A 57,299-nucleotide genomic window follows, 5' to 3' on the forward strand; every position below is an offset into this window, starting at 1 on the left:
CGTCGTCGGCGTAGGACCCCGACCCGTGGACGATCACCTCGTCCGCACGGAGCAGCCCGCGGTCGATACCGGTCAGCACCCCCGTCATCACCATGACCAGGGACCACTCGCGCAGGGCGCGCGGGTCGGCCGGCAGCCGGACCCCTCCACCGGCGAGCAGTGCACGTATCTCGGCGTAGCGAGCGAGGCATTCGTACAGCGAAACCACCACCCCACCCCCGCCGTCCCGGCGGATGATCTCGTTCATGTCCGGTGAAGTGGCAGGCGTACGGGTGTAGAAGGTCGAGTCCAGCTCCTCGGTCGGGCTGAAGGTGGCGGCGGGGTAGTGGGCGTCGTCGTCCTGCCGGTAGAGCCGGGTCACCGGATCCTCGCGGTACGCCGGCACCGTCGTCCCGTACAGGCTCTGCACCATGTCTGCGGTGGCCAGGTGCTGCACGAGGAAGTACTGCGGCCGTTCCGCCCGTTCGGGCAGCAGCGTCGATCCGAAGTGGTGCCCGAGCAGGCCGAAGGCGCTGGAAACGGCGTGCGCGTGGGCGCGGACCACGCCGGGCGCGCACGGGACGGCCGTATCCTCCGCGAAGGCCCGTACGGCGTCGGCACAGCGGTAGTTGTCCAGTTCCAGGGTGTGCCAGAGGCGGAATCCGTACCGGCTGAAGAGCTCCGTGGCGCAGCTCTTCGCGGCTTCCACGGCGGCCGGCTTCACCTGCCCGGCGTCCTCGCCGCCGAGTACGCACAGGGGATTGCGGGCGGCGAGACGGGGATCGTCGGAGAGTTCGGAGCCCCAGAGCTTCGGCCTCGCCGCCTCCGGGACGACGGTGACGATCCTCAGTTGCTCGGGCGTGGCCAGACCGGTGCGGTAGGCCCGCAGGACCGCGTCACGAAGTGCCGTGGCCTTGTTGGCAGAGGACGGCGTCAGGATCATCACCCGCTCGCCGGTGACCTCGGCATGGCGTACCGCCCGGGCCACGATGACGTGCGAGGCGAGGGACTTGACCGTGCGGGTCCCGGGATTGCCCATGAGGTCGAGCAGCACCAGTCTGGTGTCCGCCACCGGACCCAGTTCCGCGAAGCGCAGGTCGGTCACGGCGAAGAACTCGGCGAGCCGGTCCGACGGCTCCGGCAGGGCGAAGGCCGGTTCGAAGCCGGTCGTGGGCCGACGTTGCGCGGCGGTGGCCGACAAGGCCTGCCGGAGTCTTCCGCCGAGCTCTCCGAGGACACTCACCGACATGCTCGTCGAGTCCACAAGGCCGGTAGTCATCGCGCTCCTTGAAGCGAGGGTCGAAGGTCGTGGCAATGCGGGGACCACGGTGGTCACCAGGTGACGGGCAGCCGGTACAGGCCGAAGGTCCGCTCCTCGTAGCGGAACGGCAGCTCCTCCGGGTCCACGGGGATCCGCAGGCCCGGGAACCGCTCGAAGAGCGCCTGGAGCGCGATCTCCAGTTCGGCCCGGGCGAGGTTGTGGCCCAGGCACTGGTGGACTCCGTGGCCGAACGCCAGATGACCGCGCCGCTGCCGGTGGATGTCAAAGGTGCCGGGCCGCTCGAAGACCCGCTCGTCATGGTTGGCGGAGGCACCCAGGACGAAGACGCCGTCCCCTGCCCGCAGGGTGGTGTCGCCGATGACGATGTCCTCGGTCGCGACGCGGTCGAAGGCGACCCAGTCCACGATCGAGTGGTAGCGCAGCAGTTCCTCGACGGCCGCGGGCCACAGCGCCGGGTCGGCACGCAGCGACGCGAGCTGATCCGGGTTGCTCATCAGCGTGAAGGCGGCCAGCGGCAGCATGTTGGCCGTGGTCTGGTGGCCGGACACCAGCAGCAGGAAAGCGATCCCGGTCAGTTCCTCGTGCGTCAGGTCACCGGTCGTCTGCCGGTTCCTGACGAGCCTGCCGAAGAGGTTGTCGCCCGGATCGCGTTCGGCCCTGGAAACCAATTCCGACACATAGCGCCGGATCTCCCCGACCGCCGCCTCGGCCTCCTCGGGATGGGTGAAGCCCTTGCTCATCCGGCGCGTCTGCTCCTGGAAGTGCTCCCGGTCCTCGTAGGGGACACCGAGCAGCTGACAGATCACCAGCGTCGCGACGGGCAGGCCGAAGGATTCGACGAGGTCACCTTCCCCGTGTTCCCCCATGGCGTCCAGGACCTGGTCGACCGCGGCGCGGATACCGGGCCGCATCTCCCTGCTCCGGCGCATGCTGAACTCCCCGGCCAGCATGCGGCGGTACCGGTCGTGCTCCGGCGGGTCCATGTCGATGAAGTCACCTGGGAGCCGGCCGCGGGGCGAGCCTGCGACGGCCGCGAACGGGTGCCCGGGTCTGGTGGGGTCCGTGCTCATCCGTGGATCCGTGAGGATCTGCTGCGCCTCGGCGTACCGGGTCACCAGCCAGACGGGACGGCCGTGCCGGAACCGCGCGCGCACCAGGGGTGCCTGGGCGCGCAGGGACTCGTACTCCGGCGGTGGCGCGTAGGGACACCGCCGGGGCACGGGAAAGTCCGGGTACTGCTTCTGGTCCTGGTCGTCGGCCATGTCGGGGCTCCTGCGTGCATGGGTCATGAGGCGCTGTCGGGTAGGTCGTGCATGCGGACCAGCGGCGAGAAGAGCAGCGGCAAGGTGGAGAGCACGAGTCCCGACACGCCGAGCCACAGGGCTGCTCGCACTCCGTACATCTCCCCCACCAGACCCGCCGCCAGGGCACCGACAGGCATCGCGCCCCACACCAGGAAGCGCATGGTCGCGTTCATCCGGCCCTGCATCTCGGACGCCGTGGTCGCCTGGCGGAAGCTGATCTGGCTGACGTTGTAGACGACCACGCCGATCGAGGTGAGGAAGGAACCGACGATGAAGAACCCGGCCTTGGCTCCCTGGCCGGTGAACGGGATCAGCAGCGCGAACGGCTGGAAGAGCACGGGCCCGAGCCAGATGATCCGGGCCGAACCGAGCCGCTTGACCAGGGGTTTGACGAGCATGCCCCCGCACAGGCCGCCGACGGCACCCGCGGCCAGCGAGGCTCCGTACGCCATGGGCGACAGGCCGACCTCGCTGACGAGGAAGAGGGCCTGCACCGCCAGCACGGCCGAGTACGACAGATTGGCGAGGGCCGAACGGAGCGCGATCATCCGGAGAATGCGCTCGGCGAAGACATGGCGCAGCCCCTCGCGGATCTCCCGTATCAGCCCGGGGCTGTCCTTTCGTGCACGCTGCGGCTCACCGACGCGGATCCGGCTCAGTACGGCCGCGGAGGCCAGAAAGCTGAACGCGTCGGCCACGATCGCGACCGGAGCCGTGACCAGGCCGACCAGCCAACCGCCGACGCTGGGACCGACGACCTGCGCGCCGGCCCTGCTGGTCTCCAGCTTGCCGTTGCCGTCCACCAGTTGATCGCGGTCGACCAGTGTGGGCAGATAGCTCTGACTCGCCACCTCGAAGAACACGGTCCCGATGCTCGCTCCGAGGGCCACGACGTAGAGCTGGGTGAGAGTGAGGCCGCCGAGCCAGAAGGCCAACGGGATCGAGAACAGCAGGGCCGCTCGCGCCAGGTCGGCGGTGATCATGACCGTACGGCGGCGCAGCCGGTCCACCCACACTCCCGCGGGCAGGCCGATCAGCACGAAGGCGGAGGTCTGCGCGGCCGTCAGCAGACCGGTTTCCAGCGCTCCGGCATGCATCGTCAGGATGGCCACGAGAGGCAGCGCCACCATGCCTATCTGCGAACCGGCCACGCTGACCGATTCGGCACCGAACAGCAGCATGAAGTCCCGGTGACGCAGGAGGCCGCGCGGTTCGGCGAGCCCTGCGGCCATCAAGGGTGCTCCGCCGGGCCGGCCGGGCCCGCCGTCAGGGTCAGGGCGTGCGTCCGGTCGCCCACGCGCGAACGCAACGTCACGCTCGGCTTGCCGTACGCATCCCTCGTGAACTGAATCGTGCGCTCCGTCGTCCAGCCTGCGAAACGGAACTCCCCGGCGCCCAGGTGCAGCAGCTTGAAAGCAGGCTCACCGTCGAGAGAGAGCACCAGCTGTCCGTCACTCCCGCCGACTGTCGCCGTCCGGCTGCGCGGAGAGTCCAGAAAGACGCCTTCGGCCTCGTCGAATTCGGCGAAGGAATCAGGCAGCCTGAAGGCGCAGCGGTACGACTCCAGATCGGCCGACGACACCGGAATTACCGGCAGCGAAAGCAGCGTGTGGTCCAGGACCTCGCGCGTCCTGAATTCCGCGGGGAACAACTCGAGAAGTTCCGGCGTGGGTTCGCAGTCGATGACGAGATGAACACGGGTGACGTCGTCGGAATTGCTCACCAGATGCGGCCGGGTGAAGTCGGCGTACCAGAATTCGCCGGGCTGCCAGCAGTGCACGTCCTGCTCGATGGTGAGCGTGGCACCGGGAGTCGTGATCAGCGGAACGTGCAGTCGGACGATTCCCCAGGGCAGGCCGTACTTGGTGTCGTTGTGCAGAGGGCTCGCCGCTCCGGGGCCCAGCGACTGAAGCCTCACGCAGCGCAGCGGCGCGGGAATGCGGCGCAGCAGCCGTGTGAAGTTCGGGGCCTTCCCGAGCCACGGCGTATCGGCGAACTCCTCGAGCGAAGGCCCGCCGGGATCACTGCGCTCGGGGTCTCCGCCGATGCTGCGCAGCGGGAGTTTGCGCCAGTCCACCTTGACGCCGGGCCGTAGTCCGTCGCCGCTGATGATCTGCGGCGGCAGCCATTCGGTGGAACGCAGCGCCTGCAGGTCGGCCAGCAGCCCGTCCGTTTCGAAGCGGGGTGTGAGCCGGGCCGTCGCCGGCAGCGAAGCCAGGATGGGGGCCTGCGGCCAGGGCTCGAGTTCACTCATGGCTCTGCCCTTCGGGGGTCGCTCGCAGCGTGATGGGAAGCCGTTCCGGGTACCGCAGGGTCGCCCGGAGTTCCCGATGGGCCGGGCCGGCCGCTCGAGGCGCGGCGGAAAGGTCCAGGAGGCTGCTGAGCAGCCCCCTCAGCACCACTTTCGCAAGCAGTGTTCCCGTGCACGCATGGGGCCCGCGCCCGAAGGCGAGATGCTGGTTGGGCTTGCGGTCGAGGACGAGCGCGTCCGGAGTGGAGAAGCGCTCCGGATCACGGTTGGCGGAGCCGATGAGGACCATGACGGACTGACCGCGGGCTATTCGCACGCCGCCGAAGGTGATGTCCTCGACGCAGGCTCTGCTCGTCCCCTGGATCGGGCTGTCGTACCTGATGAGTTCGTCGACGGCGGTGTCGAGCAGCAGGCGGTCGGCGCGTAGGCGCGCGAAGAGTTCCGGCTGCCGCAGCAGAGCAAGCACGGCGTTCGCGGCGGCGGAGACGGTCGTACTGAATCCGGCCAGGAACAGCACACGGGCCGTGCTCCAGATCGTCCCTTCCGGGATGTCCAGTTCCTTGCGTCCCCGTAGCGCGTGGCCGAGCATGCCGGGCCCGGAGGCGTCGACGACCCATGACTCCATGAGGTTGTCGATCGCCCGGCGGGCCTCGATGGCGGGCTGCCGGGCCTCGGGAACGAGACCGGCGTCCATGCCTCGCTCCACGGCGTCGGCGAGCTTCACGAAAGAATCGGTTTCCGGTGTGTCCACTCCCAGGACACGGGTGACGGCGCGCAGGGTGACCGGACGGGCGACATCCGCCACGAGGTCGAAGGACGGGGCCTCGGCGCGCTGCCGGAAGAGGTCGGCGGACTCCGAGGCGACGAGCTCGCCGATGCGGTCCAGGTCCTGGTGGTGCAGGGAGTTCATGAAGAGATGCCGGACCGGCGCATGATCGGGCGGATCCAGAACCTGCAGGCTCGGATGGTCCATCTCCGGCATCTCGTACCCCGCGCGGCGCCAGTCGCTGGCGAACCTCTCCGAGTCACGGAGGATCTCGGAGCATTCCTTGTACCGCGTGAACACCCAGGAATCGAGCTTTTCATGCCAGAAGACCGACTGCTCGTCACGGAGCTTCGCGTAGAACGGGTACGGATCTTCTATCAGTTCAGGAGACAACGGATCATATTCCAGCATGCCACGCCATCCTTTCGCGCCGTTCTCCACTCGCCGGAACCGGCAGGGGGGCCGGCTCGTTTCGAGCCGGCCCCAGGAATGCCGCTTGGGCTTACCAGCAGTACTTCATGATGTCCCCCTCGAACGAAAGAGATAACTTTCAAGGACGTGCTCATGCAATCAACCCCGGTGATATGCCGTCAACGGCCTGAAGGGCAGTGGAATTCCCCTCTTGTGGCGGTGGCTCGGTCCGTGATATGCGGCCGAACCCGCCTGATATCCGCGGGAGTTGTTCGAGGACGCAACACACGCCGGCGCCGTCGGGCCGCTCGGGCAGGGCGCCGGCCGGATCGCGCGAGCCACGGATCCCGACGCCGACGAGGCTCAGGCCCGCGCAACGAGCGCACCCATCACGCTCTGGGCGGCCGGCCGGTACGGCAAGCTGCTCGCCGAGCGGCTGGAGGCGCTGGGGATGCGTAACGTCCGCCTCGACTCAGCCGGCCTCACCCCGGACACCCCAGCCGTGGGCGGCGAACTTCCTGCCCTCTACGGTTCACACCGAGTGCCACCGATGGCGTGGCAATCCACGAGGCGAGCCAGGGGCGCGCACCGAGGTGGCGGCCCGTGGGGCCGGACGTCGGGGGACAGCAGCAGAGCGAGCACCCTTTGAGACCTCAACTGAGCGCGCGGGCTCACCGACTCCCGCCTCTGCGCGGCCATCGCCGACCGACTCACCTTCAACGGCACCGTCATCGAGACCGGCACCGACCACCTCACCGACACCCGCGCACGAGCCGAAGAGCCCGCCAAGGCCGGCGACTTCGTCTGGCCTCATGGCGGGGGCTTCGTCGTCCAGCTACTGACCACAGATGTGGTCAGAGGCGGCCACCGGGCCGATACAGGGCGCGGGTCCGGGCAGTGTCGACGGGCTCGCGCTCAGGCAGATGCAGAAAGTGGTTCACCTGCCACGTCTGTGTGTTGCGGGCCTGCCTGCTGGTGGTCGTCACCCACGGCGGATAGACGCGGAATCCCCGCTTCCCGCCGGAACCGTCCCTTGACACGATGTCCCGTTCGCAGAGCACGTCGCACGGGAACACGAACTGTCCGAACCGGTGGCCCTCGCGAGTGCTGATGACGAACAGATCAACGGAATCCTCGGCGTCGAAGGGCTGGATCGGCCCGCTCGGGGACCTCTTCCACACCGTGACGAACTGACCGACTTTCGTCGGAGTCGTCTTGGCCACGCGAAACCTGACCGAGAAGCCGTCCAGCGTGAACTCGCATGCCCCGTACTCAGCACTCTCTGCTTCAGGCACCGGGCGTGAGCATGTGAAGCCGCTCGGGTCGTACACCAGCGCCTTCGCCACCAACAGATCGCCGGGAATGCCGGCCTCAGTCAGCCAGGACCCGGAATCGCGGGCGCCGAGTTCCGCAGAGACGCTGTGTTCCACCGCCATACCTGCATCCTGTCACCACCGGCCATCGCACACCTGAGGGCCCCAGGCTGCCGGGCCCGCTGCTGGGAGAACGCCGGTCCGAGCAACTGCGCCGGCATGCCGGCGCATGCCCGACCCGCAAGACGCGGTGGACTGGTCTTCACGCGGCCCAAGACGAAGAAGAGCCGCAACCGGTCCCCATCCCGCCCCCGTTCATCCCACACCTCGAAGCGCACGGGGAAGCAAAGGAAGCGGCGCGTGATGCGACGGCAGAACTGTGGCAGGAGCACGATGCACTCTTCACGCGTCAGGGCGGCCGGCCGCTCGACCCTCGCGCCGACCGGCAGGAGTTCAAGGAGCTCCTGGAGGAATCCGAGATCAGTGACCGCCGCCTCTACGACGGGAGCCGCCATACCGCCGGCTCGATCCTGAACGATTCGGGCGTCGACATGCCGACCGTCATGGAGATCCTTCGGCACACGCAGATCAGCCAGCCACAGCGCTGCGTCAAGGGCCGGGCGACTCTCTCGAAGGACGCCATGCGGCGTATGGCGACATTTGGCCCGCTCTGAGGGGTGGGTCCGGGCGCGGCATGAACACGTCGCCCATCGCTGAACCAAAAACCCCAGCTCAGCGGGTTGCTGGGCTGGGGTTCAAGTGGAGCCGCCTTCGGGATTCGAACCCGAGACCTACGCATTACGAGTGCGTTGCTCTGGCCAACTGAGCTAAGGCGGCAAGCTGCCGATATACCCGTCCCGGCAGGAGCAGGTTCGCATCAGCAGCGGCGCTAAGTCTACAGGGTTGTTCGGAGTGCCCCTGACCGGGCCGGTGATCACCGGCAGCGCTTGTTCGCCGACGGGGGCGTGCCCTCCAGGAGGTAGGTGTTGATGGCCGTGTCGATGCAGTCGCTGCCGCGGCCGTACGCGGTGTGGCCGTCGCCGTCGTAGGTGAGCAGCGTGCCGGAGGAGAGCTGGCCCGCGAGGGCCTGGGCCCACTTGTACGGGGTCGCCGGGTCACGGGTCGTGCCGACGACCAGGATCGGGGCGGCTCCCTTGGCCTCGATGCGGTGGGGGGACCCGGTGGCCGCGGTGGGCCAGTACGCGCAGTTCAGGGACGCCCAGGCGAAGCCCTTGCCGAAGACCGGGGAGGCCTTCTCGAAGTCGGCGACCGCGGAGGAGACCTCTTCGGGGTTCTTGAAGGCGGGCGGCGCGTCGAGGCAGTTCACGGCGGCGTTGGCGTACATCAGGTTCGCGTACGCCCCGTCGGGCTCCCGCTCGTAGTAGGAGTCGGCCAGGGCCAGCAGCCCGTCGCCGTCACCGTCCATCGCCTGGGTCAGGGCGGTACGCAGCTGCGGCCAGGCGGCCTCGTCGTACATCGCGGCGATCACGCCGGTCGTGGCCAGCGACTCGGTGAGCTTGCGGCTCTCACCGGTGCGGACCGGGTCGGCGTCGACCTTGGTGAAGAAGGCCTTCAGCCGGGCCGCCGCGTCCGACGCGGACTTGGTGCCGAGCGGGCAGTTGGCGTGCTGCACACAGTCACCGGCGAAGGACTTGAAGGCGGTCTCGAAGCCCGCCGTCTGGTCGCGGTTCATCTGGCGGGCGGGGAGCGAGGGGTCCATGGCCCCGTCCAGGACGAGCCGGCCGACGCGGTCCGGGAAGAGCTCGGCGTAGGTCGCGCCCAGGAACGTGCCGTAAGAGGCTCCGACGTACGAGAGCTTCTTGTCGCCCAGCACGGTGCGCAGGATGTCCATGTCACGGGCCGCCTCGACGGTCGACACATGAGGCAGGACGGCTGCGGACCGCTTCTCGCAGCCTGCCGCGAAGCCCTGGTACGACTTCCTCAGATCGGTGATCTCGGCCTGGTTGTCGGGGGTCTGGTCGGTCTGCGTGTACGCGTCCATCTGCTTGTCGTCGAGGCACTTGACGGGCACGCTGCGGGCCACGCCGCGCGGATCGATCGCCACCATGTCGTACCGCGCCCGGACCGGGGCGGGATAGCCGATGCCCGCGTATCCCTGCAGATAGCCGACGGCCGAACCGCCCGGCCCTCCCGGGTTCACCAGAAGCGAGCCGATCCGCTTGCCCGGGCCTGTGGCCTTGACCCGCGCCACTGCCAGCTTGATCGACGGCCCGTCCGGCTTCGCGTAGTCCAGCGGTGCCTTGAGCGTGGCGCACTCGAACTTGGGGACACCACATTCCCGCCAGCTCAGCCGCTGGTTGTAGTACGGCTTGAGGTCGGCCGCCGCGGCCGCGGCCGGAGGCCCGGACCCCTCGGACGCCTCCGAGGGCAGAATGTCGCTGCTGCAGCCCGTGAGAAGCATCCCCGCCCCCGCGGCGAACGCGATGACGGAGATCCGGAGGCGTTGCCTGATGTCCATTCTGGGAGCCTAGCCGTACGAAGGGGGTTCATACCCCTTCAAGCACGTTTGGGTGATTCAGCCCCGCCGGTGTCAACCCGCGCGGAGCGCCATCGTCATCGCCTCCACCGCCAGCAGCGGTGCCACATTCGCGTCCAGGGCCTCGCGGCAGGCCAGGACCGCTTGTATCCGGCGCAGGCTCCGCTCCGGGCTCGAACTCCGCGCGACCCGGTCGAGCGCGTCCCGTACGTCCTCGTTCGCGAGGGCCACCCCGGAGCCCAGCTGCAGCGCGAGCACATCGCGGTAGAAGCCGGTCAGGTCGGTGAGCGCGAGATCGAGGCTGTCGCGCTGGGTGCGGGTCTTGCGGCGCTTCTGCCGGTCCTCCAGTTCCTTCATCGCCCCTGCCGTGCCGCGCGGCATCCGGCCGCCCGCCACCGCACCGAGGGCGGCCTTGAGGTCCTCTGTCTCCTTGACGTCGATCTCCTCGGAGACCTGCTTGCTGTCCTCCGCCGCCGCGTCGACCAGCTCCTGCGCGGCCTTGAGGCAGCCACCGACGTCCTCTACGCGCAGCGGGAGCTTGAGGACGGTGGCCCGGCGGGCGCGGGCGCGCTCGTCCGTGGCGAGCCGGCGGGCGCGACCGATATGACCCTGGGTCGCACGGGCGGCGGCCGTCGCCGCCTCGGGCTCGATGCCGTCCCGCCTGATCAGGATGTCCGCGACGGCGCTGACGGGCGGGGTACGGAGCGTGAGGTGGCGGCAGCGGGAGCGGATCGTGGGCAGGACGTCCTCCAGCGAGGGCGCGCACAGCAGCCAGACCGTGCGCGGGGCGGGCTCCTCGACGGCCTTCAGCAGCACATTGCCCGCGCCCTCTGTGAGACGGTCGGCGTCCTCCAGGACGATGACCTGCCAGCGGCCGACAGCCGGCGAAAGCTGGGCTCGACGGACGAGGTCGCGGGTCTCCTTCACGCCGATGGACAGCACGTCGGTGCGGACCACCTCGACGTCCGCATGCGTACCGACCAGGCTGGTGTGGCAGCCGTCGCAGAATCCGCAGCCCGGAGCGCCGCCCAGCGCCCGGTCCGGACCGACGCACTGCAGAGCGGCGGCGAAGGCACGCGCCGCGGTGGCGCAGCCGGAGCCGGGCGGACCCGTGAACAGCCACGCGTGCGTCATCTTGGAGGCGTCCGGCGGCTGCTCGCCCGCTGACTGCGCCGTGACCAGCTCGTCGGCGTCCCGGGCCGCGGCGGCGAGCTGCTCCTGGACACGCTCCTGCCCCACCAGGTCGTCCCATACGGCCATGCAGCCGTCACCGCCCTCCGACGTCGTACGAGGTGTTGCACCGGGTTCCCATTGTGGGGCAGGGGTCCGACAGCCCCCGCCCCCTGTGGAAAAAGCCCTGTGGGCGGCACGGCCAGGTGCATTGATCATGAGCGTTGCGGACGCTCATGATCAATACGGCTAGCGGCTGCCCCGCCCGCCGCCGCCCCGGGGGTCCTCGTCGTCGTGCGGGCCCAGCAGCTCGTCCGCCAAGGTCGGGAGATCGTCCAGCGGAGTCGCCTCCGCCCAGTCGGACCGGCGGCGCGGCCGCCCTTCCTCGTCGACCTGCGGCAGTTCGCGGGTGCGGTCGCCCGCTCCCGCGGACTGCTCGTCCCGGAAGATGCCCGGGGGCACCCGGTCCGCCGGATCGGTGCCCCGTACCGGCGGGAGCACGGCAGTCTCATCGGCAGCCGCGGCCCCGCTGTCACGCACCGGCGGGAGCACCGCCGTCTCATCAGCCGCCGCGGCCCCGCTGTCACGCACCGGCGGCAGGACCGCCGTCTCATCAGCCGCCGCAGTCCCGCTGTCACGCACCGGCGGGAGGACCGCCGTCTCATCAGCCGCCGCAGTCCCGCTGTCACGCACCGGCGGGAGCACCGCCGTCTCATCGGCCGCCGCCCCTGTGGCCGCGTCAGGAACCTGCGGCAGGACGGCCGTCTCGTCGTCCCGCTTCGTCATGTCGAGGCGCGGGCGAGGCGTCTCCACCGTCTGCGTGACCTCGTTCGCGCCCACCACCGGGGTGGGCACCGTCGTCCGGGCGGCCGACGCTGCCGACGAGGCGGCGGCCGACGCGGCAGCAGCGGCCTCCGCCGCCCTGCGCGCCTCCTCGGCACGCAGCAGGGCCTCCTCCGCCTTGCGCTGCTTCTCGCGACGCCGCTCCTCCGCCTCCGTGCGGAGCCTGGTCTCTTCCTCGGCCTGCCGACGACGGCGTTCCGTTTCCTCCCGGAGGGTCTTCTCCTCGGCCTCGCGCCGACGGCGCTCCTCCTCGGCCAGACGCCGTGCCTCCTCGGCCCGCTGCCGGGCCTCCTCCGCCTGCCGTTCGGCCTCGCGCTGCCGGGCCTCTTCCAGCTCGCGGCGCTTGCGCTCCTCCTCCTCGGCACGCAGCTTGGCCAGCTGCTCCTCGCGCTCACGCGCCAGGCGCTCCTCCTCCGCCTTCCGCGCGGCCTCTTCCTCGGCCTTCCTGCGGGCCTCCTCCTCGGCCGCCCGCCGCGCCTCCTCCCGTGCCTTCACCTCGGCCTCGGAGAGCGGCAGCAGCTGGTCGAGCCGGTGCCGTACGACCGTGGTCACGGCCTCGGGCTCCTGGCCGGCGTCCACCACGAGGTAGCGGCCGGGGTCCCCCGCCGCCAGCGTCAGGAATCCTGCGCGTACCCGCTGGTGGAACTCGGCCGGCTCGGACTCCAGCCGGTCCGGCGCCTCCGTGAAGCGCTCGCGTGCGGTCTCCGGGGAGACGTCGAGCAGCACCGTGAGATGCGGAACGAGCCCGTCCGTCGCCCATCGAGAGATACGGGCGATCTCGATCGGCGAGAGATCACGCCCCGCGCCCTGATAGGCGACCGACGAATCGATGTACCGGTCGGAGATGACGATCGCGCCGCGCTCGAGCGCCGGGCGGACGACCGTGTCGACGTGCTCTGCGCGGTCGGCGGCGTACAGCAGGGCCTCCGCGCGGTTCGACAGACCGGCCGACGACACGTCGAGCAGGATCGAGCGGAGCCGCTTGCCCACCGGTGTCGCGCCCGGTTCTCGGGTGACGACCACCTCGTGCCCCTTGGCCCTGATCCAGTCCGCGAGCGCCTTGACCTGGGTGGACTTGCCTGCCCCGTCGCCACCCTCGATGGCGATGAAGAAGCCGGTGGTGGAGGGCGCCTGCGCCGGGTCGGCGCCGCGGCGGAGCGCGTCGGCCAGATCTCGGCGCAGCGGCACGCCGGACCGGTCGTCCGTCTTGGCGAGGACGATCGCGGCGACCGGCAGCAGCAGCGCACCGACCAGCATCAGGGTGAAGGCGGCGCCGCCGTGCGCGAAGACGAAGTCGCCGTTGGCGAGGCGGTGCGGGCCGATGGCCGCGGCGAGCAGCGGGGCGGCGACCGCGCCCAGCGCGATCGAGACGCGGACGACGGCGTGGAGATGCTCGGTGATCCGCGGCCGCCGGTACTCCTCGGTCTCCAGATCGATCAGCGCATGGCCCGTGTGCGCGGCCACTCCGGCCGCGCCACCGGCCAGGATCCCGATGAACACCACCGTCGCCGTGTCCGGTACGAGCCCGAGCGCCAGCAGCGCGACCCCGGTCACGGCGATCGCGATGGCGAGGAGCCTGCGGCGGGAGAAGCCGGGCAGTACGGACTTGGCCGCGCGGATGCCGAGCCCCGTACCGCCGGTCAGCGCGAGCACGAGCAGCGCGAAGGCGACCGGGCCGCCCCCGAGGTCACGGGTGTGCAGCACGGCCACGGCCGCGGCGGAGGCGATGGCCGCGGAAACCGATGCGCAGCCCAGGACGAGCAGTGGCACCGCGCCCGTACGTCCCTTGTCGAGACCGCTTCCTGTGGACGGGCGGCGCAGGCCCTCCAGCGGGGAACGGGGACGCGGAGTCTGGGCGTCGGGAAGCTCGATGGCGGACAGGACGGACGACGACCCGGCGAACAGCCCGGCCGCGACGTACGAGCCGAGTGCCGCCTGGTGCAGCGAGAACCACTCGATGCCGAAACCGAGCAGATCGCCGACCAGCGTTGCCACGAGCAGGACGGCGGCCCCCGCGGGGATCACGGCGAACGAGGTGCGGAGGGAGAGCCTCCGCAGGGCGTCCTGGTGATCCGGAAGCGGGCGTACCGCGGCGCCCTCCAGCGGCGGCGACGGAAGCAGAGCGGGAGCGGCGCTCTCGCGGGCGACCGTCCAGAACCGCTCGGCCACACCGACGACGAAGGCGGTGGCCAGCACGTATGCCAGCGCGCTTCCGCGTGTCCAGTCGATCCACAGCGGAGCGATGACGAGCAGCGCGACACGAATGGCGTCGGAGCCGATCATCGTCCAGCGGCGGTCCAGGGGACCACTGGGTGCGGTGAGTGCGGTGAGCGGACCGAGCAGTACGGCTCCGAAGAGGAGCGTGGCGAGGACACGGGCGCCGAACACGGCGGCGACGGCGAACGCGGCTCCGCGGTAGCCCCCGCCGAACGCGGCCTCCGTGATCGCTGCCTGCAGTGCCAGCAGAACCAGCACCAGCAGTGCGAGGGCGTCGCCGATTCCTCCGACGAGCTGCGCTCCCCACAGTCTCCGCAGTGCGGGTACGCGCAGGAGCGACCGTACGGCGCGCTCCCGCGAATCCAGGGCAAGGGCATCCGTGCCGTATCCCTGCTGGGCATCTGCGGCGGATGCACCGGGGTCAGAGGTGGGGCTCTGGGCCGTTGGCTGATCGGCTCGCGTCATTCGCCCAGCCTATCCGGAGCGGATGGCTCCCCGGAGGCCCCATCCGAACAAACGGGCGGCAGAGCTCACCGAGGTGCCGCCGGGAAGGGGCTGCGGGCCGGCGGGGAAGGGGCCACACACCGGTCGCCCCTTCTCCTGCGCCTTCCCGCCTGCTGCTGTCCCTGCGGCTACTCGTCCGCGGCGGACGACTTCGCGGCTGCCGTCTTCTTCGTGGCGGTCTTCGCCGCCGTCGTCTTCGCCGCCGTCGTCTTCGCCGCCGTCGTCTTCGCCGCCGTCGTCTTGGCAGTCGTCGTCTTGGCAGTCGTCTTCTTCGCGGCGGTCTTCTTGGCCGTCGTCGTCTTCTTCGCCGCGGTCTTCTTGGCCGCCGCCTTCTTCGCGGGGGCCTTCTTGGCGGTCTTCTTCGCCGGCCCCTTGGCGCGCTTCTCGGCGAGCAGCTCGTAGCCGCGCTCGGGCGTGATCGTCTCGACGCTGTCGTCGCTGCGCAGGGTCGCGTTGGTCTCGCCGTCGGTGACGTACGGGCCGAAGCGGCCGTCCTTCACCACGACCGGACGCTCACTCACCGGGTCCGTGCCGAGCTCCTTCAGCGGGGGCTTGGCCGCGGCCCGCCCGCGCTGCTTCGGCTGGGCGTAGATCGCCAGCGCTTCTTCCAGCGTGATGGTGAAGAGCTGCTCCTCGCTCTCCAGGGAGCGCGAGTCCGTGCCCTTCTTCAGATACGGACCGTAGCGGCCGTTCTGCGCGGTGATCTCGACGCCCTCGGGGTCCTTGCCGACGACGCGCGGAAGCGACATCAGCCTGAGCGCGTCCTCAAGGGTCACGGTGTCGAGGGACATCGACTTGAAGAGGGAGGCGGTCCGCGGCTTCACCGCGTTCTTGCCGGTCTTGGGCGTGCCCTCGGGCAGGATCTCGGTGACGTACGGGCCGTAGCGGCCGTCCTTCGCGACGATCTGGTGACCGGTGACCGGGTCCGCGCCCAGCTCGAAGTCGCCGCTCGGCTTGGCCAGCAGCTCTTCCGCGAGCTCGACGGTCAGCTCGTCGGGCGGGAGGTCCGCGGGGACGTCGGCGCGCTGGTGGCCCTCGGACTCCTTCTCGCCGCGCTCCACGTACGGGCCGTAGCGGCCGACGCGCAGCACGATGTCGTTGCCGACCGGGAAGGACGAGATCTCGCGGGCGTCGATCGCGCCGAGGTCGGTGACGAGCTCCTTGAGACCACCGAGGGGGTCGCCGTCGCCGTTCCCGGCCTCGGCCGCGGCGCCCTCACCGCGCGCGGCGAAACCGCTGCCAGGCACCGTCGCGCCGAAGTAGAAACGCTTGAGCCACGGCACCGCCTGGGCCTCGCCCCGCGCGATGCGGTCGAGGTCGTCCTCCATCCTGGCGGTGAAGTCGTAGTCGACGAGGCGGCCGAAGTGCTTCTCGAGCAGATTGACCACGGCGAAGGAGAGGAAGGACGGCACGAGGGCCGTGCCCTTCTTGAAGACATAGCCGCGGTCGAGGATCGTGCCGATGATCGACGCATAGGTCGACGGGCGGCCGATCTCGCGCTCCTCAAGCTCCTTGACCAGGGTGGCCTCGGTGTAGCGGGCCGGCGGCTTGGTCGCATGGCCGTCCGCCGTGATCTCCTCGGCGGCGAGGCGGTCGCCCTCGGTGACCTGCGGCAGGCGGCGCTCGCGGTCGTCAAGCTCGGCGTTCGGGTCGTCCGCGCCCTCGACGTACGCCTTCATGAAGCCGTGGAAGGTGATCGTCTTGCCGGACGCGGAGAACTCGGCGTCACGTCCGTCGGAGCCACGGCCGCCGATCTTGACGGTGACGGAGTTGCCGACCGCGTCCTTCATCTGGGAGGCGACGGTCCGCTTCCAGATCAGCTCGTAGAGGCGGAACTGGTCGCCTGTCAGTCCGGTCTCGGCCGGGGTGCGGAAGCGGTCGCCCGAGGGACGGATCGCCTCGTGCGCCTCCTGCGCGTTCTTGACCTTCCCGGCGTACGTGCGCGGCTTCTCCGGCAGGTAGTCGGCACCGTACAGCTGCGTGACCTGCGCCCGGGCGGCGCTGACGGCGGTGTCGGACAGCGTGGTCGAGTCCGTACGCATGTAGGTGATGAAGCCGTTCTCGTACAGCTTCTGCGCGATCTGCATCGTGGCCTTCGCCCCGAAGCCGAGCTTGCGCGAGGCCTCCTGCTGGAGGGTCGTCGTACGGAACGGGGCGTACGGCGAGCGGCGGTACGGCTTCGACTCGACCGACCGGACCGAGAACGCGGCGTTCTCCAGCGCGGCCTTGAGCGCGAGCGCGTTCGCCTCGTCGAGGTGGAGCACCTGCCCGGACTTCAGCCGCCCGTCGGGACCGAAGTCACGGCCCTGCGCGACGCGCTGTCCGTCGACCGTGGTCAGGCGGGCGGTGAAGGCGGCGGGGTCGGAGGCGTCACCGGCCCGGCCGGTGGAGAACGTGCCGGTCAGATCCCAGTACTCGGCGGAGCGGAAGGCGATGCGCTCGCGCTCGCGCTCGACGACGAGGCGGGTCGCCACGGACTGGACACGCCCGGCCGACAGCCGCGGCATGACCTTCTTCCACAGCACCGGCGAGACCTCGTAGCCGTAGAGGCGGTCGAGGATGCGGCGGGTCTCCTGGGCGTCGACCATGCGCTTGTTGAGCTCGCGCGGGTTGGCCACCGCCTCGCGGATCGCGTCCTTGGTGATCTCGTGGAAGACCATCCGGTGGACGGGGACCTTGGGCTTGAGGACTTCGAGGAGGTGCCAGGCGATGGCCTCGCCCTCGCGGTCCTCATCGGTGGCGAGGTAGAGCTCGTCGGATTCGGCGAGCTGCTCCTTGAGCTTTCTGACCTGCGCCTTCTTGTCGGCATTGACGACATAGATCGGCTGGAAGTCATGCTCGACGTCCACGCCGAGGCGACGGACCTCTCCGGTGTACTTCTCGGGGACCTCGGCGGCCCCGTTCGGGAGGTCGCGGATGTGCCCGACGCTCGCCTCGACGACATAGCCGGGGCCCAGATAGCCCTTGATCGTCTTCGCCTTGGCAGGCGACTCGACGATCACGAGTCGGCGGCCGCCCTGTGCGGTCTCGCTGGTCGGGGACAACTTCGCTCTTCTCTCCGGTCGACGCTCGGTGGGCACGTACGCGCACGGCGTACGGCGTACGGGCCGTACTGCCACTGCTGTCGCTGCGGAGTGTGACGGTACAACCCGCCCCCGTGTCAAACGGCAAAAGCTCGCAACGGCCACTCGAACGGTAACCCGACTCCAGGCATTCCTGCCGCCCGGACTGCCACGCCGGGTGTCAGGGCGCGCCGTGAGGGGCGTGGCCCGGATGTGGCTCAGACGAGGCTGAAGCACCAGACGCCGGCGACGAGGAAAGCGGCGCCGAAGATCGTGGTGAGGACGGCGGCGGTGGCGGGATTCACTCCGTCGGCGACCGGTGCGCGATGCAGGACACGTCCGCCCGTCCACACCAGCAGTACGGCTCCGAACAGCGCGAATGCCGTCCCCGCGAAGATCGCCGGCCCGCTCTCCATGCGCGTCTCCCACTCCTCGGTCAGAACCCGGGACGCCCCCGGGGCCGAGGCTGGCACCTCGGGGCGTCCTCCGCACGAATTCCGGGTGAACGAGGTGAGGGTTCACCCGGGCGGCGCCGGCCGTGGCCGTGACGGAACGGAACCGGAGGGGCCGACTCCGACCGCTGGCGATGCGCTGTCGCCCGGCGGCCGGCAGCGGAGTGATCCGCCGCACATCGCATGTGGCGGTCGGCGGCTGTGGTCCGGCGTGCTCCGTGGCGGACCACCGTGTTCCCACGGTACGAACGGTGGCCGGATTCACACGGGCAGCCCCCGCCGGGGCCCGGCGAGCGGGCCCTCGCCGTCCGCGAGCATCCGTGAGCCCGGCGCAAACGGAACGAGAAAGTGCGGGAAGCGGAAGGAGGGACGCGGAGCGGGAAGGCGAGAAGGAGAGGCGAAGAAGGAGGGGCGAGAGCGGACGAAGAGCCGAGCGGACCTCGCCGCCGGTGCCGGACCGTGGCCCGGCCGGAAGCCGACCGGATACCGCCGGGTGCCCATCCGGCCGCCCGCGACCGTCCGGACCGCCTGGGACCGTCGGCGACCCGTCTGCGATCCGCCGTCGCCCGGGACGGTCCGCGGCCCGCCGATCGCCGTCATCCGCCGGCAGGCCGTTGTCCGTCCGCCGCCGTCAGCCGTCGGCAGGCCGTTGTCCGTCCGCCGCCGTCAGCCGTCAGCCGCGCCATCCGCCGGAGCGATCACCCGCCGGCCGGCACCGGCTCCAGAAAGCCTTCCTCCACCAGCAGCCTGATCGCCTGCGGCGTACGGTCACGCAACAGGACGGGATCCTCGCCGACGAGCTGGGCGATGGCATCGAGGATCCGCCCCGCGCTGAGCGTGCCGTCACAGACCCCGGCGAAGCCCGCGCCGATGTGGTCGACCTTGGTGGCACGGCGCATGCCACGGTTCTGGCGCAGCACGACATGCTCGGGGTCCTCCGCGCCCGGCAGACCGACCTGTTCCTGCACGACCTCCGGGGCAAGCACGAAGGCTTCGGTGAGCAGCGCCGCGTCGTCGAGCGTCCGCAGATAGTCCTGCCGCTCGAAGTGCGCCCGTACGGTCTCGCCGAGAGGCTGCTCGACGGGGTGCGGCCACTCCTCCACGACGATCGACGGCTGCTCCGCGCCGGACTTCCGGAGCGTGATCCAGCCGAAGCCGACCGCCTTGACCCCGCGCGCCTCGAACTCGTCCAGCCATGCGTCGTACCGCGCGGCGTAGTCCTCGGGGGCGGTGCGGTGGTCACCGCTGTCCCTCAGCCACAGCTCGGCGTACTGCGTCACGTCCTGCACCTCACGCTGCACGATCCAGGCGTCGCAGCCGCGCGGCACCCAGGAGCGCACCCGCTCCTGCCATTCCTCACCCTCCACGTGCTGCCAGTTGGCGAGGAACTGCGCGAACCCCCCTTCGTTCAGCCGCTCTCCCGCCTGCTGAACGAGCGCGCGGCACAGATCGTCCCCGCCCATCCCGCCGTCCCTGTAGGTCAGCCGGGCGCCGGGAGAGATGACGAAGGGAGGATTGGACACGATCAGGTCGTACGTCTCCGACCCGACCGGCTCGAACAGGGAACCCTCCCGCAGATCGGCCTCCGGCGCACCGGACAGCGCGAGGGTGAGCCGGGTGAAGGCCAGCGCCCGCGGGTTCAGGTCGGTGGCCGTGACACGGGTGGCGTGCCTGGTGGCGTGCAGGGCCTGGATGCCGGATCCCGTGCCCAGGTCGAGGGCGGAGGACACCGGCGACCTGACCGTGATTCCGGCGAGCGTGGTGGAGGCACCGCCGACGCCGAGCACCATGGCCGCGTCCGCCTGGCCGCCCTGACCGCGCGCGCCGCCGGCTCCCCCGACGGCGCAGCCCAGATCGGAGACGATGAACCAGTCCTGGCCTTCGGGGCCGCCGTACGGGCGGATGTCCACGGTGGCACGTACGTCGTCGCCGTCCTTGGCCAGCCAGCCGTCGGCGAGCGCCTCGTCCAGTGGCAGCGCGGCACGGGCACGGTCGTGAGGAACCGACCGCTGCAGAAGGAACAGCCGTACGAGCGTCTCCAGCGCGGAGTCCCCGCGGGTGGCGCGCAGCGCGGGCACGGTTTCGCTGCGGGCGAGGGCCGCGTACGCGGGCGCGCCGAGCAGGTCGAGCAGTCCGTCGGCGGTGAACTCGGCGGCGAGCAGGGCGGCGCGCAGCCGGGCGGTCTGGTCGGGAGCGGGGATGCCTGCGGCAAGGCTGGTCGTACTCACGCGCCCATTCTCCCCCGTGGGATACCGCGGGCGCCCCTGCCGCGCGCAGAGGGGCCGCCGGGGCGACGCGCGAGGTCACCCCGGCGAAGTCACGCGGGGGAAGTCACCCGGGCGACGTCACCCGGGCGCTCGGGGCCCGGGTGACGTGCGACGGTCTGTGTGGACTACTCGCCGGAGGACTTCGGCGTACCGGCGGACTTGGACGGTCCGGCGGCGTTCGACGGCTTGGCCGCGGGCTTCGAGGCGCCCGGGCCCGGGTTCGCGGTGGCCGTCACCGACGGCTTGACCTTCTGGCAGCTGGGCTGCTTCGCCATCGCCTGGCCCAGCTCGCCGGACTGCAGCTTGGACAGTGCGTCCTGGTCCATCTTCTCGATCTTCGCCAGGCCGTCGGCGACGTCCTGCAGCCCGTCGGCGAACTTCTGCTGGTTCTTGGGCTCGAGCGCGTCGACCTGCTTCTTCAGCTCGAGGTAGGCGCCGGCGGTGGCGTTGAGCTCCTTGACGGCGTCCTGCTGCAGCGACTTGCCGTTGTCGACGGGCGGCGTACCGGCATCCTGCACCGCCTTGGCCAGCGCCTTGTTGGCGGTGGCGATGTCCTGGAAGGCCTTCGAGTCGGCCGCCTGGATATCGGCCGGCTTGCCGTCCGCGGCGGTCGAGATGATCGCCTGCTGGGCGTCGGCCCTCTTCTGGATCTGCGGCTGCGCCTGGTCGCAGACCGTCTTGGCCCAGGCACCCACCTTGTCGCCACTGTCGTCGCTGGTGCAGCCCGACAGGGCGAGCACCAGTACCGTGCCGCCGGACAGTGCGGCCGCAAGCTTCTTCTTCACCTTCACCGGATCGGTCCCTTCCAAGGCTCTCGGCCCCGGAACATACACGCCAAGTGGACGACAATCGCATGACAGACGTCCGGTATGTAGTTCTTTGCAGCCATTTGCACCAAGAGAGAGAAGGCTCTCACCAGCCCTTCCGCCGAGGCCGCGCACGGATGCGCGAACGGGCGGACGCCGCGTCAATCCGCGCCGTCCGCCCGTGCCTTGAGCAGGTGCTTCGCTTCGGACCTCAGGCCTTCCTAGGAAACGACCGCCGGGTCCGGTGACTTCGCCGAGCGCTCCGCGGCGTTGTCTTCGTCACTTACGGCGACGGAACGCCGCTTCGACACATACACGGCGCCGACGATGACCAGGATCGCGACCGCCGCGACCACGGCCCGTACGCCGGCGTTGGCGTCGTCGCCGTAGCTGAACTGCACGACGGCGGGCGCGATCAGCAGTGCCACCAGGTTCATCACCTTGAGCAGCGGGTTGATCGCAGGGCCTGCGGTGTCCTTGAACGGGTCGCCCACCGTGTCGCCGATGACGGTCGCGGCATGGGCTTCGCTGCCCTTTCCGCCGTGGTGGCCGTCCTCGACCAGTTTCTTGGCGTTGTCCCACGCGCCCCCGGAGTTGGCGAGGAAGACGGCCATGAGCGTGCCGGTGGCGATCGCCCCCGCGAGATACGAGCCCAGAGCGCCGACACCGAAGGTGAAGCCGACCGCGATCGGCGCCAGCACGGCGAGCAGGCCGGGCGTGGCCAGTTCGCGCAGCGCGTCCTTGGTGCAGATGTCGACGACCCGCCCGTACTCCGGCTTCTCGGTGTAGTCCATGATCCCGGGGTGCTCGCGGAACTGCCGCCGCACCTCGTAGACCACCGAACCGGCCGACCGGGAGACCGCGTTGATCGCCAGGCCGGAGAAGAGGAACACGACCGCGGCGCCGAGGACCAGGCCCACCAGGTTGTTGGGCTGCGAGATGTCCAGACTCAGGTTCATGTCCGCGGCCCTGGTGCCCACCTCCGCGACAGAGGTGGCGATCGCGTCGCGGTACGAGCCGAAGAGCGCGGCCGCGGCGAGAACGGCGGTCGCGATGGCGATGCCCTTGGTGATCGCCTTGGTGGTGTTGCCGACGGCGTCGAGGTCGGTGAGCACCTGCGCGCCGGCGCCTGTGACGTCGCCCGACATCTCGGCGATGCCCTGGGCGTTGTCGGAGACCGGACCGAAGGTGTCCATGGCGACGATGACACCGACGGTGGTGAGCAGCCCGGTACCGGCCAGCGCCACCGCGAACAGCGCCAGCATGATCGACGTGCCACCGAGCAGGAACGCCCCGTACACACCGAGACCGATCAACAGCGCGGTGTAGACGGCCGATTCGAGGCCGATGGCAATACCGGCGAGCACGACGGTGGCCGGGCCGGTCAGCGACGACTTGCCGATGTCGCGGACGGGCCGACGGTTCGTCTCGGTGAAGTATCCCGTCAGCTGCTGGATCAGGGCGGCCAGCACGATGCCGATGGCGACGGCCACGAGCGCGAGGATGCGCGGGTCGCCGTCGTGGTTGAGGATCGCGGCCTCGCTGACACCGTCCAGCGCCGCGTACGACGACGGAAGATAGGCGAACACGGCCACGGCCACCAGGGCGAGCGAGATCACCGCGGAGATGAAGAACCCTCGGTTGATGGCGGTCATCCCGCTGCGGTCGGCGCGCCGCGGGGCGACCGCGAAGATACCGATCATCGCGGTGACCACGCCGATCGCCGGGACGATCAGCGGGAAGGCCAGACCCAGATCACCGAAGGCGGCCTTGCCGAGGATGAGGGCGGCGACGAGCGTGACGGCGTACGACTCGAAGAGGTCGGCGGCCATGCCCGCGCAGTCGCCGACGTTGTCACCGACGTTGTCGGCGATCGTGGCGGCGTTGCGCGGGTCGTCCTCGGGGATGCCCTGCTCGACCTTGCCGACGAGGTCGGCGCCGACGTCCGCGGCCTTGGTGAAGATGCCGCCGCCTACACGCATGAACATCGCGATCAGCGCGGCGCCGAGACCGAAGCCCTCGAGGACCTTGGGGGCGTCCGCGGCATAGACGAGGACCACGCAGGAAGCACCGAGCAGGCCGAGGCCCACCGTGAACATGCCGACCACGCCGCCCGTGCGGAAAGCGATCTTCATGGCTTTGTGCGAGACGGCCGTCAGATCCTTCTCCGGCTCGCCTTCCGCCGGAGTGGCCTCGCGTGCGGCCGCGGCCACACGCACATTGGCCCGTACGGCAAGACGCATGCCGATGTATCCGGTGGCCGCCGAGAACAGCGCACCCACCAGGAAGAACAGCGAACGTCCGCCACGCTGGGACCAGTTGTCGGCCGGCAACAACATCAACAGGAAGAACACCACGACGGCGAAGATGCCGAGCGTGCGCAACTGCCGGGCCAGATAGGCATTTGCGCCTTCCTGGATGGCAGTCGCGATCTTCTTCATGGAATCTGTACCTTCACCGGCCGCCAGTACCTGGCGCACCAGCAACTGGGCGACGACCAGCGCCGCCAGCGCGACGGCCGCGATGACAATAACGATCATCCGGTTGTCGTCCGTCAGTACTGCGGCGGCAAGAGAAGTCGGTTGATCGGACAGGTGTGGGTTGAAAAGCCCCGCCATTCGTCCTCCTTGACGTTCAGAGCTCAAGATGTGGACGGATTGTAGGGAGCGGAACCTGATCAAAACAGAGCGCGACAAACGGAATTGACCTTCGCCTGCTCCTCAGAGAAAGATCGCGTTCCAAGATTCCAACCGAAAGCGGTAATGGGGCAAAAGCATTGACGCCGGCTCGACGGTCCAGGAAATGGAAAAAGGCCCTGCTCAGCAGGGCCTCTCACATAAGCGGACAAGCGCCACGGCGTCGGTGCGGCGGTGCCCGCCGGGTCAAACGTCCGACGACACGACGTCAACCGGTCATTGCACGATCGTGGCCGGATTGATGGGCCAGCTCATCCGGATGACGCCGCCGCCGTCCCCCGACGTCACCTCGACGTCGTCCACGAGCCCGCTGATCACCGCGAGGCCCATCTGGTCCTCACCGTCACCGTCGGTGTCCTCTGCGCCCTCCGCGGAACCGGAACCCGCGCCGGCCACCCCGGACCCGGCCACGCTGTCGGCGCCGCCGCCTGCAGCGGGCACCGCGTCGACGACCTCGATCGAGAAGGTCTTCTCCTCCTCGGTCAGCACGACCTTTACGGGGGCGGTGATGTGATTGCTGCGGTGCAGCCCGACCGCCCGGCTGCACGCCTCGCCCACGGCGAGCCTGACTTCGTCCAGCACGGCCTCGTCGACCCCGGCCCGCCGCGCCACGGCAGCGGCCACGAGACGGGCCGTCCTGACGTGCTCGGGCTGGGCACTGAAGCGCAGTTCAACGGTGGCCATACGGTCCCCCTCGGACGTACGAGCGTGCGAGCGTGCATCTCAAGGGCCCGGGACGGCGCCCGGGAACCCCTGTATCTTCCTCCACCGGTCTCCGGGCGTCCCGAAGCACCCCGGAAGCTCCGGACCGCTGGGGTCCGGAGCCCACCGGACGGCTCAGTCCGTAGCCGCGACGGCCTCCTCGACCGTCGTGTGGATCGGGAACACCTTGGTCAGACCGGTGATCCGGAAGATCTTGAGAATTCGCTCCTGGTTGCAGACCAGGCGCAGCGATCCTTCGTGCGCACGCACACGCTTGAGACCGCCCACAAGCACGCCGAGGCCGGTCGAGTCGAGGAAGTCCACACCCTCCATGTCGACAACCAGGTGGTAGTTGCCGTCGTTCACCAGCTCGACCAACTGCTCGCGCAGCTTGGGCGCGGTATACACATCAATCTCGCCACCGACCTCGACGACCGTACGGTCGCCACCAGGGCCGGACACATTGCGAGTCGACAGGGACAGGTCCACGGATCCTCCAGCACCTTGCTATCGAGCGGTCGCCCCTCGGGTCTCCCCGACGGAGCCAGGGGGCGCATCGCCAGCCGCGATGGCATTCAATCACTTACCAGCAGCCATGCACGACGCCTTGGGACCATTGTCCGTCACGCCGGTGACACACTCGGTGCCGATGGCCAAGAATCACCGTTCCAGACGACCTCCCGAGAGCGGGGAAACCCGCCCCTCCCCCGGTACGGTCCTCGACCGGCTCACCGCGGGGGCGAACCGGGCTGCGCGCATCACTCATACGGAGCACTTGCCCCCCAGGCCGGGCCGCCATGCAGTCTGGCCCCATCGCATCCGCACAGAAGTGATCAACGCCATCCAGCAGGCGGGCATCGAGCATCCCTGGACCCACCAGGCAGCCGCCGCCGAGCACGCCCTGGACGGCGAGTCGGTCGTGATCGCCACCGGCACCGCCTCCGGCAAGTCCCTGGCCTATCTCGCGCCGGTGCTCAGCACGCTCCTGGACGGTGCCGAGGCCGCCAACGGACGCGGCACCACGGCCCTCTATCTCGCCCCGACCAAGGCCCTCGCCGCCGACCAGCAACGCGCCGTCAAGGAGCTCGCCGCCCCGCTGGGCAACCGTGTGCGACCGGCCGTGTACGACGGGGACACGCCTGTCGAGGAGCGCGAATGGGTCCGCCAGTACGCGAACTACGTGCTCACCAATCCGGACATGCTCCACCGCGGAATACTCCCCTCACACCCCCGCTGGTCCTCCTTCCTGCGCTCGCTGCGCTATGTCGTCATCGACGAGTGCCACACCTACCGGGGCGTCTTCGGATCCCATGTCGCCCAGGTCCTGCGTCGTCTCCGCCGGGTGTGTGCCCGCTACGGAGCGAACCCCGTCTTCCTCCTCGCCTCTGCCACCGCCGCGGACCCGGCCGTCGCCGCCGGCCGCCTCACCGGTCTGCCCGTCACCGAGGTCTCCGACGACGCCTCGCCCCGCGGTGAGCTCGTCTTCGCCCTCTGGGAGCCACCGCTCACCGACCTCCACGGCGAGAAGGGCGCCCCGGTGCGCCGGACCGCCACCGCCGAGACCGCCGACCTCCTCACCGATCTGGCCGTCCAGGGCGTCCGTACCGTCGCGTTCGTACGCTCCCGGCGCGGCGCCGAGCTGATCTCCGTCATCGCCCAGGAACGCCTCGCCGAGGTCGACCGCTCCCTCGCCCGCAGGGTCGCCGCCTACCGCGGCGGGTACCTGCCCGAGGAGCGCCGCGCACTGGAGCGTGCGCTGCACTCCGGCGAACTGCTCGGGCTGGCCGCCACCACGGCCCTGGAGCTGGGGGTGGACGTGTCGGGCCTGGACGCGGTCGTCATCGCCGGCTACCCGGGCACCCGGGCCTCCCTCTGGCAGCAGGCGGGGCGGGCCGGACGCTCCGGGCAGGGCGCCCTCGCCGTCCTGGTCGCCAGGGACGACCCGCTGGACACGTTCCTCGTGCACCATCCCGAGGCGCTGTTCCAGCAGCCTGTCGAGTCCACCGTCCTCGACCCCGACAACCCCTACGTCCTCGCCCCGCACCTCTGTGCGGCCGCCGCGGAGCTGCCCCTCACGGAGGACGACCTCGCCCTCTTCGGTCCGGCCGTGCCGGAGCTCCTGCCACAGCTCGAGAGCGCCGGGCTGCTGCGCAGGCGTACCGCCGGCTGGTACTGGACCCGCCGCGAGCGGGCGGCCGATCTGACCGACATCCGGGGCGAGGGAGGCCGCCCGGTGCAGATCGTCGAGGCCGCCACCGGACGGCTGCTCGGGACGGTCGACGAGCCCGCCTCGCACGCCGCCGTCCACGACGGGGCCGTTCATCTCCACCAGGGCCGTACGTACCTGGTGAAGCAGCTGAACCTGGACGATTCGGTCGCCCTCGTCGAGGAGGCGAACCCGACGTACTCCACCACCGCGCGCGACACCACCTCCATCTCCGTCCTGGACACCGACACCGAGATCCCCTGGGGGGCCGGGCGCCTCTGCTACGGGTCGGTCGAGGTCACCAACCAGGTCGTCTCCTTCCTCCGCCGCAGGCTGATCACCGGAGAGGTGCTGGGCGAGACAAAGCTCGACCTGCCTCCGCGCACCCTGCGCACCAGGGCCGTCTGGTGGACGGTCACCGAGGACCAGCTGGAGGCCGCACGGGTGAATCCGGAGCAACTGGGCGGAGCCCTGCACGCCGCCGAGCACGCTTCCATCGGGATGCTCCCGCTCTTCGCCACCTGCGACCGCTGGGACATCGGCGGGGTCTCCGTCCCGCTGCACCCGGACACCCTGCTGCCGACCGTCTTCGTCTACGACGGGCACCCAGGCGGCGCCGGCTTCGCCGAGCGGGCCTTCCACACCGCGCATGAGTGGCTGACCGCGACCCGTGAAGCCATCGCCTCGTGCGAGTGCGAGGCCGGCTGCCCGTCGTGCATCCAGTCGCCCAAGTGCGGCAACGGCAACGAACCGCTGCACAAGCGCGCGGCCGTCCGGCTGCTGACGGTCCTCCTCAGCCAGGCCCCGGAACCCGGCCAGGCCCTGGAGCCCACCGCGGAATCGGAGCCTGCCCCAGGCCCGGAGCAGGCCTCCCAGAGGCCGGATGCCCCCGAGTCCTCCCGGACGACGCCACCGCCTGACCCAGCGGCTCCTGAGGCCCCTGAGACTCCCCGGGATACGGTCCCTGAATTTCCCCAGGGGTCACTGGGCCATCCGGAGGACCCGCGCGGGATCTGACCTCCGGCGCATACGGTCCGAGTGCCGCCGCAGCCGTCACATCGGCGATCTCACCCTCCACCGCGCACACGACCACAACCGCACCCTGGGCACGGGCGACCCGCGCCGCCGCGTCACACGCAGGCCCCGCACCGTCCAGTGCCCGGTCCGCCGCGGCGAGCGCCGCCAGATCGGCTGCGGCGCCCGCGCGGTGGCGGGCGACGACCGCCTGCCCCAGAGCAAGCACCGCCGCGAAGACCGCACACATGGCGCATGCCGCCACAGCCACCCACACGGTCGCCGATCCCCGGTCACGGCCCGCCCTCACGGCGTGTCCCTTCCCACGGTGTCCTCCGCGACCGCCACGGCCTGCGCGGTCAGGGTCAGCGCCAGCGCTGCCGGACCCGGTGTCGGAGCCTCGACGCGTACCCGCCAGAGGTCGCCGTCCCGCCCCAGCGACACCCTGGCGTCGCGCGGGGCGGCCGATCGGGCGGCGGCGAGCGCGGCGGCCTCCGGCTCCGACCTGGCGGCAGCCCGGGCCCCTGCCCTGGCGGCGTCCACACACTGGATCTGCGCGGACGCCGCCATCAGAGCCCACAGAAGCGCCATCGCGAACACCACCAGGGCCGGAACGGCCACAGCCGCCTCCGCCGTCACGTAGCCCCGGTCGTTCGGGGACGCCGGCCTGCCCCGGGCCTCGACCACGGGGTCAGAACTGCGCATCGAGCGCCTTCCCGATCACCGACTCCAGCGCTTTGGAGACCGTCCCGCTCGTGACCACCTTGTAGAGAACCGCGGCGAAGGCACACGCCGCGATCGTGCCCATCGCGTACTCCGACGTGGTCATCCCCGCATCGGTGCGCGCCCGCGCCCCGGCCGGCCGGACCCGCGTCGCGGCGCCGGCCAGAGCCCGCCCTACCCATTCCTTCACCCGAACCACAAACCTCATCACAACTCCCTCTGGTTGATGCTTCAGTTGTCGCTTGTCGCCTGTTGCTCACGTCGGTCCGCTTCGTCCACGTCGTCGGCTCAGCCATCACTTCGTCTGCCGCTTCAGCCCCTCACCTCCGCCGTCACCTCAGTTGCCGCTCAGCAGCCCGCGCGCCAGGCCGATCACCACCGGAGCCACCCCGATCGCCAGGAACGCGGGCAGGAAGCAGAGCCCCACCGGCGCCGTGATCAAGACCTGGGCACGCTGGGCCCGCGCCGCCGCGCTCCTGGTTCGCTCCGCCCGGAGGCCGACGGCCAGCCGCGCCACCGGCTCCGCTGCCGGCGCTCCCGATGAGCCCGCCCGCTCCAGACAGCGGGCCAGCCCTGCCGCGCCCGGTATCCGCCCGAATCTCCCCCATGCCTGGGCCGGTTCGCTGCCGAGCCGCAGTTCTGCCGCGGTCCTCGCCAGCCGCTCGCCGACCGGCCCACCCAGCGACTCACCCACGGCTCCGGCCGCCTCGCGCGGACCGGCCCCGGCCGCGAGACAGGCCGCCAGCAGATCGGCAGCGAGGGGAAGTTGATCCGGGGACGGGTCCTTTGCCCCGGCCATGTCCCGCTTGCGCCCTCGCTGCCACCGCCGGAGCCCGTACGCCCCGGCAGCCCCCAGCAGGCATCCCGTCACCCCACCCGCAAGGACGAAGCCGACCAGCACAGCGCCCGACGGAAGCACCCACTGCCGGACCCGCGCCGCGAACTCGGGCACCCTGCTGCGACGCCGCCCCCGCTCACGTGCCAGCAGGGCCGTGATCCGTCTGCGTGCCCGGCGCTCGCGCCGCCGGCCCTCCATGAAGCCCAGCCACACCACGACGGCCGCCGCAGGGACTGTCCCCAGCCTGTGGACGAGCTCACCGTTCATGGCCGCTCCCCGGCCCGCACGATCCGCGCCGCCCAGCACACTCCGGCGGCCTCCAGCAGCCCGCCCGCCAGTAGGCATCCGGCCCCTACCGGGGTGTGCAGCAGCACTCGCAGCGGTTCGGCTCCCAGCGCCCACCCGAGAGCCAGCCCCACCACCGGCAGCAGGGCCAGCACCACGACCGTCGACCACGCCCCGGCCAACTGGGCACGTAGCCCTTCTTGTTGGTCCCGTTCGGCGCGAAGCGCGGCTTCCAGCCGGTCAAGGCCCGAGGCCAGCCCGGCCCCGCCGTCCACCGACACCAGCCAGCAGGCCGCGAGCCCTGACAGTCCGGCCGCACCCGGCTCACGGGCCGCCCGTCGCAACTCCGCGGGGACATCTCCGCCGAACCGAGCCGCCGCAAGCACCGCGGCCTCGGCCCCGCCCAGCGCCCCTGTGGCCCGCCCGGCGGTCAGGAGCGCCTGCCCGGGCTGACGCCCGGCCCGCAGCTCGCCGGCGATCGCGCCGCAGAGCACGATCACCTTGTCGGCCCTGCGCTCCCTGGCGCGCTTCCGTTCCGCCGCCCGCAACCGCCGCCCCACCAGCGGCACCGCAAACCCACCAAGAGCCAGCGGCAGCACCGACCCACCCAGGACGGCGAGCAGCAACGCCGCCGGGACGCACAGCCACTCCCTGCGCAGCCGCCGCACCGCACGCCGACCGCGCTCCCAGTCCCACCAGGGCGCCGGCCTCGAGGCACCCGCGCCCGCGAGCACCAGTCCGGCCCGCCGGGCCGCCCGGTCCCCACCGGCCGACATCCACGCCGCTGTCCCCGCACAGAGCGCCGCACACATGGCCGTCGTTGTCACCACGCACCCCCGATCAGTGACCGCAGCCGCTCCCAGCCCCGCTCCCGCGAGAAACCCGCCGTGCCCCACCGGAGCGCCGGAACGGTCGCCACCAGCCCCGCCGCCTCCCGTTCCAGCACCCGCACCTCCGCGATCCGGCGCCGCCCGTCCCTGTCCCGCACGAGATGGACCAGCACCGACAGAGCGGCGGCCAACTGGCTGTGCAGAGCTGCCCGGTCGAGACCCGCGGCGGTGCCCAGGGCCTCCAGACGGGCAGGGACGTCGGCCGCCGTATTGGCGTGGACCGTGCCGCAGCCGCCCGGGTGAGACACTTAGCAGTACACGCCAGAAGGGACCCCGCCATGAAGCGCCCAACCGTCGTCATCTATGACCGGCTCAGCCGTCTTTTCGCTGATGAGGCCACTGACCACCGCGTAGACGAGTGCCGCCGGTACGCCGAGTCCAGGGGCTGGGAAGTCGTCCACGTGGCCACGGACCACAACGTCAGCGGGGCAAGCAAGCTCGAAGATCGCCCCGGCATGCGCGAGGTCCTGTCCTGGCTCCTCCGCTGTGACTACGTGCTCGCTGCCAAGCTCGACCGCTTCGCCCGTAGCGTGCTGGAATTCCAAAAGCTGCTGAACGCAGCAAAGGCTACCCGAGCGACAATCGTCACGGCCGATGGCTTGGTTTCTCCGGAGAATGCGAGTCTGATTATCAACGTTCTCGCTGCATTCGCCGAACACGAGCGCGAGATGATCACGGCCCGAATCACAGCGTCAAAGCAGCACCACCGCCAGAAGGGCAATCACCTTGGCGGACTGGCCCCGTATGGCTACAGCGTCAGCGGCCCGGTGAACGCTAAGCGCTGGGTTATCGACGAGCCTGCGGCCGCAATCCTGCGTGAGTGCGCAGACAAGCTGATCAACCACGGCGCCTCGCTGGTCGGGCTGGCACGGGAGCTGAACGAGCGGGGAATCCTGCCGCCCGCTGATCATGCGCGCCAGCGAGACGGCCGGGAGGTGCGCGGCGGAAAGTGGCACTCGACCACCCTGCGGGACGTGCTGTACACGCCCACGGTCCGTGGCTGGCTCGTGCAGGCGACCCCGGGTACGAAGCGCAGCGCGCTGACCAATCAGCCCGTGCTCGACGCTGAGGGCAACCCCGTGACGGCGGGACCGGCGATCCTGGACGCTGCCTCTTGGTCGACCGTACGGGCGATCCTGGACGACCGGGCCAAGGGCCGTGGCGCCGAACGGCAGGGCAAAGCGTTGCTGCTCCACATCATCCGCTGTGGTGTCTGTGACGGGCCCCTCTACAAGCAGCGCCGGACAGTGAGCGGTAAGGACTACTCGCCCTACGTCTGCCGGAACGGTGTTGGCAAGCATGGCGAGCACGCGCCGAACGTGGTCACCGGCCGCTATGTGGAGGACCTTGTCAGTGCCGAGTACCTGCGTCGGTTCGGCAGCTTCGAGCTCATGCGCTGGGTCGAGCCGGACGGGTCCGCTGTGCTCCAACTCGCCGACGTTACAGCGCAGTTGGACAACCTGAGCGCCAGCCTGCCGCACCTTCCGGCGGGTGGCCGGGCGTGGCGCACTGCGCTGGATCAGATCACGGCGCTTGAGGCCCGGGAGATCGAGTTGCGCAGCGAGGCAGACCACGCCGTAGGCCGCTTCGAGCCCACGGGAGGGACGATCGCGGACGCCTGGGAGCAGCGGGATGAAGAGGGCCGTAGGGCGCTGCTGGCGGAGCTGGGAACGCGTGTGGTGATCCGGCCGACAACACCGGGGGCAATGAAGCGGTTTGATCCTGAGCGGGTGGCGCTGAGCTTCGAGGGTCCGGCATGGGTGCGCGAGCTGGGACCCGCTGAGGCGGCGCTGGCAGCCGTCGAGTTGGAGGAGTCCCTAGGTGATGCGCTGATGGCCGAGATGACCCGGCACGAAAGGGAGACGCAGGCACAGCGCCGACGGGCAGCGCAGTAACGAGCGCCTAGGCGCCCTCTAAGCCCTTCTGAGAGCGCCCCTGGCATCCGATGCCGGGGGCGCTTTCCTGTGCCCGCAGACGGTCGTACAGGACTTCGCTTCAATTCGTGGTCAAAGGATTACGGAGAGTAATACTACACAGCGGTAAGGCGTAGCCAAGCCTCTGACCTGCGGAAGTGTAAAAGTGTAGAAATGCAGTTCCCCCTAGAACCGTCTACAGGAGATAGAGGCTCTACGGCGGGGAAACCGGGACCCCCTGCATTGCTGCACTGTCTACACTCTGGGCCCCTCAGCCGCGAGCGTTCGACTGGCTCGAAGACTTCGACGGCTCCGGTATCCGACTCGTTCGAAGACTCCGGGAAGCCCTTGCGCTCCAGAGCCACAGGCATTCCACAGGCTCGAAGACTTCGAGGCCCCATTCACTGAAGAGAGGGAGACACGATGGCCACTGACGATCTGCTGAACGTGATCATGTCTTGGGAGTCTGAGGATTCCCGCCGTGGCGCACTGGTCCGCGCGCTGAAGTCGGACCATCTGCACAGCCCCGTTCTTCAGGCACAGCGACTGGCGATGCTCGGCCTAGCCGCTGAGCGTGAATTTACTGGCGTTCCCCCTCGCTGATACCTACGCACCACTGAGAGCCGTCTGGCATTGCGCTGGGCGGCTCTTCTTTGTCGCTTGTGACGGTAGTGATTTCGTCGGGGGGTGCAGAGATGACGAACTGCACTCATTCCCACAAAGGGTAATTGGGTCTGGGTGCGCCCCATCCTCGAAGCTGGCTTTTCCCTTGCGGCTGCTGGCCTAGCGCCTCTTCCGCCTGGACTATCAAGATCAACTATTTTACTTTCCCATTACCAACGAAGGCGTTGCATGACCGATTCCACCCGCGCCACGTGCCCTATCTGCACTCGCCCGAATCCCCGCTCTGACCGTGCCCACTGCGGTGACGACCTGTGCACTGAAACCGCCATGCTCCGTATCCGGTATGAGCGCGCCCTTACTGCTGCCCGTGCTGCCGCCTCTGCCCCTCACTGTGAGCGCTGCGGGAACCTGACCAACAAGCCTGCCCGTTTCCGCTTCTGCGCCGTCTGCGTCGAGGACATGGCCGCCCTGCGTAGCGAGGATGAGCGGAAGGCCAAGGAGCGGGCTGCCCGCATTGCCGCTGCTACCCCTTGCCAGGGTCCCGCCTGCCCCAATCCCGTGGGCCCGATGGAGAAGCCTGGCCCCGAAAAGCTGTACTGCTCTACCCGCTGCGCCAAGGCCGCTGAGTACATCCGCCGTCGCACTCGCAAGACACCCAATCCGATTCCCTGCCGTCGCTGTGGTACTGCCCATACGCCGAAGTTCCGTGACGGTGTTTGCCGCGAGTGCCAGAAAACGCAGCGCACCGTATCCCGCCGCAAGTCCCTGCGCGATGCGGTAACGGCCAAGCATGGCAACTCTCACTGCTGGCATTGCTCCACATCGCTGGCCGATGGCGCTGTGTTCGATCACCTGGTTCCCGTGACTCGCGGGGGCCTGTCGACGGTGGCCAACTGCCGCTGGACTTGCACTAGTTGTAACCACAGCAAGCGCGACAAGCTGCCGGACGAGTGGACGCCCCCTATCGCCCGCTGAGCCCCTTCAGCCCCTTCCCGGGGCAATCACCCTTCCTGCCCCCTGGAAACTCGCCAGGGGGTTTCCTATGCCCTTCTGAGAGGTCTTGTGGATAATCCCGCTCTTCGCCCTACCCGCCGTTCGCTGTCCCACCACGACTACGCCATGTCTGCCTTTGCAGAACTCGGCGGCACTGACAACGCCGGTTTCTCCGTGCATGGCAATACTCGCTCGCTGCCCTTGCGCGGCCTTACTGCTGATCCCCTCGATTCGCTGCCTTGGCTCGGTGACCGGGTGGGCCGTCAGCACGACATTCTGTGGAATGGCCGCGTGTTCCCTGTGGTCTCTAATTTCACGCTCGAAGAGTCCCAGCGTGCTACCGGCGCTTTCCTTGCCGCTGCTGCCGCTGAACCTGGACGTACTATCTGGGACGATCACCGGGGCACGCTCACCCTGCATCCCCGGGTGAAAGTTCTGGTGCGTGTCTGTCGGCATTGTGGGGCATCGTTCCGGCAGTGGCGCTTTCCAACTCAGCGCCGCCGGTATGCGACCTTCTGTTCCGCTGATCATCGGCAGGCTTTCAAGCGGGTAGCGGATCGCGATAGGCAGCGAGCTATTCGCGGTGAGGGGTCCGCCGGCTCGTGAGCTGCAATTTGTAGCCATTACATATAGAGGTGAAGGGGAAGCCCTTCTGCTCTGCGCCGGTTGGACTGGCATTCTTCCCCGCAGTGCATCGCGGCGTTGTCCGCACCCTAAACCAGAGGCCCGGCCCTGTGTCGATTCCCCGCTGTGGATGCCAGTCCGCGCAGTGGGTGAGTCAGCGCAGGGTCGGGCCTTTTCGTTTCCTACCACAGGAGCAGTACACCCATGAGCGATGCCACCATGGCCGCTGATTTTCGCGGCTTCCTTGATGAGTATGTCTCGCTGGCGCCGATGGCGCGGTATACCGAGGTCGGCGTCCTTCACGCTGCGTTCCACCACTTTTGCCGCACTGTCGCTGGTATTGAGCCGCCGACGTTCTCCGAGTTTCGGGAGCTGCTTGACCGGGCTGGCTATCTGCCGCACTGGGTCCGGGATAGTCGCCTGTCTGAAAAGCCCGTTCTGATTGTGCGTGGGCTTCGGCTGGATACGTCGGTTCCGAGGGAGAAGTGAGTATGAGTGAGACTGAGCGCGATGACGCGCAGATTTCCGGAATCACGCCTGACGGGGCGGAGGTTTCGGCGCCGGTAGACGCTGGTGCGCAGACTGACGAGTCCGCGCTAGGCGACGCTGGCAAGAAGGCTTTGCAGGCCCTTCGCGCTGAAGTGAAGGAACTCAAGGCCAAACTAAAGGCACAGGAATCTGCCGACGCTGAGCGCGATGCCAGCGACGATGCCGACTCCTCTACGAGTGATACGGGCGACCCGGTCACCGTCGAGCCAACTCCGAAGCCACGCCGATTCCAGGGCACAGCAGACGGGGGTGCAGCCAATCGCGGTTCCTCCACTGCCGGTCGACAGCTAAGCAAGGACGATCTTCGATCCATGTCCCCCGCTGCTATCGACAAGGCCCGTCGCGCTGGGCAGCTTCGGGATTTGCTACGCGGTAATTGACCGCACCCACTCATTCGATAGGAGTTTTACCCATGGCAGTTTCTAGCTTTGTCCCCCAGGTTTGGGGTGCCGCCGTTCTCGCTGCTCTTGATGAGGAGCTGGTTTACGCCTCTCCGATCGCGACCAATCGCGACTATGAGGGCGAGGTTTCGGAATATGGCGGTGCCGTCGTCGTGAACACGGTGGCTGATCTGACCATTCAGGACTATGTCCCGTACACGGACATGACCACCGGGCAGGGGACCACTTCTCAGCTCGTTATGGACATCAATCAGCGGAAGGCGTGGTCTGTCGCGCTGGATGACGTCGACCGGGCCCAGGTTCGGGATGATGTCGATCTGGTCAGCAAGATTTCGAACCGCGCGGCTCATCAGCTCAGCAAGGCGGCGGACACTTACGTTGCTGGCCTGATGTTGGCTGCCACCACGCCGGGCGCTGAGATTGCCTCCGTTGATACGCCCGATGAGGCGTGGAATGTGCTAATCGACCTGCGTACCCAGCTCAGCGATAACCACGTTCCGACCGACGGCCGGTTTGTTGTGGTTACCCCGAAGTTCGCCGGTCTGCTGCTGAAGGATCAGCGGTTCATTGCCAGCGGTGACGCTGCTGCCGCTGCGACTCGGGCTAACGGCATCATCGGCCACGCCGCTGGTTTCGTGGTCAAGGAGTCGGCGCTTGTCCCCGACGGTCCGGGCGCTGGCGCTGGTAAGGCCATCATCGCTGGCCACCCCATCGCGACCACTTTCGCGAATCAGATCAGCAAGGTTGAGGCGGTCCGCAACCCGAAGCAGTTCAGCGACACCATTCGTGGTCTGTCGCTGTACGGCGCGAAGGTTGTTCGGCCTACTGCGCTGGCGTCGCGTGACGTTGTCGTTGTCTAACGCGTAGCCCATTGATCGGGGGCCTGGCATGTCGCTGGGCCCCCTTTCTCATCCCCCAAAGGAGGGGCTATGCCCGACCTAGCAACCATTGCCGACATGGAAGCGCGCGGCGTGACTGTCGATGCGTCAGAAGAGTCGGTTGTTTCGACCTATCTCGCTGTTGCTTCCGCTGCGATTCGCGACGCTGCGGGATCGAATATCTCGCAGATCACCGTAACCGTGATTCTCCCTGGCACCCGCGACACGCGTCTAAAGCTGCCTGGTGCCCCCGTGACGTCCGTCCACGCTGTCTCGCTGGATGAGGTGCCCATCCTTGATGCCAGGCTCTCTAGCGGCGTTCTGGTGCGTTCCGCCGGTTGGGGCGGTGACGACGTCGAGGTGACGTACACGTACGGCCTGCCGACGGTTCCCGCTGACATCGTCGACCTGACATGCCGATTGGCTGCGCAGGCACTGACCGGCTATCGCGCTGGCGATCCTGCCGGGCGTGCTGTCGAGTCTGAGCGCATTGGCGACTACTCCGTGAAGTACGCCGATACCGAAACCGGCACCATGGCGCTGAGCAATTCCCAGCGTTCCCGTCTGGCCGCCCGCTTTGGCGCCTCTATCGCTGTGGTGAATGCGCTGTGAGTGTGTGCCGGCTGATGAATACTCAGGTTTCTGTCTGGCGTATCTCCCGTATCCCTGACGGTATGGGCGGTTGGGTGGACAGCCTCAGTGTGGTGTCGAGTGAGCGCGCCCGGATCTCTCAGCCATTGGCCCGGGAACGTGTGGTCGCTGACCAGTCCGGCGCGTTGCTTTCGCATGTGGTCTTTCTGCCCGCTGACGCTGACGTACGGCGCGGGGATGAATTGCGCGAGGGTGCCCGGCGGTTCGAGGTGTTGGCCACCTTCGAGCCATCCGCCCCCGGAACGTATCTGCGGGCCGATTGCGAGCTACGGCAGGCGGCGGGATGAGGGTGCGTGTCGGCCTCGGGCATCGTGTCCATTTCGCTGGTACTACGTATGGCGCTGGGGATGAGTTCGATATCCCGGACGAGAATGCCGCTGGATGGATGTCTAACGGCTTCGTCCTGCCCGCTGATAGTGAGTGGTTCGAGGGTGCCTATACGCCCGCCAGAAACGCACCAGCGGCGTCCGAGCCTAAGCCTGCGGCTTCGCATCCGCCGTGTGAGCCTGGCCCAAAGCCCAAGGGCGCTCGCAGTATGCAGACATGCCCTGTCGCTGACTGTCCGTGCCAGACATGGAAGGGTAAATGCCAGGCGCATGCCCGGAGCAATAGCAAGGGGCAGCGCTACGCCGACAGCCACAATGACGCCGCCTCGCTGCGTGCTCGCTGGGACCGTACGAAGCGCGCTTATCTGCGAGCCAATCCCTACTGCGAGTGTGACCAGTGTCTAGCGATTGCTGAGCCGCTGAGACCCGCAGCGCAAGAGGTCGACCACATAGACGCATTGGGCTTGCGCGGTCCCCGTGCTTTCGACTGGGACAACTTGCAGTCACTGACTAAGGCTCACCACTCACGGAAGACAGTGGGCGAATCATTCGGGCACTAGTCACGCAATGTGACACCCCCCCTGGGGGGGCACCCATTCGACCCCACCCCCTTTCAGCGCGGGGGAGGGCGTTGTCTGGTATGCCCGGTTCATAGACATGGTTCTACACCCTGGGGTTGACGTTGAGTTACTGCACCCGCTGTGAGCAAGAGAAGCCGGAAGCGCAGACAGCGCCGACACGACGACTGAGACACCAATGCCACCCATTTACAAAATCTGCACCCGCTGTCTCGAACCACTGCCATCCGCAGAGTTCCACAAGTACGCCCGGTCCCCTTCTGGGCTCCAAGCCTGGTGCAAGCTCTGCACCGGCAAGTACAAACATGACTGGCGAAAGCGTCGACGCGCGGAAGGACTGTCCGAATGAAGCTGATCAGAATCAGGATGCATGATCCTCTCGCTGACGCGCTGCTGTGTCTTGCGCAGGGTTCGGAGGAGTCGGTGAATACGCATCTGCGGCGCGCGGTTTACGAGTACGTGGAGCGCCATGGCGTACCCATTCCGCTGTATGCCGACGGGACTCCGTACACGGCGCCCTGAGCGCAGCACCTACTAGAACTAGTAGGCATAAAGAGTTGTAATGCCCATGCATATAGGGATTCAAAAAGGCGGTCCCGGGGTTTCCCCAGGCGCCCGCCGCAGACACGACTAAGGCCCCCGAGACCCTGGATATCTCCCAGGCTGCCTCAGGGGCCCTTCTGTCGTTTGCTCAGGCTCTACGGCAACGGGGGCACTGGCACAACGGCCACGCAGAGCTGAGCATCGGCATGCGCGCATCCTCGCTACGGATCTCCCGCGTCGGTCCCCACGTTCGTCCGCCGTCCCGTGACACTCGCAGCCTGAGCAAGGGGCGTTCGTCGCTCATGCGCTCACCGCCTGAGGGCTTCACGGAGTGCCTCGCTCAGCGCCCGTGCCGTTGGACCAAACGCCGCTGTATCAAGGCCAGTTGGCGCGTAGTGCCTGCTCGCCACTTCCACCATTTCGCTCAACGCGCCGTAGAGCTCTGGCACAAGGTCGCTGGCGTCGTCACCGTTCTCCAGGGCCGTGCCAGTCACGGTGACCAGAGCAGCGGCTGCCTTGATGGCGTGTCCGTCTGCGATGGCGTCGAGAGCGCTGCCCGGCTCGGTCACTGCGTACTGCTGCTTACCGGTCAGGGGGTCAATGCCGATGGGGCGGAGTCGGTCCGGCGCACTCTCGGTAGGGTTCCGCATAGCCGAGGTTTCCTCTCGGTCAGGCCCCGGGGTTGAGTTAGCCGCTCGCTCCGGGGCCGCTTTTTATTTGTCCATCGCAGACTACCTGACTAGCTCGTTACCTCGATAGCTCAGCGGGTGAATTCGTCGCACGCTGACTAGGTGAAGATCGATCGGTCCATCCCTCATTGGCCACAGGTCGCTGATGAAATCCGGCGGCGCATCCTCGCAGGCACCTATCCGCCGGGTGAGCGCCTGCCGGGCACCGTGGCTATCGCTGCTGAATTCGACGTGAGCCAGTCGACCGCCACCCGCGCCGTAGCTCGCTTGCGGGAGGAGGGCCTGGTCTACGTGGTCAGCGGGCGGGGGTACTTCGTCGCTGATGTGACCTGAGCCATGTACTGTTAGGGCACGCACCCGCCGTCGTGACCCGTGTTCAACGCGGCCAGCAGATCGGTGACTTCGGCGCCCCGGACCTCGCCCACGACGAGCCGGTCCGGCCGCATCCGAAGGGCCTGGCGCACCAGGTCCTGAAGAGTGACCCGGCCGGCACCCTCCTGGTTGGCAGGACGGGATTCCAGCCGCACCACATGCGGATGGTCTGGCCGCAGCTCCGCCGAGTCCTCGGCGAGGACGATGCGCTCCCCCTCGCCGACCAGCCCGAGCAGCGTCGACAGGAGAGTTGTCTTGCCCGTGCCGGTGCCACCGCTGATCAGATAGGAGACCCTCGCCTCGATCAGCGCTCCCAGCAGCCGGTCGCCACCCGGCGGGACCGTCCCCGCCGCGACGAGTTCGCTCAGCGAGAAGGCCCTGGGCCGTACCACCCGAAGGGACAGACAGGTCGAGCCGACAGCCACCGGGGGCAGTACCGCATGCATCCGTGTGCCATCCGGGAGCCGGGCGTCCACCCAGGGACGGGCGTCGTCCAGGCGCCGCCCCGCCACGGCCGCGAGCCGCTGCGCCAGCCTGCGCACCGCGGCCGCATCGGAGAAGGTGATATCGGTGAGCTGGAGCCCGCCGCCACGGTCCACCCACACCCGGTCCGGCGCCGACACCAGCACATCCGTCACGGCCGGATCGGCGAGCAGCGGCTCCAACGGCCCGGTCCCCACCAGCTCGCAGCGCAACTCCTCCGCCGCGCCAAGCACTTCGGTATCCCCGAGCAGCCGCCCCTGCGCCCGCAGCGCGGCCGCCACCCGGGCCGGCGTCGGCTCCGCACCGCTCTCGGCGAGCCGCTGCCGCACCGCTTCGAGAAGCGTCGAGGTCATGAGACACCTCCACCCGCGAACGCCCGCTCCCAGAACGCCGAGCAGAACCGGGCCAGCGGCCCCCGAGCACCGGCGCCGGGCGGAATGCCTCCGTCCAGGTCGGCGGGCAGACCCGCGTCGATGGGGAGTTCGCCCGCCAGCGGCAGTTCGAGTGCATCGGCCACCCACTGCTCGTCCAGTCCTGATGCGTACGGTCCGCGCACCACGACGCGCAGATCGCCGAGCACCATGCCCACGGTCGACGCGACACGCCTCGCGGCGGCCACCGCACGGAGCTCTCCAGGCACCACGAGCAGCCCGAGATCCAGCTGGGCCAGCGCCTCGGCGACTCCCTCGTCGACCCGGCGCGGCAGATCCACGACGACCGCTCCGCCGCGCCTGCGGGCCGCCGCCAGCACCGAGCGCATGGCCTCCGGAGGCACCACCACCGAATCGCCGCGGTCCCAGCTGAGCACCCGCAACCCCTGCACCGAAGGCAGCGACTCCTCGAGGGCGCCGCCCGCCACCCTCCCCTTCGACGCCGCGAAATCAGGCCAGCGCCTGCCCTCGGCCTGCTCCCCGCCCAACAGCACATCGAGGCCGCCGCCGAGCGGATCGCCGTCCACGAGCATCGTGCGCCGGCCTTCACGGGCCGCCGTCACGGCGAGCGCGGCGGCCAGCGTGGACGCCCCGGCCCCGCCCCGGCCGCCGATCACTCCGATCGTGAGTGCGGGCCGTCCGGCCCCTTCGGCAACATCGGCGAGCCTGTCGACGAGCCAGCTCTCGGCGTCCGGCAGTCTCAGCACACAGTCGGCGCCGATCTCCACCGCGCGCCTCCACACCTGTGGATCGTCCTGGTCCCGCCCGACGAGCAGCACTCCGCGTCTGCGTGTGGCCGCTCTGCAACGCGCGGCCGCGTCGTCCCCCACCAGCACGAGCGGCGCGCTGTCCCAGCTCCCTCTCTCATCGGGCACCGCGTGGTGCACCTGTGGCTCGGCTCCCGCCGCCGCGCACAGCCGCAGCAGATCATCGAGCAGCTCCAGGTCCTCGGTGACGATCAGAGGTCCGTTACAGCGCTCGCCTGTCACCGGCTTCCCGCCGGGTGAGTCCGGCCCATCCGGCGCGTCGGACCCACGGGACGCCCTGAATGCGCCGGAAGCACCGGATGCTCCGGGTGAGTGGGACGCTCCGAATGTGCGGGCCGGACCGGAAGTACCGGATGTGCCGGACGTATCAGAAGTGATTGAACCCGCCACGATTTCTCCCCCTCTCACCGCGCTGCCGCAGTGGATGTCGAAGGGCCGGCGCGCCGGCCCAGATCTGTGATTCCTCCGGTCCATGAACTTCGCGGACCGGAATCACCGTGCAGCGCGCCGGGAAATCGTGTGGATCTTGCTTCAAAACTGTGGACAACTCACCACTTGTGAATATCCCGCTAGCCCATACCGGTGACTTCCGGTACGACTTCCGGAGCGCAGCGCAACCACTACGCTGTGTGACGAGTCCGGGGCATCGGAAAGCCCCGCCGAAGAGGCGCATGCGGGACGACAAGAGGGCCGGACGGTCCGCCAAGACCCGCGAAAACGCGTCCGGACATGCGACGACCCCCGCCGGGGGGGAGAGCGGGGGTCGTCCCCACGGCCGACTCGGGGGGGGAGGAGTCGGGCCGGGTTAGCACGGTCGCGAACGATCCGTGACTTCCATGGTGTACCCGAGAGCCTTCTCAGGCAAACCCACACGCCGGAGCTTACGCCGAATGGTGGGCGCCTATGCTCTGCGTCGTGGAAAACCACTCCTTGCCGCGCACAGCAGCGTTCTTTGACCTGGACAAGACGGTCATTGCGAAGTCGTCGACGCTGACCTTCAGCAAGTCCTTCTACCAAGGGGGACTGATCAACCGCCGCGCCGTACTGCGGACCGCCTACTCCCAGTTCGTCTTCCTGGCAGGCGGCGCGGACCACGATCAGATGGAGCGGATGCGCCAGTATCTCTCCGCACTCTGCAAAGGCTGGAACGTCCGCCAGGTCAAAGAGATCGTGGCCGAGACCCTCCACGATCTGATCGACCCGATCATCTACGACGAGGCCGCATCCCTCATCGAGGAGCACCACGCCGCCGGGCGCGACGTCGTGATCGTCTCCACCTCCGGCGCCGAGGTCGTCGAGCCGATCGGCGAGTTGCTCGGAGCCGACCGCGTCGTCGCGACACGCATGGTCGTCGGCGAGGACGGCTGCTACACCGGAGAGATCGAGTACTACGCGTACGGGCCGACCAAGGCCGAGGCGGTCAAGGAACTTGCCGCGTCCGAGGGGTACGACCTCTCGCGCTGTTACGCCTACAGCGACTCCATCACCGATCTGCCCATGCTGCAGTCCGTCGGACATCCGTACACGGTCAACCCGGACCGTTCATTGCGCCGCGAGGCCGCTTCCCGCGCATGGCCGATCCTCGTCTTCAGCCGTCCGGTACGACTGAAGCAGCGCATCCCCGCATTCACCATGCCGCCGCGGCCCGCACTGGTCGCGGCGGCCGCGGTCGGTGCGGCGGCGGCGACCGCCGGGCTCGTCTGGTACGCGAATCGGCGCCGCAACGGGTCCATTAGCCGTATTTGAACCTAAAAGTAAAGAAGTGCAGTCAGGCCTTCCGCTTGCCGTGCCACAGGAGTAGAAAGGACTCAACGGCCCGCGAGACCTGGGACATCCGAGAGGATCACCTTCTACGCAACAAAGGCCCACGGACCGAAGCATGGATGTGGAGCACCCACGCGACGTCGACCCGTCGATTACGGGCCAGCCGCACCAGGTGACGGACAAAGTTTCCGGCCTGATGGGCAACATATCGAGGACGCTTGGTAACTCGGCAGACATGCCAGCGGCGGTACCAACTCTGGTACCGCCGCAACCCTTTGTGCGGCTCGGGTCCGCGTCCGCGGCCAGGTCCGGCCTGAGCCGGACGAAGCCCGCTAGGCCGCGCCCCGCTGCAAGGCCTCACAGACCGCCGTCGACTCCCGTACCCCCAGTTCGACCGCGCGGCCGCAGTGCGAGATCCAGGCCGCCATCCCCTCGGGAGTTCCCGACAGATAGCCGTCGAAGGCGGCGAGATACGCCGCACGGCCGAGTTCCGCGTGGCCGACCTCGGCCGGACAGATCGACTTGGGGTCGAGGCCACTGCCGACCAGGACGATGCGCCCGGCGGTCCGGGCGACCAGCCCGTTGGCCGACGAGAACGGGCGCAGGGCGAGCAGTTCACCGTGGACGACCGAGGCCATCACCAGCGCCGGGGCCGAACTGCCCGTGAGGACCAGGCCGGAGAGGGCGTCGAGGCGTCCTGCCACCTCGTCCGCGTCCGGAAGCGGCGCCGTGATCAGCGGCTCGTCGACCGTCTCACCCGCGAGCCGGGGGCGGCCGACCGTGTCGTCCGGCGCCGCGCCGCCCGCAGCCACCAGATGCAGCCGGGCCAGCACCCGCAGCGGGGACTGCCGCCAGATGGACAGCAGCTGGCCGGATTCCGCGGTCAGCCTCAGCGCCGCTCCGACGGTACGGGCCTCGTCCTCGCCACTGAAGTCGGTACGCCGGCGCACCTCCTCCAGCGCCCAGTCGGCCCCGGACAGCGCCGCGGACCCACGGGCACCCCGGAGCGCCGCCTCCGAAGCGACCTCGTTGCCGCGACGCCGCATGACCCGGTGTCCGTAGACCCGGTCGACGGCCTTGCGCACGGAATCCACGGCTTCCGCGACCCCGGGCAGACCGCCCAGTGCGGCCAAGGGGTCAGAGGCGTTCGTACTCATAAGTAGGGAGGCTACGCGCCCCGGGACCGCACCCCACGATGGAGTGGTCTTCTTCACGCACCTCGGACACGCACCGCTGTCGAACGGCTACCGTTGGTGAACATGAAGATCGCTTTCGTAGGGAAGGGCGGCAGCGGCAAGACCACGCTGTCCTCGCTCTTCGTCCGCCACCTTGCCGCACAGCAGGCCCATGTCGTCGCGGTGGACGCCGACATCAATCAGCACCTGGGCGTGGCACTCGGCCTCGACGACGACGAGGCCGCGGCGCTCCCCGCGATGGGCGCGCATCTGCCGCTCATCAAGGAATACCTGCGGGGGACGAACCCACGGATCACCTCCGCCGAGACGATGATCAAGACGACGCCTCCGGGCGAGGGGTCACGACTGCTGCGCGTGCGCGAGGACAACCCGGTCTACGAGGCCTGCGCGAGGACCGTCCGGCTGGACGGGGGCGACATCCGGCTCATGGCGACCGGACCGTTCACCGAATCGGACCTCGGGGTGGCCTGCTACCACTCCAAGGTCGGCGCGGTGGAGCTGTGCCTCAACCATCTCGTCGACGGTCCGGACGAGTACGTGGTGGTCGACATGACGGCCGGCTCCGACTCCTTCGCCTCCGGGATGTTCACCCGCTTCGACATGACGTTTCTCGTCGCCGAGCCCACGCGCAAGGGCGTCTCCGTCTACCGGCAGTACAAGGAGTACGCACGGGACTTCGGCGTCCCGCTCAAGGTCGTCGGCAACAAGGTTCAGGGGCAGGACGATCTGGACTTCCTGCGCCGGCACGCGGGGGACGACCTGCTGGTCAGCGTCGGGCAGTCGGACTGGGTTCGGGCGATGGAGAAGGGCCGGCCGTCCCGCTTCGGACAGCTGGAGGAGCACAACCGTGCCGCGCTGAGCGAGCTCCGGAGGGCGGCGGACTCGTCGTACGGTCGTCGCGACTGGGAGCGCTACACGCGACAGATGGTGCATTTCCATCTGAAGAACGCGGAGAGCTGGGGCAATGCGAAGACCGGGGCCGACCTCGCGGCGCAGGTCGACCCCGGCTTTGTGCTCGGGGAGGGCGCCTCACAGCTCGGCGCCCCCCAGCCGGCCTGACGACCGCCGACCGGACAGCCTCGGGGCTTACGGACCCCGGGCTTACGGACACGGGGTTACGGACACAGGGCTTACGGACACGGGGTTACGGAGGCGGGATCACGAACGCGGGGTTACGGAGGCGGCGACGGACCCTGCAGCCGGGGCCGCGGGCCCGACATCCATCGGGCCCGCATCCCGGCCTCGTTCGGCCCAGCCGCGTCCGCGGACCTGGTCGGCGTCCGACGACGAAGGTCCGGCGGGTCGGGAGGCCGTCAACGCTTCCCACCCCTCCGCGGGCGGCTCACCGACTCCGAGCGTGCGCAGTTTCGCCAGGAGCTCAGGGTCCTGTGCGTCGAGCCAGTCCACGAGCTGCCGGAACGATACGCACTTCACGTCCCGCTGCACGCACACCGTCGCAATGGTCTCCTCGACGGCACGCATGTAGGCGCCGCCGTTCCAGGACTCGAAGTGGTTGCCGATGATCAACGGGGCGCGGTTGCCTTCGTAGGCGCGGTCGAATGCCTTGATCAGGCCGTCGCGCATCTGATCCCCCCAGTACTGGAACATGTTGGGGTCGCCCTGGGTGACCTTCGACTGATTGACCATGAAGTTGTAGTCCGCGGACAGGGTCTCGAAGGCGCGGCCCGGGACCGGGACCATCTGGAGCGAGAGGTCCCAGAGGCCGTGCTCCTTGCCGGGCCAGACCTGTTTGCCGCTGCCGCTCGCGTCGTAGCGGAAGCCCAGTCCGCTCGCGGCTTCCATGAAGTTCTTGCGCCCTTCGAGACAGGGGGTGCGGGCGCCGATGAGCTCCTTCTCGTAGTCGAAGGGGAGCGGCTGCTCGGTCGCGAGGTCGGCGTTCGTCCTCCAGTTCTTCACAAAGGACTTGGCCTGGCTGATCTCGCTCTCCCACTCCTCGACCGACCAGGTGCCGACTCCCCCGTCGGGGCCGCAGAAGTGGCCGTTGAAGTGGGTACCGATCTCGTTGCCCTCGAGCCAGGCCCCGCGCAACTCGCGCACGGTGTCCCTGACTCCCTGGATGTCGTTGAACCCGATGTCGGACCGGCCCGCCGAGTGCTGGGGCGGGTCGTACATCGTGGACCTCTCCTCGGGCAGCAGATAGACGCCGCTGAGGAAGTAGGTCATGGCGATGTCGTACTTCCTGCCCACCTCGCGGAAGTGGGAGAAGAGCTTCTGGGGGTCCTCGCCGGCACCGTCCCACGAGAAGACCACGAACTGCGGGGGCTTCTGACCCGGCTTCAAGCGCTTCGGCCTCGGCAGTCCCGGCTGGGCGCCGGTGAAGGCGGTGGATCCGTCGCCGATGAGGCGGACGGGGCTCTGAGGTGCGGCGGCACCCCGGTTCGCGCCAGGGAACCCTTGACGGGGCTCCGGGTCCGCGCCGGCACCGGACCCGTCGGGGCCGGAGCAGCCTGCCAGTCCGACGGCGAGTGCCGTGACGGCGGCGCCGAGAGCGAACTTCCTCGTGGCGGCGAGCATCCGTCCACCCCTTCCCTCATTTGCAGTAATCAGCGAACTATCGGTTGATACTTCTCCACAAGCCGACAAATTGGCACTGGACCGACGAGGAGGGGTCGCGACAAGCCGAGCCGAAATGACTAATCACTGAACCGGGTGAAGCAATGCCCCATTTGCCCCGAAAATCATGCCGCAGTCTTTACGTTGCATTACGATCCATTTACCGAGAGTTGAGACTCCGTCCGATCGTCACTGCGGGGTCGAAGCTCCGTATTCGAGCATCCCGCCACTGCACGCCGTGACCCACGGCCGCGACCCCCACATTCCGCGACCGCGCTGCCCCGGAGGAGACGGGAACCATGTCTGCCTGCTTTCCCCCTCGCACCAACCGCCAGGACCATGAAGAGTCCGACGATTGCGGCACCGTCCCCACCCCGGCCGGGCCGACCTCTGCCGACGCCAGCCGCTTCCAGGGCCCCCACAGCCCACCGACGCGTGCACCCGGGGACCGGCGGCACCGCAGCGGCCGCGCGCCCGGACCCCGGTTCCGGGTCGCCGGCGCCGATCTGTCCGCCTCGATCAGCGTCTTTCTGATCGCGCTGCCGCTCTCCCTCGGGATCGCCCTGGCCACGGGAGCGCCCCTGCAGGCGGGCCTCGTCGCCGCCGCCGTCGGCGGTGTCGTCGCAGGGCTGTTCGGTGGAGCACCGCTGCAGGTCAGCGGACCGGCGGCCGGGCTCACGGTGGTCACGGCCGACCTGATCCAGCGCTACGGCTGGCGCACGACCTGTGCCATCACCGTGCTCGCCGGGCTCACCCAACTCGCCCTTTCCGCCATGCGGGTGGCCAGGAGCGCTCTCGCCGTCAGTCCTGCCATCGTGCACGGCATGCTGGCCGGCATCGGCATCACGATCGCCTTGGCCCAACTGCACATCGTCCTCGGCGGGACCCCGCAGAGCTCCGCGCTCGACAACGCCACGGGCCTGCCGGCCCAGCTGGCCCAGCTCCGCCCCGCCGCGCTCTCGGTCAGCGTCCTGACCCTCGCTGTGCTGCTCACCTGGCCGCGCATCCCGGGACGCACCGGCCGCGTCGCGCGGAAGATCCCCGCCGCCCTCGCGTCGGTCGTCGTGGCGACCGCTCTGGCCACACTCACCGGGCTCAGCCTGCCGCGGGTCGACCTGCCGTCCTGGCGCACTCACGCCCTGCCCGGGCTCCCCGAGGGGCCGGTGCTCGGTCTGCTCGCGGCCGTTCTGACCATCACCCTGGTCGGAAGCGTCGAGTCGCTGCTCTCCGCGGTCGCCGTCGACAAGCTGGCCGCTGCGCGCAAGGAGCCCGACGTCCGCATTCCACGCGCCGACCTCGACCGGGAGCTCAGAGGGCAGGGTGCGGCCAATGTGGTCTCCGGCGCGCTCGGCGGACTTCCGATCACCGGCGTCGCCGTGCGCAGCACCGCCAATGTGGCGGCGGGCGCCGTCAGCCGTCACTCGGCCATGCTGCACGGCCTGTGGATCGCCGTGGCCGCGCTGCTGCTGGTGCCCCTTCTCGACCTGATCCCGCTGGCCGCGCTCGCGGCGCTCGTGATGGCCATCGGCGTCCAGATGGTCAACATCACGCACTTGCGCAGTGTGAAGCGGAACCGGGAAACGCTGGTGTACGCGGCCACGATCACCGCTGTCGTGCTCACCGGTGTCCTGGAGGGCGTCGCCATCGGAGTCGCGACGGCGGTCGCGATCGCACTGCACCGGCTGACCAGGACCCGGATCACCGTGGAGGAGCGCGAAGGGATTCAGTGGGTGCGGGTGCGGGGGCAGTTGACGTTCCTGGCCGTGCCTCGGCTCAGCCGGATACTCGGCCAGGTACCGCACGACGCGGATGCCGTCGTGGAGCTGAACGGGTCGTTCATGGACCACGCGGCCTACGAGGCGCTGCACGACTGGCAGACGGCCCATGAAGCCCAGGGCGGGAAGGTTGCGTTCACCGGCCATTCCGGCGGCAGGATCGCCGAGCCGGCCTCCGAGTCGCACGCGTGCTGCAGGCCGTGGACACCCTGGCGGAACCATCACTGCGGGGAGCATCCCAGCGCGGCGTCCCCCGAGCAGCAGCAGGCGCATCCCAAGCACCAACTGGCCAGCGGGCTGAGCTCCTTCCAGCGCAACACGGCCCCGCTGGTAAGGGACGAGCTGGCGCGGCTGGCCCGCGAAGGCCAGCGTCCCTCTCAGCTCTTCCTGACCTGCGCCGACTCCCGGCTCGTCACCAGCATGATCACCGCCAGCGGCCCCGGCGACCTGTTCACCGTGCGGAACGTGGGCAATCTGGTGCCCCGACCGGGGGAGGAGAGCGGGGACGACTCGGTCGCCGCGGCGATCGAGTACGCGGTGGACGTGCTGCGGGTGGATTCGATCACCGTCTGCGGCCACTCCGGCTGCGGAGCGATGCAGGCCTTGCTGAACGGTCCGCAGGACGAGGACGGCGCAGGGACTCCCCTGCGGCGCTGGCTGCGGCATGGACATCCCAGCCTCGAGCGGATGAGGTCCCGGCATCACTCCTGGGCCAGGATCTCCGGGAGGCTGCCCGCCGATGCGGTGGAGCAACTGTGTCTCACCAATGTGGTCCAGCAACTGGAACATCTGCGCGCGAACGAGGCGGTGGCACGCAGGCTCGACGAGGGCACGCTCCAACTGCACGGAATGTACTTCCACGTCGGCGAGGCGCAGGCGTATCTGCTGGCGGGCGGCGAGAGCGACCGTAGGGACGAGGTCTTCGACCGGGTGACTCCCGGACCCCCGGCTCTGGAGGACGTACGCGCCTGACGGCACCCGCCCTTGCCCCGACGTGCCCAGGAGGCCGCCGCCGACCGACCAGGCCAGACCCGACCGACCAGGCCCGACCCGGCCGGGCTCGACCTGACCCGCCCCGGCCGGCCGGACGTCGTCGCCCTCGACCTGACGACGCCGGCCCGAACGGGACCATCAGACATCCCGAGGGCACGGGACGAGGCGCCCCGACGCGAACCGTCCACCTGCCGGAACACGTGGCTGCACCGGCCGGGCAGCCGCCGGAACACAGCGAGCGCCCGGGGCCCCGACCGGGCGTGCCCTGAACCGGTCAGGCGCGGCAGCCGTGAGAACGTGTGACCCCTCCTCCCCGCCGCCCGGGAAGGAGGGGCCGCTGTCCCGCCCGGAAGCCCACAGCCGCCTTCGAGGTGCAAGGTCGGCCCTGCATAGGTCTAAACCAATTTTTGGAAGGCTCTTGTCACCCGGGCATCTGGCTGATGAGCTATGGCCTGGGACACATAGGCACATAGGACGCCCTGGGAAAGGGAGTAGTCGTGAGCAACGAGAGCCTGGCCAATCTGCTCAAGGAGGAGCGGCGGTTCGCGCCGCCGGCCGAGCTGGCTGCGAACGCGAATGTGGGGGCAGAGGCGTATGAGCAGGCCGACGCGGACCGGCTCGGTTTCTGGGCCGAGCAGGCGCGGCGGTTGAGTTGGGCCGTTGAACCGACCGAGGTGCTGGACTGGTCGAATCCACCGTTTGCGAAGTGGTTCGCCGACGGGAAGCTGAATGTGGCCTACAACTGTGTCGACCGTCATGTCGAGGCCGGGCACGGGGACCGGGTCGCCATTCACTTCGAGGGCGAGCCGGGTGACAGCCGGTCGGTGACCTACGCCGAGCTGCGCGACGAGGTCGCGCGGGCGGCCAACGCGCTGACCGAGCTGGGCGTGGGCCGCGGTGACCGGGTCGCGGTGTACATGCCGATGATTCCCGAGGCCGCGATCGCGATGCTCGCCTGTGCCCGGATCGGCGCGGCCCATTCGGTGGTCTTCGGCGGTTTCTCCGCCGACGCGGTCGCCTCGCGGATCCAGGACGCCGACGCCAAGCTCGTCATCACCGCCGACGGCGGCTACCGGCGCGGCAAGCCCAGCGCGCTCAAGCCTGCCATCGACGACGCGGTGGCCCGCTGTCCGCAGGTCGAGCATGTGCTGGTGGTCCGCCGCACCGGCCAGGACACCGCCTTCACCGAGGGCCGGGACGTGTGGTGGCACGACATCGTCACCCGCCAGAGTGCCGAGCACACCCCCGAGGCGTTCGACGCCGAGCACCCGCTGTTCATCCTCTACACCTCCGGCACCACGGGAAAGCCCAAGGGCATCCTGCACACCTCCGGCGGCTACCTCACCCAGGCGGCCTACACCCACCACGCCGTCTTCGACCTCAAGCCCGAGTCGGACGTCTACTGGTGCACCGCCGACATCGGCTGGGTCACCGGCCACTCGTACATCGTCTACGGACCGCTGGCCAACGGCGCCACCCAGGTGATGTACGAGGGCACCCCCGACACCCCCCACCAGGGCCGCTTCTGGGAGATCATCCAGAAGTACGGGGTCACCATCCTCTACACCGCGCCGACCGCCATCCGCACCTTCATGAAGTGGGGAGACGACATCCCCGCCAAGTTCGACCTGTCCAGCCTGCGCATCCTCGGCTCGGTCGGCGAACCGATCAACCCCGAGGCCTGGATCTGGTACCGCGAACACATCGGCGCCGGCACCACCCCCATCGTCGACACCTGGTGGCAGACCGAGACCGGCGCCATGATGATCTCCCCGCTGCCCGGCGACACCGTGACCAAGCCCGGCTCCGCCCAGCGCCCCCTGCCCGGCATCAGCGCCACCGTCGTCGACGACGAAGCCCGCGAGGTCCCCAACGGCGGCGGCGGATACCTCGTCCTCACCGAGCCCTGGCCGTCCATGCTCCGCACCATCTGGGGCGACGACCAGCGCTTCATCGACACCTACTGGTCCCGCTTCGAGGGCAAGTACTTCGCGGGCGACGGCGCCAAGAAGGACGACGACGGCGACATCTGGCTGCTGGGCCGCGTCGACGACGTCATGCTCGTATCCGGCCACAACATCTCCACCACCGAGGTCGAATCCGCCCTCGTGTCCCACCCCAAGGTCGCCGAAGCAGCCGTCGTCGGCGCCGCCGACGAGACCACCGGCCAGGCCATCGTCGCCTTCGTCATCCTGCGCGGCACCGCCACGGAGGACGACACCCTCGTCGCCGACCTGCGCAACCACGTCGGCGCCACCCTCGGCCCCATCGCCAAGCCCAAGCGCATCCTGCCGGTCGCCGAACTCCCCAAGACCCGCTCCGGCAAGATCATGCGCCGGCTCCTCCGCGACATCGCCGAAAACCGCCAGCTCGGCGACGTCACCACCCTCACCGACTCCTCCGTCATGGACCTCATCCAGTCCCAGCTCCCCACCGCGGCATCGGAGGACTGACCCCACGCACGAGCAGCGCGTGGGGACCCACGCGGCAACGCTCCGAACAGCAAAGGGGCACCCGGCAGCAACGCGCCGGGTGCCCCTTTTGCACCTATGGTGAAGATCGCGGATGCAACCTTCCCGCGCTGGGTATGTTCTTAGGTAAAGTAATCAACGCATCAACGATGCGACAAAGAAGACCTAGGTGCGCCGGGAAGTCTGGTCGGCATGTGCTCAGCCATGCCCATCGCACCGGAGGTCCCGCTCGTGGCAGCGCCCGGCTCCACCCCCCGTAAGTTCCTCGGACGCCTCTCCCTCCCCGAGCGCACGTTCGTGGCGGACACCCTGCGCGCCGAAACCGTCGGCGGGATCCTGCTGCTCATCGCCGCAGTCGCCGCCATCGCTTGGGCGAACAGTCCCGTGGGCGCGAGCTACGAGGCTGTCAGCGACTTCCACATGGGCCCGGCCGCACTGGGCCTCGATCTGTCCGTACAACACTGGGCGGCCGACGGACTGCTCGCGGTCTTCTTCTTCGTCGCCGGCATCGAGCTCAAGCGTGAGCTGGTAGCCGGCGAACTGCGCGACCCCAAGGCCGCGGCCCTGCCGGTCATCGCGGCGATCTGCGGCATGGCGGCACCCGCGCTCGTCTACGCCCTGGTCAACGTCACGGGCGGCGGCTCCCTGCGCGGCTGGGCGGTGCCCACCGCCACCGACATCGCCTTCGCACTCGCCGTGCTCGCGGTCATCGGCACCTCCCTGCCGTCCGCGATACGCGCGTTCCTGCTCACCCTCGCCGTGGTCGACGACCTCTTCGCGATCCTGATCATCGCGATCTTCTTCACCAGCGATCTGAACTTCGCCGCGCTCGGTGGCGCGGTCGTCGGACTCGGAGTGTTCTGGCTGCTGCTGCACAAGGGCATACGCGGCTGGTACGTGTACGTCCCGCTCGCCCTTGTCATCTGGGGCCTGATGTACAACAGCGGCGTCCATGCCACCATCGCGGGGGTCGCGATGGGCCTGATGCTGCGCTGCACCAGGCATGAGGGCGAGACGCGATCTCCCGGTGAGCACGTCGAGCATCTCGTGCGGCCCGTCTCGGCCGGGCTGGCCGTACCGCTGTTCGCGCTGTTCTCCGCGGGTGTGAACGTGTCCGGCAACGCGCTCCACGCGGTTTTCACCAGGCCCGAGACCCTCGGTGTCGTCCTCGGACTGGTGGTGGGCAAGACCGTCGGTGTCTTCGGCGGCACCTGGCTCGCCGCACGGTTCACCAAGGCCGAGCTCAACGACGATCTGGCCTGGCCCGATGTCTTCGCCGTGGCGTCGCTCGCCGGAATCGGCTTCACCGTCTCGCTCCTCATCGGCGAGCTGGCCTTCGCCGGGAACGCGACACTGACGGACGAGGTCAAGGCCGCGGTGCTGCTGGGTTCGCTCATCGCCGCCGTCTTCGCCTGCGTGCTTCTGAAGCTGCGGGTACGCAAGTACCAGGCGCTGTACGAGGAGGAGGAGCGCGACGAGGACCAGGACGGCATTCCGGATGTGTACGAACAGGACAAGCCGGAATACCACCTGCGGATGGCCGCGATCTACGAGAAGAAGGCCGCCGAGCACCGCCGCAAGGCGGAACTCGCGGGGGCATCGCGCGCCGACGGCGACCGTCCGGCATGATCTGACCACGGATCCGTACCAGAGATGATGAGGGAGTCAGCGAATGAGCGACCCCGGCAAGCGGGCGGCGACTGCCGCCGGCGCCGTCGAAGCCACAGGCGACACCGTCGGCCCAGTCCGGCTGATCGGCCCTGACCGCACCCTAGGTCAGCTGGTCGCGACGGCGACCGCCGAGATGTCCGCGCTGGTGCACGACGAGATCGCCCTGGCCAAGGCCGAGCTCCGGCAGGACGTCAAGCGCGGGGTGACGGGCGGCGCGTCCCTGACCATCGCGGGCGTACTCGCGCTGTTCTCGCTTCCGGTGCTGAGCTTCGCCGCGGCGTACGGGATCCACAACCTGGGTCTCGGGCTCGCGTGGTCGTTCCTGATCGTGGGCGGGGCGTTTCTCCTGCTGGCAGGGCTGGCGGCGCTGCTCGCCATGGCCAAGTTCAAGAAGGTGAAGCCGCCGGAGAGGTCGATCGCCTCGGCCAAGCAGACGGCGGCCGTGCTGCAGAACGTCAAGCCGCACCCCCGTCAGGACGAGGACTCGGCCGTCGTTGTGGCACGCTCATCAGCATGACGGCCCCTGATACGAGCCACGGCGGCACCGGAAACGGCAACGGCCCGGGCCTTGGCAGCCCCGTACGGATCGATGGTCCCTGGACCCATCGCGACGTGGCGGCCAATGGTGCGCGCTTCCATATCGCGGAGCTGGGCGATGGGCCGCTGGTGTTGCTGCTGCATGGCTTTCCGCAGTTCTGGTGGACGTGGCGGCATCAGCTGACCGCGCTCGCCGATGCGGGGTTCCGGGCCGTGGCGATGGACCTGCGAGGGGTGGGCGGCAGCGACCGTACGCCGCGGGGTTACGACCCCGCGAATCTCGCGCTCGACATCACCGGCGTCGTACGGTCCCTCGGCGAGCCCGACGCGGCGCTCGTCGGCCATGACCTCGGCGGGTATCTCGCCTGGACCGCCGCCGTGATGCGGCCCAAGCTGGTGCGCCGGCTCGCGGTCTCCTCGATGCCGCATCCGCGACGCTGGCGCTCGTCGATGCTCGGCGACTACGCGCAGAGCCGCGCGGGCTCGTACGTCTGGGGCTTCCAGCGGCCATGGCTGCCGGAGCGTCAACTCGTCGCGGACGACGCGGCGCTGGCGGGCAAGCTGATCCGCGACTGGTCGGGGCCGCGGGCGCCGGAGGACGAAGCGATCGAGGTGTACCGGCGGGCGATGTGCATTCCGTCGACCGCGCACTGCTCGATCGAGCCGTACCGGTGGATGGTGCGATCGATGGCCCGTCCGGACGGCATTCAGTTCAACCGCCGGATGAAGCGTCCGGTTCGCGTACCCACGCTGCACCTGCACGGCTCACTCGATCCGGCGATGCGCACCCGCAGCGCGGCGGGCTCCGGCGAGTACGTCGAAGCGCCGTACCGCTGGCGCCTCTTCGACGGGCTCGGCCACTTCCCGCACGAGGAGGATCCTGTGGCCTTCTCCACGGAACTCATCAACTGGCTGAAGGACCCCGAACCCGACCGGTAACCCCGACAGCCCACGCACAACCGACCACGCAAGCCCAACACCTGCCGGGGGACCGGGGGTCGCCCCCCGGAAAACACAGCCCGCACGAGGAGGATCCTGTGGCCTTCTCCACGGAACTCATCAGCCGGCTGAAGGACCCCGACAGCCCATCCGGAGCCGCCCGCAGGGTCCCCGGTCCGACGGTCAGCCGGAGGCGTGACGCCGGCGTCCGCGAACGGGTGTGCGACGAACGGGCATTGCCTGGCGCATAGGCCAATTGGCGGGCCCCGATGCGGTTACCGACCTTGGGGCACGGGCACACGTCGGGGTATGGGCTGGACGCACGACTACGGTGACACAGCACGCAACTCTCGCTCGGCCTCCGCGCCGATCGACCACGAGAGGGGCGGCCCGCAGGCACAGGGCCACGATCCCCGGCTCGGAATTCCCCGTATCCTCCGCCGCCGGGCCCGCTGGGTCTCGGCGCGGCTGCGTCATCCTCGCGGCTGACGGAACGCCGACAGCGCTCCAACAGGGCATCCACGAGCGGGGCGTCCACGACGCCCCTGACGTGTCACAGCGCGCAGCCCTGGCTGTCGACCTGCTGATTGGCCGAGGCGCCGAGCCTGATGTCGTCGCGGATCTCATCGGCGGTCAGCGCATAGCCGGTGCTGGCGTCGTCGAGCGACCGGGCGAAGATCACTCCGTACACCTCGCCGTCCGTGGTGAGCAACGGACCGCCCGAGTTGCCCTGGCGGACCGTCGCGAACAGTGAGTAGACATCACGGCGCACCTCGCCGCGGCGGTAGATGTCGGGGCCGTTGGCGTCGATTCGGCCGCGGACACGCGCGGAGCGCACGTCGTACGAGCCGTTCTCCGGGAAGCCCGCCACGATCGCGCTGTCGCCCGTGCGGGCGTCCGTCCCGGTGAACCGCAGCGGCTGCGCCTCGAGGTCCGGGACGTCGAGCACGGCGATGTCGCGCTGCCAGTCGTAGAGGACGACCTTCGCGTCGTACAGCTTGCCCTTGCCCCCTATCTGGACGGTCGGCTCGTCGACTCCGCCGACGACATGCGCGTTGGTCATGACACGTCGCTCTGAGAAGACGAAGCCGGTGCCCTCGAGGACCTTGTTGCAGCTGGGGGCCGTACCGACGACCTTGACGATGGAGCGCTGGGCGCGGGCCGCCACCGGGCTGTTGACGAGGGCCGGGTCGGGCGCGCGGACCTCCGTGATGGGTTCGTTGGCGAACGGACTGAAGACCTGCGGGAAACCGTTCTGCGCGAGGACCGAGGAGAAGTCGGTGCTCCATGTCGAGGCCTGAGCAGGCATCACCCGGGAGACGCCGAGGAGGACCTTGGAGTTACGGACCTCCTTGCCGAGCGTCGGCAGCGAAGTGCCCGCGAGGGCGGAGCCGATCAGCCATGCGACGAGCAGCATCGCGACGACGTTCACGAGCGCGCCCCCGGTGGCGTCGAGCGCGCGTGCGGGCGACCACGTGATGTAACGGCGTAGCTTGTTGCCGAGGTGCGTGGTGAAGGCCTGGCCTACGGACGCGAAGACGATCACGATCACGATGGCGACGACCGCGGCTGTCGTGGAGATCTCGGACCCGTCGGTCAGCTGGTCCCAGAGGACCGGGAGCAGATAGACGGCCACGAGGCCGCCGCCGAGGAAACCGATCACCGACAGAATGCCGACGACGAAGCCCTGACGGTATCCGACGATCGCGAACCACACCGCGGCTGCCAGCAGCAGGATGTCCAGCACGTTCACCGTCAATAGCCTCGCAGATTCATCGTCCGGCACTCCGTCCGGCCGGGGTTCGTCCCAGAAGGACGGGTGGATTTTCGAGGTCGTGGCCCCGGAGTGACATGTGGGCAACGGTCTCATGACCGCCAGTCGAGCGGGACCTGCTTCCCGCGGTCCCATGGGCGTTCCCAGCCCGCGAAATGAAGGATGCGGTCGATCACTCCGGCAGTAAAGCCCCAGACCAGAGCCGATGCGACCATGAACGCCGGGCCACGATGGCCGCTCGGATGGACGGTCGTCGCGCGATTGGCCGGATCCGTGAGATCCGCCACGGGAACCGTGAAGACCCG

Annotated in this window: 46 protein-coding genes, 1 tRNA gene and 5 pseudogenes (2 of these 52 running past the window's edge); 22 read left to right on the top strand and 30 right to left on the bottom strand. The window is 69.1% G+C overall.

Annotation, left to right across the window (positions count from 1 at the left end):
- The 5 genes in view from ACFU5O_RS22090 to ACFU5O_RS22110 are tightly spaced (at most 53 nt apart) and all read right to left on the bottom strand, a layout consistent with a single transcriptional unit that may run on beyond the window.
- Positions 1-1,258: the 5' portion of a DUF6002 family protein gene (locus tag ACFU5O_RS22090; protein WP_384243031.1), read on the bottom strand. Its footprint begins 107 nt before the window's first position; only the first 1,258 of its 1,365 coding nucleotides appear in the window; it begins with the start codon at positions 1,256-1,258; the stop codon falls past the left edge of the window.
- Between the two features lie 53 nt (positions 1,259-1,311).
- A complete protein-coding gene (locus ACFU5O_RS22095; protein WP_384243033.1) occupies positions 1,312-2,523 on the bottom strand; it encodes a cytochrome P450 in 1,212 nt (403 codons plus the stop codon).
- Positions 2,524-2,546: 23 nt separating this feature from the next.
- Positions 2,547-3,797, bottom strand: a complete 1,251-nt coding sequence (locus tag ACFU5O_RS22100; RefSeq protein ID WP_384243036.1) for an MFS transporter — start codon at positions 3,795-3,797, stop codon at positions 2,547-2,549.
- Entirely contained in the window at positions 3,797-4,819 is a 1,023-nt protein-coding gene (locus tag ACFU5O_RS22105) for an aspartyl/asparaginyl beta-hydroxylase domain-containing protein (protein WP_384243039.1), read from the bottom strand. Before ACFU5O_RS22105 ends, ACFU5O_RS22100 begins: the two co-directional genes overlap by 1 nt.
- Entirely contained in the window at positions 4,812-5,993 is a 1,182-nt protein-coding gene (locus tag ACFU5O_RS22110) for a cytochrome P450 (RefSeq protein WP_384243042.1), read from the bottom strand. The genes ACFU5O_RS22105 and ACFU5O_RS22110 overlap by 8 nt, the downstream gene beginning before the upstream one ends.
- Before the next feature lie 673 nt (positions 5,994-6,666).
- Here ACFU5O_RS22110 and ACFU5O_RS22115 point away from each other — a divergent pair.
- Positions 6,667-6,786, top strand: a pseudogene (locus tag ACFU5O_RS22115) (AAA family ATPase); the annotation flags it as partial.
- A 61-nt stretch (positions 6,787-6,847) separates the two neighbouring features.
- On the opposite strand, the gene ACFU5O_RS22120 reads toward ACFU5O_RS22115, so the two are convergent.
- Positions 6,848-7,429 carry a MepB family protein gene (locus ACFU5O_RS22120; protein ID WP_384243043.1) on the bottom strand — a complete coding sequence of 194 codons (582 nt, stop codon included), beginning with the start codon at positions 7,427-7,429 and terminating at the stop codon, positions 6,848-6,850.
- A gap of 92 nt (positions 7,430-7,521) precedes the next feature.
- Here ACFU5O_RS22120 and ACFU5O_RS22125 point away from each other — a divergent pair.
- Positions 7,522-7,959 (top strand): annotated as a pseudogene (locus ACFU5O_RS22125) (tyrosine-type recombinase/integrase); the annotation flags it as partial.
- 107 nt (positions 7,960-8,066) lie between these two features.
- Here ACFU5O_RS22125 and ACFU5O_RS22130 read toward each other — a convergent pair.
- The 11 genes from ACFU5O_RS22130 to ACFU5O_RS22180 all read right to left on the bottom strand — a co-directional run bounded on the left by ACFU5O_RS22130 (position 8,067) and on the right by ACFU5O_RS22180 (position 25,011).
- Positions 8,067-8,143, bottom strand: a tRNA-Thr gene (locus tag ACFU5O_RS22130).
- 97 nt (positions 8,144-8,240) lie between these two features.
- Positions 8,241-9,785 carry an alpha/beta hydrolase gene (locus tag ACFU5O_RS22135; protein WP_384243046.1) on the bottom strand — a complete coding sequence of 515 codons (1,545 nt, stop codon included), beginning with the start codon at positions 9,783-9,785 and terminating at the stop codon, positions 8,241-8,243.
- Positions 9,786-9,857: 72 nt separating this feature from the next.
- The gene (locus ACFU5O_RS22140; RefSeq protein WP_384243048.1) at positions 9,858-11,063 is read right to left on the bottom strand and encodes a DNA polymerase III subunit delta'; all 1,206 of its coding nucleotides are present in this window, start codon (positions 11,061-11,063) and stop codon (positions 9,858-9,860) included.
- 159 nt (positions 11,064-11,222) lie between these two features.
- Entirely contained in the window at positions 11,223-14,498 is a 3,276-nt protein-coding gene (tmk, locus tag ACFU5O_RS22145) for a dTMP kinase (RefSeq protein ID WP_384243050.1), read from the bottom strand.
- Between the two features lie 167 nt (positions 14,499-14,665).
- Positions 14,666-17,581 (bottom strand): type I DNA topoisomerase, encoded by a 2,916-nt coding sequence (topA, locus tag ACFU5O_RS22150; RefSeq protein ID WP_384243052.1) that lies wholly within the window; start codon positions 17,579-17,581, stop codon positions 14,666-14,668.
- Between the two features lie 236 nt (positions 17,582-17,817).
- Positions 17,818-18,015, bottom strand: coding sequence for a hypothetical protein (locus ACFU5O_RS22155; RefSeq protein WP_384243260.1), 198 nt, complete (start codon positions 18,013-18,015; stop codon positions 17,818-17,820).
- Positions 18,016-18,749: 734 nt separating this feature from the next.
- Positions 18,750-20,279, bottom strand: a complete 1,530-nt coding sequence (locus ACFU5O_RS22160; RefSeq protein WP_384243054.1) for a methyltransferase — start codon at positions 20,277-20,279, stop codon at positions 18,750-18,752.
- 164 nt (positions 20,280-20,443) lie between these two features.
- On the bottom strand, positions 20,444-21,103 hold the full coding sequence (locus ACFU5O_RS22165) for a small secreted protein (RefSeq protein ID WP_384243262.1): 660 nt from the start codon (positions 21,101-21,103) through the stop codon (positions 20,444-20,446).
- Positions 21,104-21,345: 242 nt separating this feature from the next.
- Positions 21,346-23,742: a sodium-translocating pyrophosphatase gene (locus tag ACFU5O_RS22170; protein WP_384243056.1), complete on the bottom strand. Its 2,397-nt coding sequence runs from the start codon at positions 23,740-23,742 to the stop codon at positions 21,346-21,348.
- A 294-nt stretch (positions 23,743-24,036) separates the two neighbouring features.
- Entirely contained in the window at positions 24,037-24,504 is a 468-nt protein-coding gene (locus ACFU5O_RS22175) for an ATP-binding protein (protein ID WP_384243058.1), read from the bottom strand.
- 153 nt (positions 24,505-24,657) lie between these two features.
- Positions 24,658-25,011 (bottom strand): STAS domain-containing protein, encoded by a 354-nt coding sequence (locus ACFU5O_RS22180; protein WP_215097290.1) that lies wholly within the window; start codon positions 25,009-25,011, stop codon positions 24,658-24,660.
- Between the two features lie 79 nt (positions 25,012-25,090).
- Between ACFU5O_RS22180 and ACFU5O_RS22185 the strand changes: the two genes are divergently transcribed.
- Positions 25,091-27,745 (top strand): DEAD/DEAH box helicase, encoded by a 2,655-nt coding sequence (locus tag ACFU5O_RS22185; protein WP_384243060.1) that lies wholly within the window; start codon positions 25,091-25,093, stop codon positions 27,743-27,745.
- 40 nt (positions 27,746-27,785) lie between these two features.
- On the opposite strand, the pseudogene ACFU5O_RS22190 reads toward ACFU5O_RS22185, so the two are convergent.
- The 6 genes and pseudogenes from ACFU5O_RS22190 to ACFU5O_RS22215 all read right to left on the bottom strand — a co-directional run.
- Positions 27,786-27,992 (bottom strand): annotated as a pseudogene (locus ACFU5O_RS22190) (Rv3654c family TadE-like protein); the annotation flags it as partial.
- Positions 27,993-28,048: 56 nt separating this feature from the next.
- Positions 28,049-28,447 (bottom strand): TadE family type IV pilus minor pilin, encoded by a 399-nt coding sequence (locus ACFU5O_RS22195; protein WP_384243063.1) that lies wholly within the window; start codon positions 28,445-28,447, stop codon positions 28,049-28,051.
- Positions 28,434-28,673, bottom strand: a complete 240-nt coding sequence (locus ACFU5O_RS22200) for a DUF4244 domain-containing protein (RefSeq protein ID WP_384243065.1) — start codon at positions 28,671-28,673, stop codon at positions 28,434-28,436. Before ACFU5O_RS22200 ends, ACFU5O_RS22195 begins: the two co-directional genes overlap by 14 nt.
- Positions 28,674-28,802: 129 nt before the next feature.
- Positions 28,803-29,570, bottom strand: coding sequence for a type II secretion system F family protein (locus ACFU5O_RS22205; RefSeq protein WP_384243067.1), 768 nt, complete (start codon positions 29,568-29,570; stop codon positions 28,803-28,805).
- Positions 29,567-30,400, bottom strand: coding sequence for a type II secretion system F family protein (locus ACFU5O_RS22210; RefSeq protein WP_384243069.1), 834 nt, complete (start codon positions 30,398-30,400; stop codon positions 29,567-29,569). The genes ACFU5O_RS22205 and ACFU5O_RS22210 overlap by 4 nt, the downstream gene beginning before the upstream one ends.
- Positions 30,401-30,411: 11 nt before the next feature.
- A pseudogene (locus ACFU5O_RS22215) lies at positions 30,412-30,720 on the bottom strand (ATPase, T2SS/T4P/T4SS family); the annotation flags it as partial.
- A 36-nt stretch (positions 30,721-30,756) separates the two neighbouring features.
- On the opposite strand from ACFU5O_RS22215, the gene ACFU5O_RS22220 reads away from it, so the two are divergent.
- The 10 genes from ACFU5O_RS22220 (at position 30,757) to ACFU5O_RS22265 (ending at position 38,537) form a co-directional block, all read left to right on the top strand.
- The gene (locus ACFU5O_RS22220) at positions 30,757-32,373 is read left to right on the top strand and encodes a recombinase family protein (protein WP_384243071.1); all 1,617 of its coding nucleotides are present in this window, start codon (positions 30,757-30,759) and stop codon (positions 32,371-32,373) included.
- Positions 32,374-32,814: 441 nt separating this feature from the next.
- Complete coding sequence (locus ACFU5O_RS22225) at positions 32,815-32,994, top strand: hypothetical protein (protein WP_384243072.1); 180 nt, start codon at positions 32,815-32,817, stop codon at positions 32,992-32,994.
- Positions 32,995-33,582: 588 nt separating this feature from the next.
- Positions 33,583-33,990 (top strand): HNH endonuclease, encoded by a 408-nt coding sequence (locus ACFU5O_RS22230; RefSeq protein ID WP_384243264.1) that lies wholly within the window; start codon positions 33,583-33,585, stop codon positions 33,988-33,990.
- Positions 33,991-34,134: 144 nt separating this feature from the next.
- Positions 34,135-34,614 carry a hypothetical protein gene (locus ACFU5O_RS22235; RefSeq protein ID WP_384243074.1) on the top strand — a complete coding sequence of 160 codons (480 nt, stop codon included), beginning with the start codon at positions 34,135-34,137 and terminating at the stop codon, positions 34,612-34,614.
- 222 nt (positions 34,615-34,836) lie between these two features.
- Complete coding sequence (locus ACFU5O_RS22240; RefSeq protein ID WP_384243077.1) at positions 34,837-35,121, top strand: hypothetical protein; 285 nt, start codon at positions 34,837-34,839, stop codon at positions 35,119-35,121.
- A 2-nt stretch (positions 35,122-35,123) separates the two neighbouring features.
- Entirely contained in the window at positions 35,124-35,561 is a 438-nt protein-coding gene (locus ACFU5O_RS22245) for a hypothetical protein (protein WP_384243078.1), read from the top strand.
- 32 nt (positions 35,562-35,593) lie between these two features.
- Positions 35,594-36,442 carry a hypothetical protein gene (locus ACFU5O_RS22250; protein ID WP_384243081.1) on the top strand — a complete coding sequence of 283 codons (849 nt, stop codon included), beginning with the start codon at positions 35,594-35,596 and terminating at the stop codon, positions 36,440-36,442.
- 69 nt (positions 36,443-36,511) lie between these two features.
- The gene (locus tag ACFU5O_RS22255) at positions 36,512-37,072 is read left to right on the top strand and encodes a hypothetical protein (RefSeq protein ID WP_384243083.1); all 561 of its coding nucleotides are present in this window, start codon (positions 36,512-36,514) and stop codon (positions 37,070-37,072) included.
- Positions 37,073-37,086: 14 nt separating this feature from the next.
- Entirely contained in the window at positions 37,087-37,398 is a 312-nt protein-coding gene (locus ACFU5O_RS22260; protein WP_384243085.1) for a head-tail adaptor protein, read from the top strand.
- Positions 37,399-38,360: 962 nt separating this feature from the next.
- Complete coding sequence (locus ACFU5O_RS22265) at positions 38,361-38,537, top strand: hypothetical protein (RefSeq protein ID WP_384243087.1); 177 nt, start codon at positions 38,361-38,363, stop codon at positions 38,535-38,537.
- Between the two features lie 329 nt (positions 38,538-38,866).
- On the opposite strand, the gene ACFU5O_RS22270 is transcribed toward ACFU5O_RS22265, so the two are convergent.
- On the bottom strand, positions 38,867-39,208 hold the full coding sequence (locus ACFU5O_RS22270; protein WP_384243090.1) for a hypothetical protein: 342 nt from the start codon (positions 39,206-39,208) through the stop codon (positions 38,867-38,869).
- Positions 39,209-39,349: 141 nt separating this feature from the next.
- Between ACFU5O_RS22270 and ACFU5O_RS22275 the strand changes: the two genes are divergently transcribed.
- Positions 39,350-39,580: a winged helix-turn-helix domain-containing protein gene (locus ACFU5O_RS22275; RefSeq protein WP_384243092.1), complete on the top strand. Its 231-nt coding sequence runs from the start codon at positions 39,350-39,352 to the stop codon at positions 39,578-39,580.
- Between the two features lie 20 nt (positions 39,581-39,600).
- On the opposite strand, the pseudogene ACFU5O_RS22280 reads toward ACFU5O_RS22275, so the two are convergent.
- Positions 39,601-40,455, bottom strand: a pseudogene (locus ACFU5O_RS22280) (TadA family conjugal transfer-associated ATPase); the annotation flags it as partial.
- On the bottom strand, positions 40,452-41,522 hold the full coding sequence (gene ssd, locus ACFU5O_RS22285; RefSeq protein WP_384243094.1) for a septum site-determining protein Ssd: 1,071 nt from the start codon (positions 41,520-41,522) through the stop codon (positions 40,452-40,454). The pseudogene ACFU5O_RS22280 and the gene ssd, both read right to left, overlap by 4 nt.
- A 681-nt stretch (positions 41,523-42,203) precedes the next feature.
- Here ssd and ACFU5O_RS22290 point away from each other — a divergent pair.
- The gene (locus ACFU5O_RS22290) at positions 42,204-43,046 is read left to right on the top strand and encodes an HAD family hydrolase (RefSeq protein ID WP_384243096.1); all 843 of its coding nucleotides are present in this window, start codon (positions 42,204-42,206) and stop codon (positions 43,044-43,046) included.
- A gap of 350 nt (positions 43,047-43,396) precedes the next feature.
- On the opposite strand, the gene ACFU5O_RS22295 is transcribed toward ACFU5O_RS22290, so the two are convergent.
- Positions 43,397-44,221 (bottom strand): oxidoreductase, encoded by an 825-nt coding sequence (locus ACFU5O_RS22295; RefSeq protein ID WP_384243098.1) that lies wholly within the window; start codon positions 44,219-44,221, stop codon positions 43,397-43,399.
- 102 nt (positions 44,222-44,323) lie between these two features.
- On the opposite strand from ACFU5O_RS22295, the gene ACFU5O_RS22300 reads away from it, so the two are divergent.
- A complete protein-coding gene (locus tag ACFU5O_RS22300; RefSeq protein ID WP_384243101.1) occupies positions 44,324-45,319 on the top strand; it encodes an ATP-binding protein in 996 nt (331 codons plus the stop codon).
- A gap of 99 nt (positions 45,320-45,418) precedes the next feature.
- Here the strand turns inward: ACFU5O_RS22300 and ACFU5O_RS22305 are convergent, their stop codons facing one another.
- Positions 45,419-46,795 (bottom strand): hypothetical protein, encoded by a 1,377-nt coding sequence (locus ACFU5O_RS22305; RefSeq protein ID WP_384243103.1) that lies wholly within the window; start codon positions 46,793-46,795, stop codon positions 45,419-45,421.
- 338 nt (positions 46,796-47,133) lie between these two features.
- Here ACFU5O_RS22305 and ACFU5O_RS22310 point away from each other — a divergent pair, with 338 nt between their 5' ends.
- The 6 genes from ACFU5O_RS22310 (at position 47,134) to ACFU5O_RS22335 (ending at position 55,709) form a co-directional block, all read left to right on the top strand.
- Entirely contained in the window at positions 47,134-49,581 is a 2,448-nt protein-coding gene (locus ACFU5O_RS22310; RefSeq protein WP_384243106.1) for a SulP family inorganic anion transporter, read from the top strand.
- 518 nt (positions 49,582-50,099) lie between these two features.
- Positions 50,100-52,055 (top strand): acetate--CoA ligase, encoded by a 1,956-nt coding sequence (acs, locus tag ACFU5O_RS22315; protein WP_384243108.1) that lies wholly within the window; start codon positions 50,100-50,102, stop codon positions 52,053-52,055.
- 249 nt (positions 52,056-52,304) lie between these two features.
- A complete protein-coding gene (gene nhaA / locus ACFU5O_RS22320; protein ID WP_384243266.1) occupies positions 52,305-53,702 on the top strand; it encodes a Na+/H+ antiporter NhaA in 1,398 nt (465 codons plus the stop codon).
- A 43-nt stretch (positions 53,703-53,745) separates the two neighbouring features.
- Entirely contained in the window at positions 53,746-54,261 is a 516-nt protein-coding gene (locus ACFU5O_RS22325) for a phage holin family protein (protein WP_384243110.1), read from the top strand.
- On the top strand, positions 54,258-55,220 hold the full coding sequence (locus tag ACFU5O_RS22330) for an alpha/beta fold hydrolase (RefSeq protein ID WP_384243112.1): 963 nt from the start codon (positions 54,258-54,260) through the stop codon (positions 55,218-55,220). The genes ACFU5O_RS22325 and ACFU5O_RS22330 overlap by 4 nt, the downstream gene beginning before the upstream one ends.
- 309 nt (positions 55,221-55,529) lie before the next feature.
- Positions 55,530-55,709: a hypothetical protein gene (locus ACFU5O_RS22335; RefSeq protein WP_384243115.1), complete on the top strand. Its 180-nt coding sequence runs from the start codon at positions 55,530-55,532 to the stop codon at positions 55,707-55,709.
- A 64-nt stretch (positions 55,710-55,773) separates the two neighbouring features.
- Here the strand turns inward: ACFU5O_RS22335 and ACFU5O_RS22340 are convergent, their stop codons facing one another.
- Both ACFU5O_RS22340 and ACFU5O_RS22345 read right to left on the bottom strand, forming a co-directional pair.
- On the bottom strand, positions 55,774-56,973 hold the full coding sequence (locus tag ACFU5O_RS22340; protein WP_384243117.1) for a MarP family serine protease: 1,200 nt from the start codon (positions 56,971-56,973) through the stop codon (positions 55,774-55,776).
- Between the two features lie 113 nt (positions 56,974-57,086).
- Positions 57,087-57,299 carry the 3' portion of an NUDIX hydrolase gene (locus ACFU5O_RS22345; RefSeq protein ID WP_384243119.1) on the bottom strand. The gene runs 483 nt beyond the window's last position, so only the last 213 of its 696 coding nucleotides appear in the window; its start codon lies off the right edge, out of view; it ends in the stop codon at positions 57,087-57,089.

It is taken from the genome of Streptomyces sp. NPDC057445, from assembly GCF_042802855.1.
Taxonomy (GTDB): domain Bacteria; phylum Actinomycetota; class Actinomycetes; order Streptomycetales; family Streptomycetaceae; genus Streptomyces.

Excerpts from the sequence above, each read along its gene's own strand:
- ACFU5O_RS22205 (WP_384243067.1), bottom strand. The coding sequence starts at position 29,570 with ATGAACGGTGAGCTCGTCCACAGGCTGGGGACAGTCCCTGCGGCGGCC.
- ACFU5O_RS22310 (WP_384243106.1), top strand. The coding sequence starts at position 47,134 with ATGTCTGCCTGCTTTCCCCCTCGCACCAACCGCCAGGACCATGAAGAG.
- ACFU5O_RS22230 (WP_384243264.1), top strand. The coding sequence starts at position 33,583 with ATGGAGAAGCCTGGCCCCGAAAAGCTGTACTGCTCTACCCGCTGCGCC.
- ACFU5O_RS22155 (WP_384243260.1), bottom strand. The coding sequence starts at position 18,015 with ATGGAGAGCGGGCCGGCGATCTTCGCGGGGACGGCATTCGCGCTGTTC.
- ACFU5O_RS22295 (WP_384243098.1), bottom strand. The coding sequence starts at position 44,221 with ATGAGTACGAACGCCTCTGACCCCTTGGCCGCACTGGGCGGTCTGCCC.
- ACFU5O_RS22235 (WP_384243074.1), top strand. The coding sequence starts at position 34,135 with ATGTCTGCCTTTGCAGAACTCGGCGGCACTGACAACGCCGGTTTCTCC.
- ACFU5O_RS22175 (WP_384243058.1), bottom strand. The coding sequence starts at position 24,504 with ATGGCCACCGTTGAACTGCGCTTCAGTGCCCAGCCCGAGCACGTCAGG.
- ACFU5O_RS22170 (WP_384243056.1), bottom strand. The coding sequence starts at position 23,742 with ATGGCGGGGCTTTTCAACCCACACCTGTCCGATCAACCGACTTCTCTT.
- ACFU5O_RS22100 (WP_384243036.1), bottom strand. The coding sequence starts at position 3,797 with ATGGCCGCAGGGCTCGCCGAACCGCGCGGCCTCCTGCGTCACCGGGAC.
- ACFU5O_RS22305 (WP_384243103.1), bottom strand. The coding sequence starts at position 46,795 with ATGCTCGCCGCCACGAGGAAGTTCGCTCTCGGCGCCGCCGTCACGGCA.
- ACFU5O_RS22335 (WP_384243115.1), top strand. The coding sequence starts at position 55,530 with ATGGGCTGGACGCACGACTACGGTGACACAGCACGCAACTCTCGCTCG.
- ACFU5O_RS22135 (WP_384243046.1), bottom strand. The coding sequence starts at position 9,785 with ATGGACATCAGGCAACGCCTCCGGATCTCCGTCATCGCGTTCGCCGCG.
- ACFU5O_RS22200 (WP_384243065.1), bottom strand. The coding sequence starts at position 28,673 with ATGAGGTTTGTGGTTCGGGTGAAGGAATGGGTAGGGCGGGCTCTGGCC.
- ACFU5O_RS22260 (WP_384243085.1), top strand. The coding sequence starts at position 37,087 with ATGAATACTCAGGTTTCTGTCTGGCGTATCTCCCGTATCCCTGACGGT.
- ACFU5O_RS22095 (WP_384243033.1), bottom strand. The coding sequence starts at position 2,523 with ATGGCCGACGACCAGGACCAGAAGCAGTACCCGGACTTTCCCGTGCCC.
- ACFU5O_RS22265 (WP_384243087.1), top strand. The coding sequence starts at position 38,361 with ATGAAGCTGATCAGAATCAGGATGCATGATCCTCTCGCTGACGCGCTG.
- ACFU5O_RS22270 (WP_384243090.1), bottom strand. The coding sequence starts at position 39,208 with ATGCGGAACCCTACCGAGAGTGCGCCGGACCGACTCCGCCCCATCGGC.
- ACFU5O_RS22325 (WP_384243110.1), top strand. The coding sequence starts at position 53,746 with ATGAGCGACCCCGGCAAGCGGGCGGCGACTGCCGCCGGCGCCGTCGAA.
- ACFU5O_RS22300 (WP_384243101.1), top strand. The coding sequence starts at position 44,324 with ATGAAGATCGCTTTCGTAGGGAAGGGCGGCAGCGGCAAGACCACGCTG.
- tmk (WP_384243050.1), bottom strand. The coding sequence starts at position 14,498 with ATGACGCGAGCCGATCAGCCAACGGCCCAGAGCCCCACCTCTGACCCC.
- ACFU5O_RS22210 (WP_384243069.1), bottom strand. The coding sequence starts at position 30,400 with ATGTGTGCGGCGCTCTGTGCGGGGACAGCGGCGTGGATGTCGGCCGGT.
- ACFU5O_RS22255 (WP_384243083.1), top strand. The coding sequence starts at position 36,512 with ATGCCCGACCTAGCAACCATTGCCGACATGGAAGCGCGCGGCGTGACT.
- ACFU5O_RS22185 (WP_384243060.1), top strand. The coding sequence starts at position 25,091 with ATGGCATTCAATCACTTACCAGCAGCCATGCACGACGCCTTGGGACCA.
- ACFU5O_RS22245 (WP_384243078.1), top strand. The coding sequence starts at position 35,124 with ATGAGTGAGACTGAGCGCGATGACGCGCAGATTTCCGGAATCACGCCT.
- ACFU5O_RS22225 (WP_384243072.1), top strand. The coding sequence starts at position 32,815 with ATGGCCACTGACGATCTGCTGAACGTGATCATGTCTTGGGAGTCTGAG.
- ACFU5O_RS22140 (WP_384243048.1), bottom strand. The coding sequence starts at position 11,063 with ATGGCCGTATGGGACGACCTGGTGGGGCAGGAGCGTGTCCAGGAGCAG.
- ACFU5O_RS22290 (WP_384243096.1), top strand. The coding sequence starts at position 42,204 with ATGCTCTGCGTCGTGGAAAACCACTCCTTGCCGCGCACAGCAGCGTTC.
- ACFU5O_RS22220 (WP_384243071.1), top strand. The coding sequence starts at position 30,757 with ATGAAGCGCCCAACCGTCGTCATCTATGACCGGCTCAGCCGTCTTTTC.
- ACFU5O_RS22105 (WP_384243039.1), bottom strand. The coding sequence starts at position 4,819 with ATGAGTGAACTCGAGCCCTGGCCGCAGGCCCCCATCCTGGCTTCGCTG.
- ACFU5O_RS22250 (WP_384243081.1), top strand. The coding sequence starts at position 35,594 with ATGGCAGTTTCTAGCTTTGTCCCCCAGGTTTGGGGTGCCGCCGTTCTC.
- ACFU5O_RS22110 (WP_384243042.1), bottom strand. The coding sequence starts at position 5,993 with ATGCTGGAATATGATCCGTTGTCTCCTGAACTGATAGAAGATCCGTAC.
- ACFU5O_RS22120 (WP_384243043.1), bottom strand. The coding sequence starts at position 7,429 with ATGGCGGTGGAACACAGCGTCTCTGCGGAACTCGGCGCCCGCGATTCC.
- ACFU5O_RS22330 (WP_384243112.1), top strand. The coding sequence starts at position 54,258 with ATGACGGCCCCTGATACGAGCCACGGCGGCACCGGAAACGGCAACGGC.
- ACFU5O_RS22195 (WP_384243063.1), bottom strand. The coding sequence starts at position 28,447 with ATGCGCAGTTCTGACCCCGTGGTCGAGGCCCGGGGCAGGCCGGCGTCC.
- ACFU5O_RS22240 (WP_384243077.1), top strand. The coding sequence starts at position 34,837 with ATGAGCGATGCCACCATGGCCGCTGATTTTCGCGGCTTCCTTGATGAG.